Origin of the sequence: Arcobacter sp. s6 (genome assembly GCF_040884245.1) — a bacterium.
Taxonomy (GTDB): Bacteria; Campylobacterota; Campylobacteria; order Campylobacterales; family Arcobacteraceae; genus Aliarcobacter.
Window position 1 is genome coordinate 1 of the sequence record NZ_JBEVTN010000011.1, and the last position, 57,671, is coordinate 57,671.

The window sequence follows — 57,671 nt, forward strand, 5'->3', positions numbered from 1 at the left end:
AAAAGTGTCTATTTATGGGCTTTATAAAGCTTTTATACATAAGAAATTGATGATTTTTTTATGTGCGAAAGTTGAGTAACTATATAAAAGAAGTAAATAAGCAAAAAAGTTTAGATAAAAATGAATATAATCGTGTGCAAGAGTATGTTAAAAATGAAAGAGCAAAGATAGATATAGATTTAAGTGAGCAAAAGAAGGCACAAAGTAATTTAACAAAAACTTTAAACCATTATAATCAAAAAGTTTTTTCATACAATAATCTAAGCAGAGAAATAAATACCTTAGTAAATCAAATAGAAACTATGACAAGAAGTGTAAAAAAAATAAATGGAAGGACGTTTGGCTTAGAAGAAACCACTTTAAAAACTATATATAAAGATGGAAAAATGACACAAGAAAAAAGTGTAAAAACAAATATGGATAAAATTGAAATTTATAGTTTTGATTCTTTATCGCAACTAAAAGTAGTAATTGCCCATGAGATATTGCATTTAGTTGGTATTCCACATATTGAAGAAAGTGGTGCTTTAATGAATCCACTTTTACAAAAAAGTCAAATAGAAAGACTCTATTTAACTAAGGATGATATTGAGAATTTTAGAAGTAATTTCTGACATTCCCAAAATTACAATATTTAAAATTAAATGATAATTTCACCTTTTACAGTATTTCTAACTTCATCTATTTTAAAACAATCATTGGCAATATTTCTAGCACTTGTATCTTGATATTGACTTACTATTTTATGAATTGTTTTAATTTCATCTTTAGAAAAAATTGATTCATCAAATTCTTCTTCCATTTTAATAAAGTTAAGTTCAATAAATTTTTCTTTGGCAATAACTTCAATATCTAAATAATCTAATAATTCTTGCATTAAATAGATTCTTTCATCATCTTCTTCCAAATCCTCTTCATTTGCAACTATATCAAATAATTCTCCTAAAACTACAGGTTCAGGGTGACGAGAGCCTTTTATATAAGTTTCATTAAAAAGTTTTTGTCCACAATATTTTTGATGATTATAATCCATTAAAAAAAGCATTATTGATACTTTTTTATCATTTAATTGTTTAACTTGTTTGTGTAACATATATAAAATTACATTTGCTACTTTTGTCATATCTATACTCAAAAAATTCCTTTTGCTTAGTTTAAAATTATTCTACAGTTTTCATTAAAACATCTCTATAATGATTTAATTCTTTCATTTTCACATCATCACCATTATTTATATCTGGGTGATATTTACGAGCTAGTTCTTTATATCTTTTTTTTATTTCTTCTTTTGTGGGACTTTGAGTAAATCCAAAAAAATCTTTTGCTTTAGCCACTTCATCAACTCTTGGCGCATTTGCAAAGCCTTGAAAATCTGATTGATTAAAGTTTTTAAAATCATTAAAATTAAAATTTTGTCCATTTTGAAAGTTTTGACTATCAAATCTAAAGTTAAAACTGTTTGTTTGTATTTTCTTTTTGAAATTATATATCAAGAAAGTAATGATAACAAAGATAACTCCTATAATCATCAAAAAAGTTCCAAAATTTGTAAAAATTAAGTATAGAATAAAAAATATAATAGCTAATCTTACTATTCTATTAAAAATATAAATAGCTGTATTGTTGTACATAAAAAAAACCCTTTAAAAAATAGTTTTGTATTATATAATTACTTTTACAATAAGTAAATTAAACTAAAAATATTATCTATAGTTTAAAATATAAATTAATTTTGTTACTAAAGTTATCATTAAGTATCAAAAATTTGCTATTTTATTGCTATGCTTTTTTTTTATCATAAAAATATCATACATCATAAATATCCTAACAGTATATTTTTATAGGAGGATATTATGAGTATAGGTTTGCAAGCTTTTTTTGCTGTGTTACCAATAGTATTTGCTGGTATTTTATTAGTAGGTCTTAGGATTTCAGCAAAGAAAGCTATGCCATTAGTTTACATTTCAACTGTAGCTGTGGCTTTTTTTGTTTGGGAAGTTTCTTTTAATAGGGTATTAGCTTCTACTATTGAAGGAATGTTAATTACAATATCTGTGCTGTGGATTATTTTTGGTGCTATTTTACTTTTAAATACACTAAAGCATTCAGGAGCAATTGTAGTAATTAGAGAAGGTTTTAATAATATAAGTCCAGATAGAAGAGTTCAAGTTATTATTGTTGCTTGGTTATTTGGATCATTCATTGAAGGTGCTTCAGGATTTGGAACGCCAGCTGCGATTGCTGCTCCATTACTTGTGGCAATAGGATTTCCTGCAATGGCTGCTGTTATGGTTGGTATGATGATTCAAAGTACTCCTGTTTCTTTTGGTGCTGTTGGAACTCCAATTTTAATTGGTGTTAATAAAGGTTTAGATTCAGCAGGAATTGGAGCAACGTTAGAAGGTTTAGGTTCATCTTGGGATGTTTATTTACAAATAATTACTTCTCAAGTTGCCATTACTCATGCAATTGCTGGAACTTTTATTCCTTTGTTTATGATTGTAATGCTTACTAGATTTTTTGGTGAAAATAAATCTTGGAGTGAAGGTTTATCTATTTTACCATTTGCTATTTTTGGAGGAATTGCCTTTACTATTCCCTATGCACTTACAGGTGTATTTTTAGGAGCAGAGTTCCCATCATTAATTGGTGCTTTAGTTGGACTGCCAATTGTTATATTTGCAGCAAAAAAAGGTTTTTTAATTCCTAAAAAAACTTGGGATTTCGCTCCTAGAGAAAAATGGCCTGTTGCTTGGGTTTCAAAATTTGAAATGAAGTTTGATGCTATGACTTCAAAAATTCCTATGTCTTTGACAAAAGCATGGATTCCTTATGTTTTAGTTGCTGCTATATTAGTTCTTACAAGAGTAAGTACTGATGCAAAAGCATTTGTTACATCTTTAGTATTTTCATATAAAGATATTTTAGGTGAAGGATTAAACTTCTCTATGCAACCTTTATATTTACCAGGTGGAATTTTGGTTTTTGTTGTATTAATTACTTATTTTTTACATAAAATGGAATTAAAAGAGTTAACAGCTGCAGTTGGAGAATCTTCAAAAGTTATGATTGGTGCAGGTTTTGTACTTGTATTTACTATTCCTCTTGTTAGAATTTTAATTAATTCAGGAATAAATGATTCTGGATTTGATTCTATGCCTATTGCAATGGCAAATTTTGTTGCACATAGTGTTGGTGATATTTATCCATTATTTGCACCAATTGTTGGAGCTTTAGGAGCATTTATTGCAGGAAGTAATACTGTATCAAATATGATGTTATCACAATTTCAATTTGGTGTTGCAGATGCTTTAGGAATTTCAACAGCATTTATGGTTGCTCTTCAAGCAGTTGGTGCAGCAGCAGGTAATATGATAGCAATTCATAATGTGGTAGCTGCAAGTGCAACAGTAGGATTACTTGATCAAGAGGGGGAAACTTTGAGAAAAACTATTATTCCTACTATTTATTATTGTTTAATTGTGGGAATTATTGGCATTATTGGAATGTATTATTTAGGATTAACTGATCCTCTTATGAAATAATTAAAGGTAAAAAAGAGCTTTTGCTCTTTTTTACTAAAAATAACTATTTTCTACCATATCATTTATTTGATCTAACATTGATTTATAATCATTATATTTTATATTTATCGGATATAACTCTTTTTTATATTTCAAAACTAAAGAGGGGAAAGCTCTTACATTTAATGAGCGTCTTAAGTTTAATTCATTTTGTAAATCATCTTCAATTCTTTGTGATTTTAGATTTTCTTCAAATTTTTTTTCATTCATTCCTATTTGTTTTGCAAGATTGATTAAAGTACTAGCATCACTTGGATTTTGTGCATTTTGATAATATGCTTGTTGAATAGCAACTATCATTTCATCTTCTTTATTTTCATAACGTGCTAACATTGTTGCTTGGCAAGCAAGGTAAGTTGAACGTCTTGGAAGACAATTTTTCCAAAACTCATGATTAAATTTTGTTCCTACTGTTTTTTCAATATCATACCAAATATTTTCTATTTTTTCTTGCATATCTTTTGGCATTATTTCATCACTATGTTTTGCAAGTCCTCCAACCACATGTTGAATTTTTATATTAGAGTTTAAGTTTTTTCTTAATTCATCTAACGTAGGCTTAAAAGCGTAACACCATGAACACATAGGATCATGAACATGATATAAAGTATAAATCATAAAATTTCCTTTTTTAAATTTTAAATAGATTATCATTATTGGAATTAAATGGCTCTAAAAATTAATATTAATTATATTTAAAATTTTTTGAGTACAATATGTTACAGTTTAAAGGATTTTTATGGAATATGAAGAGTTTGAGAAAGCTGTTGATATGTTTGGAATATTAACAAGAGTTTCTAAAAAAGATTTAAAAAATAAATATTTAAAATTATCGAAGAAATTTCATCCAGATATGCCAGAAGGTAGTGATGAAAAATTTAAAGAATTAAAGAAAAATTATGATTTACTTTGTGCTTATATGGATTCTTATTATTTTTCTTTTGATAAAGATGAATTTAAGCAACAATTTCCTTCTTTTACAAATTATAAAAACTGGAATAAATAGGAGATTAAAATGTACGAAGATAAAATAAAAGATTTAGTGTTAACAAGCCTTGTAACGGATGCTTATTGTTTAGGTACCCATTGGATTTATGATGAAAATCAATTAGTTAATAATGATATTAGATGGGAAGAATTAAATAATCCTTTAGCTATATGGCATAAAGGTAAAAGTGCTGGTGATTTCACTCACTATGGTGATCAAACTTATTGGCTATATGAGTTTTTAAAAGACAAAGAAAGTTTTGATGAAAAAGAGTATTTAAACTTTTGGTTTAAAAAAATGAAAACGTATACAGGCTATATTGATGGAGCTAGTAGAAACACTATTTTAAATATTGAAAATAATGTAAATCCAAGTGGTTCTGATTCTCATGATTTATCAATCGTTGGTAGAATCGTTCCTTTGTTAAAAGTGTCAAAAACAAAAGAAGAATTTTTGAAAAATGTAGAAAAATTTGTAAAACTAACTCATAATAGTAAAGAAGCAATTCAAAGTGCTGATTTTTTTGCAAATCTCTTAGTAATGGTTCTTGAAAAAAATGATATTGAAAAATCAATTTTACAATTGAAAAATTTATATGATTCACATTTTCAAGAGATGATTCAAAAAGGTTTTGATTCAAAAAATTCTGATACTTTTAAAACTATTAGAACATTTGGTCCAGCTTGTGATATAAATGGTGGATTTAGTGGCGTTATACATCTTTTATGTAAATATGATAACTTAAAAGAAATGCTTATTTCTAACTCAAAAGCAGGGGGAGATTCAAGTGCTAGAGCTATGATTGCAAGTGCTATATTATTTGCAAATAAAGATATTAGTGAAGTACCAAAAAATTGGTTAAATTTAAAGGTAAAAATTTAGAAGGTGTATTTATGAAAAAAACTATAATAAATTTCTTTTCGGAAAAATTGTATATTGAGTTAACTATTGCTGCAGTTTTATTTTTTGTTGCACTTGTATTAGATATGTTAATGGATTTTATTATCTATATGCTTTATTTTATAATTTTTCTTGAGATTGTAAGAGCAGTTGTCAATTATATAAGAGAAGAAAGAGTTAGTTTATCTTTACTTGTTGATGCATTTATTATCTTGGCATTAAGAGAGTTTATTGTAAATGTAGTTAAGGTAAATAAAGAAAATCTAAATACTTTTGAAGCTATTTTTACAAGTTCAGTTAATATGAATTTATTAGTATTATCAGGAGTAATTGTATTTTTACTATTTATTAGATACTTATCGGTGATTTCATCTCAAAGATATTTACTTAAAGATAAAAATCATGATTAAAAGGAAAGTGCAATAATGCAAAATAAATTTTTAATTCTAATTGTTTTATTTTGTTCTTTTTGTGTAAATTCATTTGCAAATGAAGCTTACACTAAAGAACAAATTGAAAGAATGATCTCAAAAATGGTTATTTTAGGCTTCAAGGGTGAAAAAGTTAATCCTAATGATGAAATATACAAAAATATAAAAAATGGTTTAGGTGGGGTTATTTTATTTGACAAAGATCCAACTGATAAAACAAAAGTAAAAAATGTTAGAAACAAAGAGCAGTTAAAAATATTTACTGCTTCTTTACAAGCAATATCTAAACAAAAACTTTTAATTTCTATTGATCAAGAGGGTGGGATAGTTCAAAGATTAAAAAAAGAAGATGGTTTTGTTGATATTCCCAAAGCTAGTAGTGTTGCTTTAATGGGTGAGAATTTTGCTAAAAATATATATAAATCTTTAGCAAAAGATTTACATGAATCAGGAATAAATAATGATTTTGCACCGGTTGTTGATTTAGCAATAAATAAAAATAATAAAGTAATAGTTACAAAAGGTCGTTCCTTTGGTGAATCATCAAAGGATGTTATAAAATACTCTTCTATTTTTGTTGAAGAATTAAAAAAACAAAATGTAATTTCTGTTTTAAAACATTTCCCAGGTCATGGTTCATCGTTAAATGATTCTCATTTTGGATTTGTTGATATTACAAAAACTTGGAGTGAAAAAGAGTTAGAGCCATATAGATATTTTATTAATAATAATAAAGTTGATATGATTATGACAGCTCATGTTTTTAATGAAAAATTAGATGATACTTATCCTGCTACACTATCTTATAAAGTTAATACTGAGTTGTTAAGATATAAGTTAAATTTTGATGGCGTATTAGTTAGTGATGACTTACAAATGTATGCTATTTCAAAACATTATGATTTAAAACAGACTTTAACATTAGCTATTAACTCAGGAGTTAATATGCTTTTATTTGCAAATCAAACTGCAAATCCAATAAACTTGAAACAAATAGTTGATACTATTTATTCACAAATATTAAGTGAAGAAATTTCATTAGAGCAAATTATCAAATCAAATAAAAGAATTGATAGTATGATGGCTAAATACAAATAATAATATATTTATAATAACACAAAAAGGAAAAATTTATGAAAAAAAACTTGATATTACTATCTTTAAGTGCTGCTTTTGCACTAAATGTAAATGCTGATACTTTAGGATTTGAAGCTGGAGCTGCAGTTTGGGCTGCAAAAACATCTGGTAATTTCCAATATAAGGGTGATAATATTGATTTGTCAAAAGATTTAGGTTATGGAGATTTAAATACAAATTTTATTTGGGCAAGTTTTGAACATCCCCTTCCTTTTATTCCAAATATTAAAATTCAACATACAAAAATAGAAGATTCATCTTCAAAAACATCAAGTTTTACTTTCGATAATGTAATTTACTCTGGAAATATATCTTCAAGTTTACAACTTAATCAAACAGATTTTATTGCTTATTATAGATTATTAGATAATTGGATAAATCTTGATTTAGGTATCAATGGTAAATATATTGATGCATCTGTTAGTGCAAGTGATAATACGGGTACAACTTCTGCCTCAACAAAAGATTTAAATTATGTTATTCCAATGATTTATGCAAAAGCTAGATTTGATTTACCTCTTAGTGGATTATCTGTTGAAACTGATGTAAGTTATATAACTTATGCAGATAGTGATTTTTATGATTTAAAAGGTGGAGTCCTTTATGAAACATCATTTGGTTTAGGTGCTACACTTGGATATAGAGCTGAAAAAATAAAATTAGATGATATAAGTGATGCATATTCAGATATTCAAATTAAAGGTGCTTACGCAGGTTTATACTATCATTTTTAATAGTAAAACGGATTTAATATAAACTTATATTGAATCCGCAGCTTTTTGTTCTCTTAGACTTTTTACTTTTTTTCTTGATAAATCAGACATTAATATTCCTAACCAATGAGTACTTGTATTTGAATCAAATGCAATCTTGAGTGTCATAGTTATAGGAACAGCTAAGAACATTCCTACAATGCCTAGAATATAACCCCAAAATATTAAAGAGAAAAATATCACTAATGGAGATAATCCAAGTTCTCTTCCCATAAGTTTTGGTTCTAGAATATTACTTATTGATATATTTATTACCACATAAAGTATTATTACCCAAATAGTGATATTTATATCAAGATTCATAAATGTTAATAAAATAGCTGGAATTGATGCAATGATTGAACCAACAACAGGAACAAAATTAAATAGCATTGCAATTACACCCCATAAAATAGGATAATCAACTCCAAATATAGTTAAGACAATAGTTATAATAAAACCTGTTAAAAAACTTGTAAAAGATTTTACAACAAAATATTTTTGAATATTAAATGAAAAAAGATTGAAATGCTCTAATTTTTTTGCATTATTTCTAAATATTACTCTTAATTTTGTTTGAAAAGATTTTGACTCAGCTAAGATAAAAGCAACTCCAATTACAACAAGTAAAAATTTAGATAAAAAAGTTCCAATACTACCTATGATATTTGTTGTAAAACCAAAAAATGAGTTGAAGTTTAATGCTCCCATTATTTTAGTTTTATCTATTTGAATACCTGCATTTTGTGCTAAATGAAGCAAATCTAAAACAGTATTTTTTAGTTTTTCTTCATAAGTAGGTAAATTTGTTAAAAAGTCATTTAAAGAAATATTTATAACATAAGCAAGCATTACACCAATGCCCACAACAATAAGTAATATTATAAAGTAAGAGAAAAGTCTAGGGATGTGTTTTTTTTGTAAAACTTTTAAAAGTGTAGAAAAGATTGATGAAATAAATATAGCCAAAAAGAGTATTACAACTACTTGGCTCGACATTTTTACTCCTGCTATTATTACAACAAAACTTGCAAAATAAAAGAAATAATTCTTTAAATTTATTGAATCCATTTATAACCTTTTGCTTTTAATAAAATTTTCTTGTATTATAGTCAAATTAATTGATTTTTAACAAACTCTAAATAGTGGCCTTCTTTCTCTTCTAACTCTTTATGATTGCCACTTTGTACTAATTTACCATCTTCTAATACATAAATCATATGAGCATTTTTAACAGTACTTAATCTGTGAGCAATTGTAATTACTGTTTTTTCTTTTAAAAATTCTTCTAAGTCATTAAATAGTTTTACTTCTGTATGAACATCTAAAGCTGATGTTGATTCATCAAAAATAACAACAGCAGGATTTGCTATAATCATTCTTGCTATTGAAAGCCTTTGTCTTTGTCCCCCACTAAGTCTTACTCCATGTTTACCAACTATTGTTTCTAATTTATCACTCATTTTTTCAACAGTTTCATATAATTGAGCTATTTTTAAAGCTTCAAATATTTGTTCATCACTTATGTTTTCATTTCCCATAGTAATGTTGAATTTCAAAGTATTATTAAATAAAATTGGCATTTGTAATACTAAAAAAATATTTTCTCTTAGACTTTGTCTACTTAGATTATCTATACTTATATTGTTGTATAAAATGTCTCCTGAATCTTTTGAATAAAATCCTGATATAAGATGGGCAATTGTTGTTTTTCCACTACCACTTGCTCCTATGATTGCTACTTTTTCTCCTGATTTTATATTAAATGAAATATTTTTTAATGTAGCTTTATCTTCTTTATATGAAAAGTTTAGATTTTGTATAGAGATATCTATTTTTTTTGAATTATGAGCTAACTCTTCAACTCCATTTTTTTCACGTTTTAAATCTAGTATTTTATTTATTCTATTTATTGCAGCACTTGCACTTGCATATGAGTATTGAATAGTCAATATATCTTGAACAGGTGTCATAATAAACCAGATATATCCAAACATAGCAAACATTAATCCTATTGATAAATCACTGTAAGCCACTAAAATTAAACCTGTTGCTCTAAAAATCTCAAAAGCAATTAAAAAAATTGTAAAAGAAAATCTTTCATAAGCTACACTTTTATAGTTAAATTCGTTTGATGTTTTTTGAATATTTCTTGCTTTGTCAATTGAGTCATCAAAGAAATATTTTTCTTTATTACTAGCTTTGATTTGTCCAAATAAATCTAATGTTTCATTAATATTATTTTGAAAAACTTCTATAGCTTTATTTTCTTCTTGTTTTAAAACACCAGTTTTTTTAGCGATTTTTTTGGAAAGAATCATAATGATAGGTTGGATAAATAAAATCATAAGTCCTAAAATAGGATCAATTGTAATAATAACCACAGCAACTGCAAATAAAGTTAAAATAGAAGCTATAAACTTACTTGCAATTGAAACTATAAAGTTATCTAAGGTATTAACATCTGTTATTAAATTAGCAGAGATAGAGCCTGAGCCTAAGCTTTCATATTCATTCATATTTACATGTTCAAGATGAGTTAGAAGTTTCTCTCTTATTTTAAAAGTTACATATTTTGAAACTTTTGTAAATATTTTTGTAATAGCAACACCAAAAGCAAAATATACTAATCTTAAAAATAAAACAATAACTGTAACAATAGCAATATAATAAAAAGCGTTTCCACTTCCAAATAAATTATCAATATTATTTACAAAAAAATTAGGTTTATGAAGTAAAACTTCATCGACTAAAAGAGGTAAAAGTAGGGGAATTGGAACGCTCACCATTATTGCAATAATAGTAAGAATTTGTCCTATTATAAGTGATTTTCTATTATCTAGTAAAAGTTTAAATATATAATTTAAAGATATTTTTTCATTCATGTTTTTTCATTTTATTATAAATCTACTCTATAACCTATGCCTGAAACATTTTTTATTAGCTTTTTATATGTTTTTTTTCTAATTTCTTTAACCAATGAACGAAGAGCATCATGACTCATTTCGTTATTCCAAATTTCTTTACTTATTTCATCATAGTTCAAAGCTTTAGTAGAATTTTTTATTAAAAAATGTAAAAATAAAAGTTCTTTTTTTGTTAATGGGACAATTTGAGCATTTTTAAAAAGTGTTTTATTATATGAATCATAAATAAAATCATTGTTCAAAGTTATAATATTTGATTTTCTAGAATCTATATTTTCTTGACAATGTACTAGTATATCTATTAATTCATTTGCACAATTTAAAGATTTTATAAACTTGATAAATTCAATTTCTAAACCCTCTAATAAATGTGTATGATTTAATTCATCTAATAAAGCGACTATTTGTATTTGATTATTTAACAATCTAATCTCTTTTAGTATTTCAAAATTATATTTTGTAACAACCAAATGAATCTCTTTTGTATTTATTAATTCAACTAATTCATCTTGGTTATTATATTTAAAAAGATTATTTGTATATGAAGATAAATAGTTATAAAATTCTTCATTATTCTCTTTTAAATCATAACAAATATTTAAATACTTTAATTTTTTCATCTTTTTCCTATATTACTTCTCAGATGAACTTAGCATTTTTTCACAAACTTCCAATTTCATACCCTCATGATAATTACAATTTAATCCACATTTAAAAAATGCTATATTTTCTAAATTTTGATTTTTTATTTCCATGATAGAAACATTTTTACACTCTTCCAATGAGTTAAAAGTAATTGGACTCTTAATATTTTTCTTTGTATCTTCTTTATTTGGATAAATAAAAGCAGTCCATTTTTCTTCTTTCTTTTCACCGAAACAACCATTAAATAGGAATGAAACACATCCCAAAAATATTAAATTTTTAAACATTAAACTCTCTTTTTTTTACTGATTTTAGTGAAAAATTATTTATAAAAGCTTAAAATTTATTTTTATTTAATAAATAAAAGTTATTTATTCTTAGGAAAAGTAATGTATTCAACAATTATTATACATTTAATATGTTACAATTAAATAAAAAGTAAAGTCACAAAAATGAAAAAAATTACCCTAATCTTTCTTTTATCATTATGTTTTGTATTTGCAAAAGAAGATTATTCAGAAATGAGTACTCAAGAATTAATTGCAATTATCGGTTATGTAAAAGATTCAAATAAAGATTCTTTTATAAAAGAGTTAAATTCAAGAATTCCTACAATGACAGAAGATGAAAAAAACTTATATAAAGAAACTATAGAAAAGCTTAATCAAGATGAAAAATAAAATATTATTATTAGAAGATGATTTAAATTTAAGTGAAACTGTAGCTGAGTATTTTGATGAGCAAGGATTTGAAGTAACATGTGTTTATGATGGTGATGATGCAATAGCTTCAATTTATGAAAATCATTTTGATTTATTACTTCTTGATGTTAATGTGCCAAATAAAAATGGTTTTGATGTTTTAAAAGAAATTAGAGCTCAAAATAATAGTGTTCCTGCAATTTTTACAACTTCTTTAAACTCAATGGATTCTTTAGAAGAGGGGTATATAAGTGGCTGTGATGATTATATTAGAAAACCATTTGAATTAAGAGAACTTTTATTTCGTGTTCAAACTATTTTAAAAAGAGAATTTTCTCAAAAAAGTGATGTAATTAATATTACAGATGATATAACTTTCAATTCAATTTCAAATGAATTAAAATATAAGGATGAAGAAGTAAAATTAAATTTAAAAGAGTTGAAGCTTTTAAAATTCTTTTTACAGCATCCAAATGAACTATTAGTACATGATAGAATTTATGATCATGTTTGGGATTATGATGAAGAGTATAGTGATAATTCTTTACGAACATATATAAAAAATCTAAGAAAAATATTAGGAAAAGATAAAATTGTTAGTCTTAAAAAACTCGGGTATAGATTTAACCAATAGTGAAACTAGGACTCTTTTAGGTTTTAGTTTTTTATACTCTTTTCTCGTTTTAGTAATACTTAGTGTTGTTTCATTTTTGTATTATCAATTTCAAAAAGATTTAATGCTTCAAGAAAAAAGACAAATCTTACAAAATTATTCTAATGATTTTGTTATTAGATTAAAAGATTTGCATGTAAATATAGATAAATATAATGTTTATCCAAGAAATGAAAAATATGAATCAGCTATTTTTGATAGTGATAAAAAAGAAATATTCTCAACTTTAAAATCTTCAAAAATTAGTTTAGATGATGTTATTTACTCAAGTGGAAATCAAATACATTTTATAAAAGAACCGGAGTCTTACTATTTAGGAAGTAAATACATAATCATAGAAATACCTGATGATCATCTTTGGTTTGAAGAGATTAAGTATAAGATGGCTATTTCTTTTATTTTAGCTTTTTTATTTATGATTTTTATTGGATATTTTATTTCAAAACTTTTCTTAAAACCAATGAGAGATGCACTTCATCTTCTTGATAGATTTATCAAAGACACAACCCATGAATTAAATACTCCAATAACAGCCATAATTACAAATATTGAAATGATTGATAAAAATTTATTAGATGAAAAATTAGCAAAAAAAATAAATAGAATAGAAATAGGAGCAAAAACAATTTCAAATATTTATGAAGATTTGACTTTTGTTACTTTGAATAATCAAATAATTTCAAATAATGAAAATATTAATTTATCAAATATTATAAAACAAAGGGTAGATTTCTTTAAGAGTTTAGCAATTATGAAAAAAATCATTTTTAAATTAGATATTAAAGATGATGTGTTTTTATTTTGTGATAATAAAAAGATTTCAAAACTTATTGATAATCTTCTATCAAATGCAATTAAATATAATAAAATAGCAGGAATCATAAAAATAGTTTTAACAGATAATAACTTAAGTATAGAAGATACTGGAAAAGGAATAAGTGCTGAGAATCTTGCTAATTTATTTGAAAGGTATACAAGATTTGATAAGAGTGTTGGTGGATTTGGGATAGGATTAAATATTGTCTCTTTAATTGCAAAAGAGTACAATCTAGAAATATCAGTTCAATCAGAAATAAATATTGGAACAAAAGTGAGTATTCAATGGTAAGAATATTTTTTATTTTTATTTTTTCTACAATTATTTTACTAGCTGAAAATTCTAAAGATGTTATTTATGATTTAAATTGTGTTGGATGCCATAAAAAAATGCCTGTAACTATTGATAAATACTTTTATAGATATTTATTAAAATATAGTAGTGAAACAAAAGTAAAAGAAGCTATGTTTAATTACTTAAAGAACCCAACAAAAGAAGAAACTATAATGGCTGAATCATTTATTACAAGATTTGGTGTAAAGAAAAAAACAAATCTAACTGATGCTAAATTAAATGAAGCACTAGATAGTTATTGGGAAAAATATAAGATTTTTGGAAGATTAAAATAGTACACAATATCTTCACAATATTGGCATATACTTTTCTTAGTTAATAAATTATTAGGAGTCAAAAATGAAGAAAATATTATCAATACTTTTTATATCAAGTTCACTAGTTTTTGCTGGAAATAATAATGATATAGGATTAGATACACTAGTTGGTGCAACAGTAGGTGTAGTAATAGGTAATCAAATTGGTAGAGGTACTGGAAAAGACGTAGCTAGAGTAGCAGGTGGGTTAATTGGCGCAACAGTTGCAAATAGTACACGTGATTCTAGAAATTATAATAGCTATGATAATAATTACAACTCATATAGTAACAATGGTTATGAAAGAACTACAACTTATGTAAGAGATAGCTACTATGATGATGGATATTATTATAATAGAAGACCAATAGAGTCACAAGTTGTAGTTGTTTATAGAGATTTTGATAGACCGCCACCACCAAGAATTATAAGAGAAAGAGTATATTATCCTAGAGGTCCAGGTCCAGAGAGATGGGATTGGCATCATGGTCCAAGACGTTAGACCCCTTTGTCTAACGTTTAGATTTATTATAATTTTATGAAAGAAGTCTAGTTACCATTTGTTGATTTATATTATTTCCTTGAGCTAAACTAAAGGCTCCAATTTGTCCCATAATATTTTGTTTTGAAAAATTAGCAGATTCTTTTGCATAATCTGTATCAAATACTGAAGCAGCGCTTAAAGTACCTACTTCTTGTGACATCAAATTTCTACTTGAACTTTCTAGTTGGTTTTGAACTGATGCAAATTCACTTCTTATATCATTTAAACTATTTATTGCATTATCAACACTTTGTAAGAATCCTTTTGCTGCACTTGAAGTAAATGAAGTAGCATCTTGAGATGAAAGAGCTGATAATCCTAAACCTTGTGTATTTGATTGAACAGAAGAACTTTCTATTAAGTTATCACTATTTAATCCAGATTGATACTGTTGTGCTTGAGATGATGAACTATCGTTAGCACTATTTTGAAGTAATGATTGTCCATTATAATTTGTATTACTGGCAATTTGATTAAATTGATCAAGTTGAGATTTAATATCTTTTAAAATCATTTCTCTTCCATCTTGACTTGTTGTGTCTGTTGATGCTTGGAGAAGTTTTTCTTTAATATTATCTAATATACTTGATTGTTCATTTATTGCACTTGAGGCTATTTGTGTTGATGCTATCGCAGAATTTGTATTTTCAATAGCTTGTGAATAGCCACTTGATTGAGCTAATAAATTATTTGCAATAGCTAAGCTTGAAGAATCATTACTCGCTTGATTTAATTCTATACCTGTTGCTATTCTATTTAGGGTTTGATTATTATTTAAATAAAGATTCTGATTTATTGTAGAATTTGAACTTATTTCCATAACATACTCCTTTTAATATTATATACTTTATATTAGTACTACTTAGATTAAATCATTATTAAGTTTTTGATATAATATTTTAAATAAAAATAGGCTTTAAATGAATATAAATTTAGAATTGGAACAAATTATTCTCTTATTAAATCAAAATAAATTTGTAGAAGCACATGATGTTTTTGAAGAGCTTTGGCGAGATTATAAAAAAGATGAATCAACAAGAGAAGAATCTTTTATCTTAAAAGCTTTTGTAAACGGCAGTGTGAGCATAGAATTATACAAAATGCAAAGATTTGAGCACTCTTTAAATGTTTGGAATACTTATAAAAAATATGAATATTTAATAGATGAAATAGATAGTTTAAATAAAAAAAATTATCAAGAAATAAAAGAGATAATTTATGAAAAAAGAGAAAAGTATATAAAATGATAATAATAGATTTTGAAACAAATAGCAGTAATATAGGCGATGTAATAGAAGTAGCAGCGGTTAGAATTGACAAAGATTATAAAATCTTAGATAAATTCCATAGATATTATTTATCAAGATATCCAGTGAATTATTTTTCATATGCAGTTCATAGACTTACTCCTGAATTAATACTTGATTATAGAAAAGATAAATCATATTGTTCTTATTTTACTGAAGATGATGATTTTTTAGAATTTTGTTCAAACAGTGATACTTTGGTAGCTCATAATATTTCTTTTGAATTAAGACATATAGATAGAAAAGTTACTTTTAAAAATCACATTTGTACTATGAGTGAAAATAAAAATATAGTAAAAGTATATGGGAAAAGTGGAAGACTAAAAAACCCAAAATTAGATGAAACTTGCCAGTATTATGGAATAGAATTTGATGGGGATAAATATCATAGTGCAACTTATGATGTGACAAAAACCTATGAAATCTTAAAAAGAATGAATTTTAAACTGCCATAAGGATATAAACAGTCAAATAAACACTACGAAAACTATTTTTTTTATTATAAAATAAAATAAAAAAAGGATAAAAAATGAAACTAGGTGTATCATCTTGCTTAATTGGAACGAAATGTAGATATGACGGAGTTGGGGCAAGTGATAAATTTATAGTTGACATTTTACAAAAATATTTTGATACAGTTCCTTATTGTCCTGAAACTATAATTTGGGGAAGTCCAAGAGAGGCTATTAGACAAATTCAAGATGAAAATGGTCAACTAAAGGTTGTAACTTCAACAAAAAATCCTAAAGATGTAACTAAAGAACTAGAAGATATATCAATTGAATGTGCGAATAAAATTAAAGATAATGATATTTGTGGCTTTATTTTAAAATCAGCATCTCCAACATGTGGAATGGAAAGAGTAAAAGTTTATAAACCTTTTAATTCACCAAGCGTAAAGAATGGAGTAGGATTATTTGCAAAACAAATTAAAGAAAAATATCCATATTTACCTGTTGAAGAGGAGGGTAGATTAATTGACCCTTGGCTTAGAGAAAACTTCTTAATGCAAATTTTTGCATATCAACATTTCCATGAATTTTTAAAATCAAATCCAAGTTTTAGTGATCTTGTAATATTTCATACTTCATATAAATATTTGATTTATGCAAAAGCTCAAAAATCTTATAATAGCCTTGGAAAAATAGTTGCAAATCATGATAAAAAACAACTTGGCGAAGTTCTAGAAGAGTATAAGGAAGAGTTTTTAAAAGCAATTGCTCTAAAAGGAAGTGTAAGTAAAACTTATAATGTTTTACTTCATATTTTTGGATATTTTAAAAAACTAATAACAAAAGAAGAAAAAGATATTATTTTAGCTAGTTTAGAGGAATACAAAGAAAAAATTATTCCACTAATTGCTGTTATGAAACTAATAAATTTATATGTAAATAGATTTGATGTTCAGTACTTAAAAGTTCAGAAATTTTTAAATCCATATCCAAGTGAATTAGCTTTAAGAAGTGATATTAAGGCTTATAAATAATGAAACAAGTTTTATGGTTTAGAAGAGATTTAAGAATCACAGATAGTGCAATTTTGCAATATGTGAAAGATGAAGTATTGCCTATTTTTATTTTTGATAAAAATATTTTAAATCTACTTTCTAAAGATGATAAAAGAGTAACATTTATTTATAAAAGTGTTTTAAATTTAAAAAAACAGTTGAAAGAAATAGGGCTAGATTTAGCAATATTTTATTCAACTCCTAAAGAGGTATTTTCAAAGCTAAAAAATGAAGGTTTTGAAAATATTTTATGTTCAATTGATTTTGATGATTATGCTAAAAAAAGAGATGATGAAATTTCAAAAATTATCCCAATGCAAACTTTTACAGATTCATTTATTACACATCCAAATGATTGTCTAAAAGCTGATGGGACCCCTTATAAAGTCTTTACTCCATATTATAAAAATCTAAGCTTTATTTGGGACTCATATAGGCTTGAAGAGTTTAAAGCAAATGAAAATTTAAAACTAATCTCTTTTGATTATAAGTTTATTCCTGCTTTAGAAGAAATGAATTTTACTGCTCAAAAATTGCCTGATTTTTTAGAAAAAAGTGCAGATGAATTACTAAAAGAGTTTGAGCAAAAAATAGAAAATTATAAAGTTGATAGGGATTTTTTTGATAAAAATGCAACTTCAAATCTGGCTGTTCATCTAAGATTTGGATTAATCTCTCCACGACAAGTTTTTAACAAAATAAAAGGCTTAAAAGCTAGAAATGAAAATAAAGAATTTTTTATTAGAGAGCTTTTTTGGAGAGAATTTTATAACTATATTCTGTTTCATTTTCCAAGAAGTGAGTTTGAAAACTTAAATGGTATAGATGTAAATTGGAATGAAGATGAAGAAGTTTTTCAAAAATGGTGTGAAGGAAAAACAGGTGTTCCAATAATTGATGCAGCTATGCAATACTTTAATCAAACAGGAACCATGCATAATCGTTTAAGAATGATTGTTTCATCATATTTAACAAAAAACTTACTTGTTGATTGGAAAAAAGGTGAAAGATATTTTGCTTCTAAACTTCTTGATTATGAAGCAAGTTCAAATATAGGTTCTTGGCAGTGGGCTGCTAGTACAGGAGCTGATAGCGTGCCATATTTTAGAATATTTAATCCATATTTACAATCAGCAAAATTTGATAAGGAAGCTATTTTTATAAAATCTGTTTTAAAAGAGTTAAAAGATGTACCATTAAAACAAATTCATAGTGAAAATGGTGTTCAATCAAATATCTTTTTAGATTATCCAGCTCAAATAGTAAGTATTGAATTTTCAAGAAAAAGAGCAATTCTTGAGTTTAAAAGAGCTAATAATGAAAAAAATTGATATAGCCATTATTGGAAGTGGAATAGGTGGCTCTTTAATTGCAGCACTTAATAAAAACAAAGACATTGTAGTTTTTGAAAAAGACCACAATCTTGGGGGTTGTGCTTCTACTTTTAAAAGATTTGGGGCTCATTTTAACACGGGAGCAACAACTTTTGTGGGATACGAAAATGGTCATATTATAAAAAATATTTTTGATAAAGTTGGTTTAAAACCTGATATTTTACAAAGTGAAATTGCTATTAGAAATATTCAAGGCGATAAAAAAGTAGATAGAGTTCAAAATTTTGAAGAGTTTTTAACCAAATTAAACAATGTTTATTATCATAAAAATAATAGAACTTTTTGGACTAAAATAAAAGAGATTGATGAAAAATTTTGGAAATTAAAACATATCTATTTTGCAAAATATTCTATAAAAGCTTTTTTAAAATCATTAATCTTTATTCTTGAGCTTTTAAAAGAGTTTAAAACAGATTTACTTATAAGTGCAGATAAATTTATAAATGATACTTTGCCAAATATAAGTGCTGAATACAAAGCTTTTATTGATTCACAACTTTTAATAACTCTTCAAACTACATCAAATAATGCAACACTTTTATCTATGAGTTTAGGTTTAGCATATCCTTTTCATAAGGTTTTTTATGTAAATGGTGGAATGGGAAAACTAATTGAAGATTTATTAAAAGATGTAAAAGTTAATAAAAATGAACAAGTAATATCAATACAAAAAAATGATAAGCAATATATTTTAAAAACCACAAAAGATAAATATTTATGTAATAAAGTAGTTCTCAATTCAACTATTTTTGATAGTTCAAAACTTTTTGAAGATGAAAAAATAAAATCATATTTTCAAAAGTTTAAATTTGGTGACCAAAGTGCTTTTGTTGTTTATATAAAGTTAAATATCAAAAAAGAGTTTATACATCACTATCAAATAGTTTTAAAAGAACAAATCCCAAATTGTATATCTAACTCATTTTTTATCTCTTTTAGTGATGTAAATGATGAAAAAATGTCAAAAAATGGATTAAGTCTTACCCTCTCAACTCACTCAAAAGCAATTTTTTGGGAAGGTTTGACAAAAGATGAGTATGAAGAAAAAAAAGAGCAAACAAAAGAGTTTATAATAAAAGAATTTTTAAAATATTTCGATACTATCAAAGAAAAAGATATCACAAGAAGTTTCGCAGGAACTTCTAAAACTTTTTACTCTTTTATAAATAGAACAAACTGTGGCGGAAAACCAATAAATATAAAATCAGCCTTCAGTTTACCTAGTTGTAATACGCCATTTGAGGGATTATATAATGTAGGTGATACAGTTTTTGCAGGACAAGGATGGCCTGGAATTGCTATTGGAGTTAATGTTTTAAACAAGGAATTAAATGCAAAGCGTTGAATTAAAAATCACATCAAAAGATTGGATTTATATTACTATTATTGGTGCATTTTTTGGATTTTTTATTTCTTTATGTTTTTATTTTTTGAGTTATGATTTACAAAATATTTCTACTATTGTTTTTAGTACAGCTAGTGCTATTTTTATCTCTTTATTTGCATTTTTTTTAATTACAATTTCAAATAAATTTATTCTTCCAAAAGTAAAGCAGAAATTTTGGTATTTGATTAGTTTTATCTTTTCATTTTTATCAGGTTTTTTAGGTTTTTCTTTCTCTTTTCTTCTTTTTTCTTTTGGTGATTTTAAAATTATTTATATTCTTTCATCATTTTGGATCTATATTTCTATTACTATTGGATTTTTGACTTTTTTAGTAGGTTTGATTTTGCATCAATTTATCTCTATGAAGTACAAGAATGAATCTATAAAAAATCAGATTTTAGAGACAAAATTAAAAGCTTTGGAAAATGAGCTTAATCCTCATTTTTTATTTAATGCTTTAAATTCAGTATCTGAATTAGTTTATCAAGATCAAAAAAAAGCAGAAACAGCTATACTACATATCTCTAAATTTTTAAGAAACGCAATAAATAAAGAGAGTTTAATAACACTTGAAACAGAAGTTTCAATGGTAAAAACCTATGTTAATATAGAAAATATTAGATTTGATGAGAAAATTGTTTTAAATGTTGCTGATTATAGTGATTTTAAAAATATAAAAATACCTAAGTTTTCAATTCAATTACTTGTTGAAAATGCTATAAAACATGGATATTTAGGAAAAATTTTAAATATTGATATAAAATTTTCAAAAGATAAAATAGTAGTACAAAATGATGGAAAAATTGCTCATATTGTAAATTTTGGAACAGGTTTAACAAACTTGCAAAAAAGATTAGAAATTCAAAATGTTGGTGATTTATCTTATAATATTTTAGAGGATAAAATGCAATTTATAATAGAATTAAAGGATAAAAAATGAAAGTAATGATAGTAGATGATGAGAAGTTAGCTTTAAGTAGGCTACAAAGATTATTAAACGAAAATGGAGTGGAGGATATCACTGCTTTTGATAATCCAGTTGAAGCTTTAAAAGAGATAACAAAAACAAAATTTGATGTTGTTTTTTTAGATATTTCAATGCCAAATATAACAGGTTTAGAACTTGCTGATTCTATTATTCAAATAGAGCCAAAAACTTTTATTGTATTTCAAACAGCCTATGAAGAGTTTGCTTTAGAAGCTTTTAAAAATGGTGGAATGGGATATTTGATGAAGCCTATTGAGTCAATTGATATAAAAAATATATTAGATAAAATCAAATCTTTCAAAGTTACTTCAAACGATGAATCTAAAAAGATTTTAGGTAAAAGAGGTGATAAACTATATCTTATTGATATAAATGATATTTATTATATAAAAGCTGATTTAGATGAAGTAATAATAAAAATAAAAGAAGCAGATGCTTATGTAAGAAGAAAAATAGGAGATTTAGAAACCTTGTTATCTGATAGAAATTTCTTTAGAATTCATAGATCTTATATAGTTAATGTGGACAAAATAAAATCAATGAGAAGTGTAGAGCAATCAAAACTTCAAATATCTTTTGACGGAATAACGGAAGTCATAACTAGTTCAAAAGATGGAGCAAAAGATTTCCGTGAGTACATAGAACGAAGAAGCTTATGATAAATTTATAAACAGACAAAAAACACCTACTAAATACACATCCTTTCTTGTAAACTCTCTTTGTATAAAATATTAGTACAAGGAGAAAAAATGCAAACATTTATTAAAAGTTCATATATTAACTGTGATACAAAATCTCTTTTTGATTTTCACTTAGACACAAATAATCTAAGCTTTATTACTCCCCCTGATACTAAAGTGGAACTGCTTACAAAAGATTTTAAACCTGTTAAATCACAAATATTGAAAATAAAAAGTACTAAATATTTTATACCAATGAATTGGGAAGTGAAAATAGAAAAAATTGATAGTCCAAATTTATTAGTTGATATCGCATTAAAATCACCATTTGCTTTTTGGGAACACAAACATATATTTATAAAACATGGGAATATGAGTGAATTAAAAGACGTAATAACTTTTAAAATGCCTTTTGGGGTATTAGGAAAATTACTTGAAGGTTTTGTTATGAAAGATTTACAAAAGATGTTTGATTTCAGACATAAAATTACAAAAGAAATTTTAGAAAAAAAATAGGAGAAATTTTGAAAAGAGCAGTAGTTTTAATGAACATGGGTGGGCCAAATAATATTGGTGAAGTAAAAGTTTTTTTAAGAAATATGTTCAATGATAAATATATAATTGGAGCTCCTCAGCCAATAAGAGCGATGATTGGTCAAATAATAATTACGAAAAGATTAAAAGAATCCCAAGAAAACTACCATAAATTAGGTGGAATGTCTCCGATTGTTGGGCACACGAAAAGACTTGTAAGAAGGTTAAATAAAGAACTTGATGCAGATGTATTTTATGAGATGAGATATACACCTCCATTTGCAAGTGATATTATGCCAAAACTTGTAAACTATGATGAAATATATGCTATTCCTATGTATCCACATTATTCAAGTACAACAACAAAATCATCAATTGAAGATTTTATAAAAATTGCTAAAAAATATAATTTAGATAAAAAAATAAAAACAATAGACTCTTATTATGATAATAAACTTTATAACAAAGCAATAGTTGAGCGAATTAAGGAAGCTTTAAAAGGCGAAAACTCACAAGAATTCGAATTAATATTCTCAGCCCATGGATTAACTCAAAGAATAATAAACAAAGGTGATTTATACCAAAAACATATTTTAGCAAACGTTGAATTTGCAAAAAAAGAGTTAGAAGAACAAAATATTTCTTTTAAAAAAATACATGTTGCTTATCAATCAAGACTAGGACCAATGGAATGGTTAAGACCTTATATGGAGGATAAGTTAAAAGAGATTAAATCAAAGGTAATTATATATCCAATATCTTTTACTGTGGATAATTCTGAAACAGAATATGAACTTGATATGGAGTATTTAGAAGTTGCACAAGAGCTTGGAATAACAGATTATAGAGTAGCTAAAACTCCAAATCATCATAGGTTTTTTATGGATGCCATAAAAGAAATTTATGAGGGAATGAAATAGTTAAAGAGAAGCCTTAGCTTCTCTTACTTTTTAGCAAAACTTCTATTTGTATCTCTTTTAGTTGTTTTTTTCTTTTTAGTTGTTTTTTCTATTGTATTTTTAGCAAAACCTGATTTTTTTGCAGCTTTTTTAGCTTCAGCCATTTTTACACTTAGTTGTTTGGGTCTAGCTTTAAAAAGTCTTGGTTTCTTTTCAGTTGCTTCAAATCCTTCAATTTCACGTCTAGGAATATTTATAATTAAATCTTTTTCGATTTCTATCATCATTTTATAATCTTTTACGCTTAAAAGAGTAAGAGCAATTCCTGGATTCCCAGCTCTTCCTGTTCTTCCAATTCTATGGGTATAATCAGCCGTTGTTTCAGGTAAAGCATAGTTTACAACAATAGGAAGGAGTTGAATATCTATTCCTCTTGCTGCAATATCAGTTGCTACTAAAACTCTAATATCACCTGATTTAAATTTTCTCATAACTTTAGCACGAGCTGTTTGCCTAACATCACCATGAATACAACCCGCTGTTAATCCATCTAATTCTAAGTGCTCTACTAAAGTATCAGCTTCTATTTTCATATTTACAAATACTAAAACTTGTGAATAATTGTTTGAACCAATGATATATGAAAGTGCTGCTGCTTTATTTGCTTCATCAACTAAAACAATCTGTTGATCAATGATTTTTACAGCTGATCTTTGTTGAGCAACTTCTATTACAACTGGATCTTTTAAAAATTCTTTTGCAAGTTTTTTTACATTTTGATTCATAGTTGCAGAAAACATCATAATTTGTCTTTTAGGACCTACATTTGGAAGAATTTTTTCAATATCTTCTAAAAATCCCATATCAAGCATTGTATCAACTTCGTCAATAACTACAGTTGTTACACTTGATAAATCAACTGTTCCATTTTTTAGATGTTCCATCAATCTTCCTGATGTTGCAACTAAAATATCAATACCTTTTGCAATTTTTTTCTCTTGATCTTTTGTAGAAACTCCACCAACCATAGCAAGCGATGAAACTTCCATATATTTAGAAAAATCTTCAACAGCTTTTGATATTTGAGTTGCTAATTCTCTTGTTGGAACTAAAATTAAAGTTCTAAGAATAGTTTTTGTTTGTTTTGTTTCTAATAGCTCTGTTAAAATTGGTAACAAAAATGCAGCAGTTTTACCTGTACCACTTTGAGCAGCTGCTAATATATCTCTTTTTTTTAAAGCAATTGGAATAGCTTTTTTTTGTATTTCCGTAGCTTCTTCATAATCTAAATCTTTTAGTGCACTTATGATTTTTTCATCTAAGTTCATTGATGTAAAAGTTTTAATAATATTTCCTTTTAATCTTAATTTTTAACTATTGTATCTAAATTTTAATTAGAATATAATATTATTGTTTTTAGCCCTTATTACGAGGGCTTTTAATCTATTTTTAGTTTTTTTTAGATAATATAGAAAACTAATTAAATAAATATTTGGATAAATAAAAATGACTGTTAAAATTACTTTGCCACACGATAAATCTTATGAAATTTTTATAGATGAACTAAATGATATTTACTTTGATAGAAAAGTTGTAATTGTCACAAATCCAACTGTTAGTGGATTTCATTTAGATTATTTAAAATCAAAATTAAAAGCTAAAGAGCTTAGTGTTTGTACTATTCCAGATGGTGAAGAGTATAAGCATATGGAAACTATTGAGAATATTTTAGCTCATTGTTTTACTCAAAGACTTGATAGAAAATCATTGCTTGTCGCTTTTGGTGGTGGTGTTATTGGAGATATGACAGGTTTTGCTGCTTCAATTTATCAAAGAGGTATTGATTTTGTACAAATTCCAACAACTTTACTTTCACAAGTTGATGCAAGTGTTGGTGGAAAAACAGGAATAAATAATAAATTTGGAAAAAATCTAATAGGTGCTTTTCATCAACCAATTGCTGTTTATATTGACCCTTCAATGCTTAAAACTCTTCCAAAAAGAGAGTTTGGAGCGGGAGTTGCTGAAATAGTTAAAATGGCAGTTACTTTTGATAAAGATTTTTTTGAATGGCTTGAACAAAACAATTTAAATGATGAAAAAAACATTAGATTAGCAATTGCAAAATCTGTACAAACAAAAGCAAATGTTGTTTCTCAAGATGAAAAAGAGTTAGGAATTAGAGCTGCACTTAATTATGGGCATACTTTTGGGCATGTAATAGAAAATGAAACAAACTACAATACTTATTTACATGGCGAGGCTGTTGGAATTGGTATGTGTATGGCAAATGCATTAGCTGTAAAAATTGGACTTATGAGTAAAAATGAAGAGTTAAGAGTAAAAAATTTATTAGAAAAATATGATATTCCAACAACTTACAAAATTAAAGATGTTGAAGATTTTTATGAGCATTTTTTCTTAGATAAAAAGTCACTGGATAATAAAATAAAATTTATTCTTCCAATAGGATTAGGGGATTGTAAAATCACTAATGAAGTTACAAAAAATGATGTTATTGATATATTAAAAGGTTTTTAAATTGATTAAAAAAATATTAATTTTAGTATTGTTCTCTTGTTTTGTTTTTGCAGAAGAAGAAGTAGCTTCAATTGTTCTTGATAAAAAAGATAAAGCAGAAGTTAAACAAATTGAACAAAAAATTATAACTGATAAATATGATGAAGCTCAAAAAGAGCTTGAATTAAAAAGAAAGCAAGAGTTACAAGAACTAAAAACAAAAGAATTAGATATGCAAAATATTGCACAGATTAATATTTTGCTTGAAAAAATATCAAAAATTGATTTTGAATTAAAAGATAATATTTTGTTAAAAAGATATTCAAACTATGTTTCATATAGTAAGATTTCTGCTGAATTAGCTTCATTAAAAGATTCTTTAAAAAGAAAAAACAATGTTTCAGAAGAGCAGGTTTATCAATTACATAATAAAATTAGAGTTAAAGAAAATGAGCTTGAATTAATAAATGAATATAAAGGTTCACCAATTGGTGGTCTTATTAATCCCCCTGAAATTGGAGTATATGAAAATATAACAAATCCTTTTGGAATTATAAATGCTTTATCTCATATTAAAAAATTAGAAGATAATAAAAAACAATTTAAAACATTGGATAAAGAAATAGATAATCTTAGTATTAGACTTGATGAAGAATTAGTTTTATATCTAGAGTTATTTAATCTTGATCAAAAAGCAGAATATAAAGAAAAAATTACTTTTTTAGATAAGCAAAAAAAAGATTTTTCAATGGTTCTTGAAATTGTAACTACAACTGAAGAAGTTTATACACGAAAGTTAGAACAGGTTATTTTAGAGATAAAAAATCAAATATCTCAACAAATTCAAAAAATGCTTGTAATTTTTATTATAATAGTAGTTTTATCAATTATCGCATTTCTTGTAAAACTTGCATTGAAAAAGTATTTTTCTCAAAATGAAAATTATTATATGACTAATAAGATAATCAATTTTACTTTAGTTTTTTTGATTATTATGGTTTTACTTTTTTCATATATTGATAATGTTTCATATCTTGTAACAATCCTTGGATTTGCATCTGCGGGTATTGCTATTGCTTTAAAAGATTGGTTTATGTCTATTTTTGGTTGGATGGTTATTGTAACTTCTGGATCTATTCAAGTTGGAGATAGAATAAAAGTAAATAGAAATGGTGTTGAAGCTGTTGGAGATGTTCTTGATATTTCATTATTTAAAATAACAATTAGAGAAGATATTACATTAACTTCATATACAACAAATAGAAGAACTGGAAGAATATTTTTTATTCCAAATAACTATATATTCTCTGAGTTAATAGCAAATTATACACATTCAGGGCTTAGAACAGTTTGGGATGGAATTGATATTGCTATTACTTTTGATTCAAACCATAAAAAAGCCCAAAGATTAGCTAGAGAGATATTAAAACATTATTCAAAAGGTTATACAGATATTACAAGAAAACAGTTATCTAAAATGAGAAATAAATATCAATTACGAGCAACAGGAGTGGAGCCTAGAGTATTCACATTTGTTGAGCCCCATGGTATTGTGATTTCATCTTGGTATTTAACAAACTCTTATGCAGCACTTGTTTTAAGAAGTACTATAAGTCCAGAGATTTTAGATGCATTTATGAAAGAAGATGATATTCATATAGCATACCCAACACAACAAATAAATATAAACAGAACAGATAATGCTTATGGTCCTGCTTCAAAAAGAAGAGAAAAACCAAAAGATTTAGAAGATGAAATAATACAAAGATAGATTAGGAATAGATATTTATGAATTTTGCAAAAGAAAAACCAAAGGTATATTTTAAAACTTTTGGTTGTAGAACAAACGTATTTGATACTCAAGTTATGATGAGTAATTTAAAAGATTTCGAAGTAACACAAGATGAATCAAAAGCAGATGTTGTAGTTATTAACTCATGCACAGTTACAAATAGTGCAGATAGCACTGCACGTGGTTATATAAGTGGATTAAAAAAACTTCCAAAAGACCCAAGGGTTGTATTTACAGGTTGTGGAGTTTGGACTAAAGGTGAAACACTTTTCAAAGAAGACAAGGTTGATTCATTATTTGGTCATTCTGAAAAAGAGAAAATAAATGAGCTTTTATTAAATGAAAATAGATTCTTTCAAGCAGGAGATTTAACTCATATTGATGAAACAATAGTTGAAGAGTTTATTGGTAAAAGTAGGGCCTTTATAAAAGTACAAGAGGGTTGTGATTTTAGATGTTCATATTGTATTATTCCTTATGTAAGAGGTGATGCACGAAGCTATAGCGAGGATAAAATTTTAGAGCAGATCACAACACTTGCTGCTAATGGTTTTGGAGAGTTTATTCTAACAGGAACAAATGTAGGCTCTTATGGTAAAAAACAACACACTTCTATGGCAAAATTACTTAAAAAAATCTCTTTAATCAAAGGTGTTAGAAGAATAAGACTAGGAAGTATTGAACCTATTCAAATTGATGATGAATTCAAAGAAATTATAAATGAACCATTTATGGCAAAACATCTTCATATTGCACTTCAACACACTTCAAAAGAGATGTTAAAAATTATGAATAGAAGAAATAAAGTATTATCAGATTTAGAACTTTTTGAGTTTTTAAAAGGGAATGGTTATGCCCTAGGAACAGATTTTATAGTTGGACATCCAGGTGAAACAGATGAATTATGGCGTGAAGCTATGGAAAATCTTCATAAATTTCCTTTAACTCATATTCATGCATTCACTTATTCAAAAAGAGATGGAACGCCAAGTGCAACAATGAAACCTGAAATCAAAGGTGATATCGCAAAAATAAGATACAATGAACTTACAAAAATAATTGAGCAAAAAAACTTTGATTTTAGAAAAGCAAATAGTAAAACTTTAGAAATTTTAATAGAACAAGAGAAAAATGGAAAATATATAGGTTTTGATCAATTTTTTAATCAAATAGAGATTGATTCACCTGTAGATTTAGTTGGAGATTGGGTTTTTATAGATGATTATGAAGTAAAGGCTGATAAAAATGTCGCAAGATTCAAATAATAAAGATTTAGAAAAAAGTTTAGATAAAAATTTTAAATTAATGGCTATGTCAGCAGTTGTTTTACTGATATTATTTATTTATACTATTTATAAAAGTAGTTCACATATTCAAGGAAGTTCTTATTATATAGGAATTATTTTCTTATTTATTTTACTTTTTTTAGCTTTATTATTAAAAGTAAAACAAGACAAGGTTAGAGCTTTTTTTAATAAAGATAAAAAAGAAGAAAAATCAGCTTTTGATAAGGAACTTATAAAAAGTCGAGCAAAAGTAGTACAAGATGATTTGAATTCAAATATACAAGCTGTAACTTCAAATATTACCTTTAAAGATATTGCTGGAATAAAAGAGATAAAAGAAGAGCTTGAAGAAGTTGTTGATTTTTTAAATAATCCTAAAAAATATCTTGAATTTGGAATTAAACTTCCAAAAGGTGTGCTTTTAGTTGGACCTCCAGGTGTTGGAAAAACATTGATTGCAAGGGCAGTTGCAGGTGAAGCAGATGTTCCTTTTTTCTATCAAAGTGGTGCAAGTTTTGTTCACATTTATGTTGGAATGGGAGCAAAAAAAGTGCGAGAACTTTTTGCAAAAGCAAAGCAGAGTGCTCCTGCAATTATATTTATTGATGAAATTGATGCAGTTGGAAAAGCTAGAAGTGGAAAATCTAATGATGAGCGAGAATCAACATTAAATGAACTTCTAACTCAAATGGATGGATTTGATGGGGATAGTGGAGTTATTGTAATAGCAGCTACTAATAAAATAGAAGTTTTGGATGATGCACTTTTAAGAGCAGGACGATTTGATAGACGTGTTCATGTTGGACTTCCAAATATTGATGATAGGAAAAAAATTTTAGAGTTATATTTAAACAATAAAAATCATGAAATAAATATTGAAAGATTAGTTAATGAAACAGCAGGCTTTAGCTCAGCAGCCCTTGCTACTCTTATAAATGAAGCACTTTTAAATATGATTAAAAATAATAAAAAAATTCTTGATAATGATGATATTATAATTGCAAAAAATAAACTAGAATTTGGTAAGAAACAGATAAAAATACTTGATGAGAAACAAAAAGAAATTTTATCTATTTATCAAGCATCAAAGGCATTTATTTCTAAAACAAAAGTAGCTTTATTTGATGAGAGTGTTCAAAAGTTAAATTCAACTTATCCTTCATATCATGAGTTATGTGAAAATATCAAAAGAGATTTAGCAGGATTCATAGGTGTTGAAGTAATCAAAAAAGAGAAATATGCAATAAATCATGAAGATTTAGAATCAGCATCAAAAACAGCAAATGAGATAGTAAATAAATATAAAATGGCAAATTCAGTAGATGATCTTCTTACAAATATTAAAAATGATTTAAGATCTGAATTATCAAAAAATGCAGAAGAAATAAATCGATTGAAAAATGTAATGCTTAAAAATGAGGTGATTACACTTGAAGATATCTAAAAAATATTTTTCAGGTTTTTGTTTTTTTGAAGAATCTGAATTATTTAAAGATTATATAATTCAAAATGATTTTACAGTTTCAGGCTTTTCTTATGGGGCTATAAAAGCTTTTGAAGAGGTTTTAAATTCAAGTATTAGAGTTGATAAACTTCAACTCTTTTCTCCAGCTTTCTTTCAAACTCAAAATGAAAAATTCAAAAGAACCCAAGTTATGTATTTTAAAAAAGATGCAAATGCTTATTGTCAAACTTTTTTATCAAATGTTCTTTATCCTTTAAATATAGATATTTCAAAATATTTTAAACAAGGGGCAATAGAGGAACTACAAGAGCTTCTTTATTATGAATGGAGCCAGAAAAAACTTCAAAAGCTTGTAGATAAAGGTGTGAAAATAGAAGTTTATTTAGGCGGAAATGATAAAATAATTGATGCTTCCAAAGCTCAAGAATTTTTTAAAAAGTTTGCAACAGTATATTATATAAAAGAAAAAGGACATTTATTATGAGTGAAAAAATAGCAAAAATTGGAATTATTACAGCATCAGATAGAGCTAGTAAGGGAGTTTATGAAGATTTATCAGGTAAGGCGATTATTGATACGTTAAATGACTATTTAACATCAACTTGGGAACCTGTTTATAGATGTATTGAAGATGATCAAAAAACTATTGAAGATACTATGAAAGACTTAGTTGATAATGTGGGATGTTGTTTAGTTGTAACAACAGGTGGAACAGGACCAGCAGCAAGGGATGTAACGCCAGAAGCCACAGAAGCTGTATGTGATAGAATGATGCCAGGTTTTGGAGAGCTTATGCGAGCTGAGTCTTTAAAGTTTGTGCCAACGGCAATTCTTTCACGACAAACAGCAGGTCTTAGAGGAAGTTCACTAATAGTAAATCTTCCTGGAAAACCAAAATCAATAAGAGAGTGCTTAGATGCTGTTTTTCCTGCAATTCCATATTGTATTGATTTAATGGAAGGACCATATTTAGTTTGTAATGAAGAAGTTATAAAACCTTTTAGACCTAAACAAAAATAAAAGTTTTTAAATACTCAAAATTCTACTTTAATATCTTTGATTATACTTTTATAATTTTTGGACAAATGAAGTTTTAACAATTGGAGGAGCTACTACCTTCAATTGTGTTATTTCTACTACTTTATCTTTTGTATGTAAAATTACAAGAGATTTTATATCATTGATTAGATTGAAAATACCCCTTTTAGAAAATGTTAGACAAAATTTTATAAAATTACTTATTTTTTATCAATTAATTTCCACAAAATATAAGCCATTTACAATAAATTCCCATTTTTATAAAAATTATACTTTAAGTATATCTTGCTAAATTTTAAAGCCGTAAGTATAAAATAAGTTATTATACTATAAAATTAAATTAGTAGAAACTAGTTTCATAAAAGAGTTATGAAAACCAAATAAAGGCAGTTGTGGATTTTGTCTTTCATTCAATTTCTTGTTCGATCAAAGTCCTAAAGAAAAATAAAAAAAGGATTTATGCATGCTTAATTCAACAAATAAAACATCCCAAGAACCTAAAGGTAAGTCAAGTGTAGTGGAAACAATACAATCAAAATTCCCAAGTGCATATACCATACTTTTTGGACTAATTATATTTATGGCAGTACTTACTTGGATTGTTCCAGCAGGTCAATACGATAGAGTTAATAATGAAAGTTTAGGTAAGAGTGTTCCTGTTCCTGGTACATATAAGTTGGTTGATGCTAATCATCAAGGTGTAGTTGATGTGTTAATGGCTCCAATAAAAGGTTTTTATGATCCAGATTCAGGTCTTGCAAATGCAATTGATGTATCGCTTTTTGTACTGATTATTGGTGGTTTTTTAGGTGTAGTTAATTCAACAGGTGCTATCAATACTGGTATATCAAGAGCAATGACTAGTATGAAGGGTCATGAAATATGGATGATTCCTATAATGATGGGCTTGTTTGCTATAGGAGGAACAACTTATGGTATGGCTGAAGAAACATTAGCTTTTTATATTCTTATCATTCCAATAATGATAGCAGCTGGATATGATGCAATAACTGGTGTTGCTATTATCTTACTTGGTGCAGGAATTGGAGTATTGGGATCTACAATCAATCCTTTTTCAACAATTATTGCTTCAGATGCAGCAGGTATCTCTTTTACCGCTGGCTTTGATTTACGTCTAGTTATTCTTATCTTAGGTTGGTTGATTTGTACCGCTTATGTTATGTATTATGCTAAGAAAGTGCGTGAAAATCCTTCAAAATCAATAGTAGCTCATCAAAAAGAAAGTAATAAAGATTTCTTTCTTAAAAATATGTCAGATTCTAATGCACGACTTACAACAAATCAAATAATTATTTTAATAGCATTTTTATTTACTTTTATAATTATGATTTGGGGAGTGTCTTCTCAAGGTTGGTGGATGGATAAAATGTCAATGTTATTTCTTGGTGCATCAATTGTTATTGGTTTTATCGGTAGAGTTGGTGAAAAAGGTTTTAGTGATGCTTTTGTTGCTGGTGCACGTGATCTGTTAGGAGTTGCATTAATTATTGGAATTGCTCGTGGAATTGTTGTTGTTATGGACGCTGGGCATATAACAGATACTATTTTGAATTCATCTGCTGAAGCTGTAAAAGGTTATTCTGCAGTAGTATTTATTAATGTAATGTATTGGATTGAAGTTTTACTTTCATTTTTTGTTCCTTCAACTTCTGGACTTGCTGTATTAAGTATGCCTATTATGGCGCCCTTGGCAGATTTTTCATCTGTTGGAAGAGATCTAGTTGTTACTGCTTTCCAATCAGCTTGTGGGATAGTAAATCTAATTACTCCAACTTCTGCTGTAGTTGTAGGAGGTCTTGCAATAGGAAGAGTTTCTTATGAAAAATGGTTAGCTTTTGTTTGGCCATTATTATTAATCTTATCACTTTTAATTATGGTGGTATTAAGTATTGGCGTAATAATTTAAATATCAAATTAGTGGAGAAAAATAATATGACTAATAATTTAATAAAATCACTAGGTGTTCATTCTGAGGTAGGGAAGCTTCACAAAGTGTTAGTTTGTCGTCCAGGTTTGGCTCATACTCGTGTAACACCGATGAATTGTCATGATCTTTTGTTTGATGATGTTTTTTGGGTAGAGCAGGCAAAAAGAGATCATGCTGATTTTTGTTTACGAATGAGTGAAAGAGGTATTGAAGTTTATGATGTCCATGAATTATTAGCAGAAGTTTTAATGATTCCAGAAAATAGAAAATGGCTTTTAGATCGTCGTATTACTGAAAATTATGTAGGGGTGGGGATGCTCAATGAACTTAAAGGATGGCTATTTGAAATGAAAGCAGTAGATCTTGCTGAATTTCTAATTGGAGGAATTGCTGTTCATGATTTACCATTTAAACCACATGGTATGTTTGGAAGTTATCTTGGTGTAGATGGTTTTGTTATTCCACCTGTTCCAAATACTATTTTCACTCGAGATAATAGTTGTTGGATTTATAATGGCGTAACACTTAATCCTATGCATTGGCAAGCACGTAGACAAGAAACCTTGTTAATGACAGCAATTTATCGTTTTCATCCTTTATTCACTCAAGAACCAATAAATATCTGGTGGGGTAATCCTGATGTTGATCATGGTCTAGCTACATTAGAAGGTGGAGATGTTATGCCAATTGGTAATGGCACTGTATTAATTGGAATGGGTGAACGCTCAACTCCTGAAGCTGTAGGTCAAGTGGCAAAATCATTATTTTCTGCAGGTGCAGCAAAACGAATTATTGCTTGTGAAATGCCTAAATCACGTTCGGCAATGCATTTAGATACTGTATTTAGTTTTTGTGATCATGATATCGTAACTAGCTATTTGGAAGTTGCTTCAATTATTAAATGTTATTCATTACGTCCAGGTGATAAGGCTGGAACATTAGATATTCGTGAAGAAAAGAAAGATCTATTTGAAATTACAGCAGAGTGTCTAGGTATTAAAAAACTCAATGTAGTTTCAACAGGTGGCGATAGTTATGAAAGAGAGCGAGAGCAATGGGATGATGGTAATAATGTTTTTGCATTAGAACCAGGTGTAGTAATTGGTTATGAAAGAAATACTTTTACTAATGATAAATTGCGACAAGCTGGTATAGAAGTTATTACCGTAAGTGGTTCAGAATTAGGACGTGCGCGTGGTGGAGCTCATTGTATGACTTGTCCTATTCAAAGAGACCCTGCTAATTAAACATAAAAATATAGAGCAATATACTCTAAGGAGATAAGTAATGGCATATAATTTACGTAATAGAAGTTTTCTAGCTATTAAAGATTTTAATCAGTCTGAGATTAAATTTTTGTTGAAATTATCAGCTGATTTAAAATCTGCTAAATATGCAGGTACTGAACAAAAACGTTTAAATGGGAAAAATATAGTATTAATTTTTGAAAAAGATTCTACTCGAACAAGAATTGGGTTTGAAGTTGCTGCTTACGATCAAGGAGCAAATGTTACTTTTCTTGGACCAACAGGTTCTCATATAGGTCATAAAGAAACTATTAAAGATACTGCAAGGGTACTTGGTAGGATTTATGATGGAATAGAGTATCGTGGGTTTGGTCAAAAAATAGTAGAAGAAATTGCTGAACATGCTGGTGTACCAGTTTTTAATGGTTTGACTAATGAGTATCATCCTACTCAATTTTTAGCAGATGCATTAACAATGAGTGAACATAGTGAAAAGCCAATTAATGAAATTATTTATTGTTTTATAGGTGATGCAGAGAATAATATGGGTAATGCATTATTAATTGGTGGTGCTAAATTAGGAATGGATGTACGATTATGTGCACCCAAAGAGTGTTGGCCAAGCTTTGAGATAATAGAATATGCTCAAAAGCTTGCTATTGAAACAGGTGCTAGGGTCTGTATTACAGATGATTCTACAAAAGCTGTAAAAGGGTGTGATTTTATTTACACTGATGTTTGGGTGTCTATGGGTGAATCTGCAGATAAATGGCAGGAGCGAATTAATTTATTAAAGCCATATCAAGTAAATTCTGAACTTATGATGAAAACGGGAAATCCAAAAACTAAATTTATGCATTGTTTGCCTTCTTTCCACAACACTGACACAACTATGGGAATGGAAATAAAAGAAAAGTTTGGATTAGATTGTATGGAAGTAACAGATGAAGTATTTGAATCAAAAGCATCTATTGTTTTTGACCAGGCAGAAAATCGTATGCATACTATAAAAGCTGTTTTAGTTGCAACTTTAGGAGATTAATTATGTTAATTGTAATTGCTCTTGGAGGTAATGCTTTATTAAAGCGTGGAGAACCATTAACAATAGAAAATCAGCGTGCTAATACAAAAATTGCAGCAAAATCAATTGCTGAAGTTATTGCAGCTGGACATAAGGTTATTATTACGCATGGTAATGGACCGCAAGTTGGTTTATTAGCTCTTCAAGGTGCTGCTTATAAACAAGAAGAAGCTTATCCTCTTGATGTACTAGGTGCAGAAACTGAAGGAATGATAGGTTATTTAATTGAACAAGAGCTTGAAAATGCTTTGCCTTCAGGGCACCAAGTAGCAATGTTACTAACACAAATTGAAGTAGATTCAAAAGACCCATCTTTTAAAAATCCTTCAAAACCAGTAGGTCCAATTTATAGTAAAGAAGAAGCAGATATTCTAGCTTCAAAGTTTGGATGGAGCGTTGCAGTTGATGGCAAAAATTATCGTCGTGTTGTTGCATCACCTGAACCTATTTTAATTCCTGATATCTCTGTTATTGAAATACTTTTGAAACATAATATTATTGTTATTTGTGCAGGGGGAGGAGGTATTCCAATAGTTCGCCAAGCAGATGGTAGTTCAATAGGTGTTGAAGCAGTAATTGATAAAGATAAAGCAAGTGCATTATTAGCAAAAAAACTTGGAGCAGATATGTTACTAATGCTTACGGATGTTGATAATATTTATAAAAACTGGGGAATGGATAATCAAAGTTCTATTGGGAAAATAACCGTATCAGAAATAAGTAATATGTCTTTTGCAAATGGTTCTATGGGACCTAAAGTTGAAGCAGCTTGTGATTTTGTTAATGCAAGTAGTGGAAAAGCTGGTATTGGTACTTTAAAAGATGCCTTAAATATTATTGAAGGAAAGGCAGGGACACTTATTTTTTAAGAAGTAAAAAATTTATTAATTTTATAGTACTATGGTATCAATATATAATAATAAATAGAATATAAAATTATTTAGATTAAAAAATAAAGTAGGAGTTTGTTTTGAAAAATATATTTTTATCAATAGTAGCAGCTATAGGATTTTATTTCCTTTCAAATATTTTTTTTACAACACAACACTCTATTTTAATAGCTTTAATTACACTTTTTGTAATCTTATGGACAAACGAATCTTTGCCAATTGGTGTGGTTTCATTACTACCTATTGTGTTATTTCCTGCTTTTGGAATTTTGGATATAAAAAGTGCAGCAGTTAATTATTCTAATACAACTATTTTTTTATTTATGGGTGGTTTTATGATTGCAATTGCCACTCAAAAAATAAACTTACATAAATATATTTCAAATAAGTTATTAACTATTTTTCCAAATACTCCAAGGGGAATGATTTTCTCCTTATCAATAACAGCAGCACTTCTAAGCTCTGTTTTATCAAATTCTACCACTGCATTACTTTTACTTCCTATTGCTATATTTTTAACTGAAAATCTAAAATTTAAAGCAAGACTTGCCCTTTCAATTGCATATGGTTGCAGTATTGGAGGAATTATCACACCAATTGGAACGCCACCAAACTTGATATTAATGGGATTTATGCAACAGCATTCCCTTGAGCCTATTTCATTTATTCAATGGATGATTTTAACAGGCCCATTGGCTTTATTAATGTTGATTATTGTTCCTTTTCTTTTATCATTAGGATTAAGTGACATTGTTCTTGATAAAAAAATAAAAGAAAAAGAAGTCTTATTAGCAAATCAAAAAAGACTGCTATTTATTTTATTAGGTTTAATTATTACACTTTTGATAAACTCGAAAATTGAACCCTATTATTCAGGGCTAGGTTTAGATGAAACAGCAATACTTCTTAGTTTTGGACTTTTGATGTTCGTTCCAAAAATTGGATTTATACAATGGGAAGATGCTAAAAATATACCTTATGAAATAATCTTCTTATTTGGAGCAGGATTTACAATAGCAGCTGCTTTTTCAAAAACAGGCCTTGCAAGTGAAGTTGCAAATTATATGTTGTCTTTGACAGATTTACCAGTGATTTTACTTATTTTAATAGTTGCAAGTTTAATTACTTTTACAACTGAAATCACATCAAATACAGCACTTATTTCAATAGCTTTGCCAATAATTTATTCACTTGGAGAAGTTGCAAATATAAATATGACACTAATTCTAATGGTAGCCACAATTTGTGCCTCATACGCATTTATGCTTCCAATTGCAACTCCACCAAATGCAATAGCTATGAGTAGTGGTGCCGTTAAAGTAAAACAAATGGCAAGTTTTGGATTTTTTATAAATATTATTGCAATTTTAATGGTGACATTTGTTGCTTTGGTTTATTGGCAACATTTTTTGTAAAATAAAAAATATTTTTATCTTTTTTATTTTAAGTTTTGTCTTGGAAATGAACTTTCATTTTGTTATTATGTTTTGAAAATAGTAAATAAATCCTATTGAGCAAGTATGAAATCTTTATATTGTTTAGCAGTGTTGTAGCTAATAGCAGCTGTTTTTGCAACACTATAAACTGTAATATCTTTATCTTCAAATCTTAATATATTTACTGCATTTGTAATTGCATCTCTACTTTTTTTTCTTTTTGCAATATTCGCTTTATTTGTAGCCTTAATTTTCTTTGGGGTACACGATAATATTGATTTCTTAAATTCTTCATTAAATCTCTCATATAACGACATATCATTTTGAACTAAGATTCTTTGAATATTGTTAAATTCTTCGTTTGTTATTGTTATTCTCATATGTTTCCTGTCTATTTTTTTGGGGCAGAATTATACAAAAATAAGCTTAATTATATCTCAAATTGTTATAACATTATGAAATAAATTAAAAAAAAGAATTTATCTATTTTTTTATTCCCAAGCTAAAACTTGGGAATAGTTTTTATTTTTTATAAATAAAATTAAAAATTATTTTGATGTGGTTTGAATAGATAAGATTTTGTAACTTAGATATATAAATGCTATTCCAGTTAGCCCTTGAATATTCTTTTTTATATATGTTGATTGAAAAGCTTTTGCGCCTTTTCCTAATAGAAATATAAAACAAGTAAACCAAATAAGAATACAAGAAGTATGAATAGATACTAAAGTAAAAATATCAGATGCTTGAGCTGTTTTAAAATCAATAAGTTGTGGAAATGCAGCTAAATAAAACATTGAAACTTTTGGATTTAACATTTGAGTTAAGAAACCTTCAATAAAAAAGATTTTATAAGTTCTACTTTTATCTTTTTTGATTGGCTTATCTAAAACATCTTTCAATTGCTTTTCTTTTTTAAATAAAGAATATAAGGCTTTAAGTCCTAAAAATAGTAAGTATAAAGCTCCTATAACTTTTATCAGCATAAATAAATTTGCAGAAGATAAAACGATAGCAGATAAACCAAAAAAAGATAATGCACCATGTACATATGTTGCACAGAATATACCAAAAAGATTGCTCATTGCGCTTTTTCTACCATATAAAGGAACAGTTTTCAGAAAAAGTACACTATTTGGCCCGGGGGAAATTACTAATAGTATTGAGATTGTTGCGAAAGTAAGTATTGTTTCTATATTCATTTTTGACCTTATAAAAATTTAAAAAAGAAATGATAGCTAATTATTATTGTTTATCTTTATTTATTTTGTATAATTTATTAATTTTTTTTGTAATTCAGCTATAAAAATATTAAGAGCATTTAGCTATAATTCTTACCATGCAAAATATATTAAAAAAACTAGACTTAATTGATTATATAGATACTTTTTCAAAGCTTATGGCTAGAGAAAAATCTATTATTTTAGAAGGTGATATAAACCTTCATTACAAACTTATAAATGAATTGTCAAAATTTGACATAAAAGCTCCAAATAAAATTGAAAATTTGGATTCACCTTTAATGCATATCCAAAAGCAGGGTATATTAAAAATTGATGATATTTTTGAATTTATCAAAATAATAAATTATTTTAGATATTTAAAAAAATTTAATTTTGATGGAAAACTTGCTGAGTGGATTGATAAAATTATCATACCAAATGACATTGTAAAGATTTGTGAATATTTTGATGATAAAGCGAATTTAAGAGATGGTGTAAATGAAGATTTTGACAATATCAAATATGCTATTAATAAGAATAAAGAGACTATCAAACAAAATTTATATAAGATTATAAATTCTACAAAAATTAGATCATATTTAGTGGATTCACAAGTTCATTATATAAATGGTGAAGAGGCTTTACTTGTAAGAGGAGGTTTTAATCATGTCTTAAGTGGTTCAGTTATAAATAGATCTAATTCTGGATTTTTTTATGTTGTTCCTCATAGTATTAGTGAATTAAAACAAAAACAAAGTGATCTAAAAAATAAGCAAGAAGAGATTTTATTTAAAATTTGTAGAGAAATATCTTCATTATTTGAAAAAAATCTTTTGTTTTTAAAGTTTATAAACAAAGAATTTGATAGATTTGATCACTATCAATCAAGGCTATTTTTCTCAAAAATAAATGATAAAAATTTTATATTACCTTCAAAAAACAATGTTAATAAATTAGTTGATTTTTGCCATCCAGCCTTACATAATGCAAAGCCTATTAGTATTGACTTTACAAAATCCGTTGTGATGATAACAGGAGTAAATGCAGGGGGAAAAACAATGATGTTAAAATCAATTTTAACAGCTGTTTTCTTATCAAAGTATTTGATTCCATATAAAGCTCATCATGATACAGTTGTAACAAACTTCAAGTCAATAAATGCAGTTTTAGATGATCCTCAAAGTGTAAAAAATGATATTTCTACCTTTGCAGGTCGTATGGTTGAATTCTCAAAATTATTTGGAAGTAAAAATGCAATCGTTGGAGTAGATGAAATAGAACTTGGAACTGACTCAGACGAAGCTGCTAGTTTATTTAAAGTAATAATTGAAGAGCTGATTCAAAGAGATATTAAAGTTATTATTACAACTCACCATAAAAGACTAGCTGCACTTATGGCTGCAAATGAAAATGTAGAGTTAATAGCAGCACTTTATGATGAAGAAAATCAAAAACCAACTTATGAGTTTTTACAAGGAACAATTGGAAGATCTTATGCTTTTGAAACAGCTTCTAGATATGGAATACCTCATAGTGTTGTAAAAAGAGCAAAAGAGGTTTATGGTGATGATAAAGATAAATTAAATGAACTAATTGAAAGAAGTAGTTCATTAGAAAGAGAATACAAACAAAAAATTGCAAAACTTGATGAAGAAATAGCAAATATGCAAAGAATCTCTGGAAATCTAAAAGATCAAAAAGAAAAGTTAGATGAACATATTTATTCAGAAAAATCAAAACTACATAAAGAGTATAATGATGCAAGAGATGAAGCCAAAAAAGCTATCAAAGCAAAACTTGTAAGTGAATCACATCAACATTTAAATATTGCCCATAAAAAAGCAGTTGAGATTAAAACTGAAAAAGTTCAAGAGGCAGTTCTTTTAAATGTAGGTGATAGGGTAAAATATAGAAATACAAAAGGTGTAATTGTTTCTATAAAAGGTACAAAAGCATTTATTGAAAATGATATGGGAATGAAAGTTCAAGTATTATTGGCTGATTTAAGTAGAAGTGGAAATCCACCTCCAAAAATACCTACAAAAAAAGCAACTGTAACTATACAAAGACCAGAAACGGGAAGTATAAAACTTGATTTACATGGACAAAGAGCTGAAGAAGCACTTGAGAATCTTGATAAGTTTTTATCTGATGCACTGTTGTCAGGCTTTGAAGAGGTTTTAGTTTACCATGGAATAGGTACAGGAAAACTTGCTTTTGCTGTTAAAGAGTATTTAAAAAAACATCCAAAAGTAAGAGGCTTTGAAGATGCTCATCCAAGTAGTGGAGGCTTTGGTGCTAAAGTGATTAAGCTTTAGTTTTTCACTCACCTTGCTCTTTTAAATAAATATCAGTTAAAATGTATTGGTATTTTAGAAAATAATTTATGATAAATAAGGATTTATGATTATGTATAACAAATTAGAACCAATTAATAAAATTACGGATAAAGAAGTATCAATTAAAGAAATTATGGATTATTCTTTTGCAAAAGAGCAAATGAATTCTCCAATCACAATTTCAGAGTTTTATGAAGCATGTAAAGATTATCCAATCTTTTTTGTAAAAGATGCTAGTAATTTATGGATGGCTACAGTTATGTTAGGTTATAAAGAAAAAGAAAATACTTTTGTTGATGAAAAAGGTACTTGGACTAAACATAAATATATTCCAGCTCATATTAGAAGATACCCTTTTATCTTTGTTACAGATGATAAATCATCACAATTAACATTGGGTGTTGAAAAAGATTATAAAATCAAAACACCAAAAGATGGAAATAGAAAATTATTTGATAAAGATGGAAATAATAGTAAGTTTCTAAATGGAATCTTAAGATTTTTAAACCAATATCACAAAGATTCGCTAGAAACATCTTCTTTCATAAAACAATTAGCTGAGTGGGAACTTTTAGAAGAAAAAAATGCAAAAGTTATTGTTTCAAAAGATGAGCAATACAATATAAATGGATTTTATGTAGTAAATGAAGAAAAATTAAAACACTTAAGTAAAAAAAGAAAAGAAGAACTTTTTAATAAAAATGCAATTCCTTTGATTACCGCACATTTAATATCATTATCAAATATTAAAAGATTCTCATAATATAAAACTTTCTAAATAAGCTAAAGTTCAATCTTGAAAAAAGATCGAACTTTAGAACATACTTTTAAAATTTAGAGTTATATAAGTGATTTTACAAACTCTTCCATAGTTTTATTAGCTGTTTCATTTGGTGCTTCCAAAAAACTTAAAACAAATGAATGTTCTAACTCACAAACGCCAATACTTCTAGGTCTAACTGCTAAAACTTCAGGAGTTGGTAACTCTTTTCCAAAACAAAATATTATATTTTTTGCAGCTTTTATATTTGGATTAATCTCACCATCTTTTAAAGATGATGTGTGTTTATATTGATCAAAAATAGCTATAAAAGCAATTACTGGATGAGCATCTATTTTTACTTGAAGTGCTGAAATTATTTCATCTACACTTTTGTATTGTAATTCATCTTTTTTATATTCGATTTCAAATATATGATATTTTTCTTTAAAAATTTTTTGTTTCATTTTTTCCCTTTTATTTAATTTAATGAAGTAAACGATTTTATTGCACAAGTCATTCTATCTTCTATGTCATTCCCGTCTAAATTCATATAGTCTGATTGAATTTTATATACTAATTTATTGTTATATTTAAATTCGAATAGTAAATATCCAGCATATGATTTAGCATCATTATTCTTTTTACCTTTATCTTCTTTATCATTTTCATAAATATAGTAGTCAATTAATAGCTTTTTATCATCACTATTTATTTGAGTATTTGTATCTATAATATAAGTTTTTATGATTTTTTCTAGTTTTTCATCAGCTTGTTCTTTTGTTAAAATACTCACTAAATTGCTTTTCATATATTTAGAGTATTCAATTGATGAGTTAAATGTGTAGTTATTTGTTTTTAGTGCGTTGATAGCTTCTTCTATTGGTTCTTCAATTAATATTTTTTCAAATGTAGTTGTTTTGGATTGGCATTCAATTCTTTTTGTTTTTATACTTTTATTTGCTTGTTTATATACACCATAAGCTACGAAAGTCATTATTAATAATAAAATTATAGGTAGAATTTTGTTCATTATTTTTATATCCTTTAAAAAGTTTAATGGATATTATCAAATAAAGAATAATAAGTCAATATTATTCTTTATATATAAGTAAATATTATGATTTTATTAGATTTTTTCTATTCCAATATTAATAGAAGAACTTGATGTTTCAATTTTGTCTGTTAGAATGATTTGTTTTGAGTCTATTTTTTTCTCTTTTATTAAATAATTTTTAATATTTAATATTCTATTTTTTGCTATTTCTTCAAGCTCTTTTAATTCTGCTTTTTCTTTTATAACTTCTTTTTCAAGATCTTCTTTTTTTAGAGTAGCATCTTTAGGATTGTCTTCTAAATATTTTTTCTCTTTTAAAGCATATTCTTCTTTTTGTTTATCATACGAAGCTGATATTTTTATTGCTAAATCTTGTTTAGCTGTTAATATTTGAGAAATTTTATCTAATGTCTCTTTTTGAATAGGAGTTATTTCATCGTGTGCTAAATCAAAATCAACACTATTTATCTCATCTGGACTAAAGTTAAATATTGCTCCAAGAAGTGAAAATGGTGCTGTTACAGCTTTTGTCATAAGATTTACAAAGGCATTCCATACTATTGAACCTATTGAGAATGTTGGATCATCCACATTTCCTGAAACTGGAAGTTTAATATCAATAATTCCTTGTGAATTTTTAAGTAAAGTAACTGCTACATCCAAAGGTAAAGAAACAGCATCAGGGCTTTGAACTGATTTACCTAATTCTAATTTAGAAATAGTGATATTATTTTTAGCATCAAGATTTGATTTTTCTATATTGTATTTTAAATCCATATCTAACTTACCACTATTTATTTCCCTACCTACAAATTTACCTGAATATGGTGTGAAATTAGAAATAGCTATATTATTAAAAATCATATTTATATCTGTTAATACTTTTATATTAGTAGGATGAACAATTCCAGTGATTTTTGCAACACCGTATTTATCCACAACACCATTTACATTTAAAGTTGTTGTACTTGATTTTGTATTTTTAAATTCTGATATTTTTCCATTTAGTTTAGTAACTACTGTTTTAAAAGGTACTGGTAAGTTTTTATCTTCAAAAGAAAAAAGAGCATTATTTATATTTATGGGTCCTATATCTAGTTTTGTTTGCGCAGAATCATCTTTACTATTTGACTCTACTTTTTTATTTTCAACTACTTTTGTTACTGGCTTTGAAGCATTTGTTTTTGGAAGTGTTATTGCAATATTTGGATTATTTAAATCTGTTTTTTCGATTTTGAATCCAGAATTACTATTTGATAATTTTTTGATTTGAAGGTCTATCTTTTTAGCTTCAATTTTTGTATTGCTACTTGTATCTAGAAAATCAAGATCTGGCTCTATTAGTTTTACTAAATCTATTGCTATTTTATCATTTATTTTTGATAGATTATTCACATAAAGTTCAATGTTATTTGCATCGATTTTAAGATTATTAGTATTATCAACAAATTTTACTGTAGGTTTTAAAAGCTTAATTTCTTTCAAAGAAATATTTGAATCATTAATAGAAAATGAATTTAAATCTAAATTTATATTAGAAGTTTTAATATTCATTTTAGATTTTTCATCATCAAAATCAATAGTAGGTGTTTTCAAATTTATAGAATTAACAGAAGTTTTTGATCCTTCTATAGCTAAGGTATTTACATCAAGATCTATTTTTGCTGTTTTAACACTCATTTTAGATTGTTTATCATCAAAATCTAAAGTTGGTGTTTTCAGACTTATAGATTTTATTGAAGTTTTTACTCCTTCAATAGCTAATGTATTTACATCAAGATTTATAGAAGAAGTTTTTACATTTATTTTAGATTTTGTATCATCATACTCAATACTTGGAGTTTTTAAACTAATAGTAGAAATAGATGTTTTAGAATCATTTACAAGTAAACTGTTTATATTTATATCTATATTTGGAGTTTTAACACTCATTTTAGATTTATTATCATCAAAATTTAAGCTAGGTGTTTTTAGTGTTATTGAGTTTATTGATGTTTTACCATTATCTATTTTAAAACTATTTAATGCGATATCAGTTTTTTTTGTAAGTAAAGAAAAATTTGCTTTTTTATCATCTAAAACTAAATTATCTTTTGAAATTTCTATTTTATTTATATCTAGTATATTTTTTTTAAGAGTTAATTTATCAAGATTTATATTTGCATTTTTAGAGTTAATTGATAATTTATTTTTATTGTCATTGTAGCTCAAGTTTGGATTTGTAAATTTTAATGAAGTTAAATCTATATCTGAATCTACGATTTTTAAATTATCAAGATTTACATTAAAAGCTTTTGTTTGGGCAATACTATCATTTGTTTTATCATCAAAGGTAAAATCACTATTGTTGATTTTTATATTTTTCAAGCTAATAGTCCATGGTTTTGAAGATTCTGTTTTCGTTTCTTTTATTTCAACTTTTAACTCTTCTTGAACTATTTTATTTTCACTTAGATTTTTTTCTTCTGCTTTTGCAACTTGTTCTTCAGATACTTTTTTTTCTTCTTTAATTAAATTTGCAAAATTTAATCCATCTTTAGATGAAATCATATTTACTTTTAATGCATCAAAATTTATATCTTCTACTCTAATATTTTCTCTATCTAGATTAAAAACAAAAGTTTTAATATCTAATTTTAAGAGATTTAAAATATCAGTTTCATTTTGTTTTAAATTTATATTATTAAATTCAAATTTATCACTATTTATATTTAAAGCAAAATCTTTATTCGCATGAAAATCATAGTTTAGTAATAAGTTAAGATTTGCATTTTCATCTAAATCAAAATTTAATAAATCTTTTTTATAAGCTAAAAGTTCTTTTAATCTTAAATCTTCAATTGAAATTTTCCCGTAACCTCTAAATGGCTCTAATTTAAAAGCTCCACCAATTGTGATATTTGTATTTTCATTTAATTTAAGTTTTAAATCATTTGAAGAAAGAATATCATTAAATGTTCCTAAATCATACAAAGTATAATTTATATTTTTTAAGCTTAGGCTATAAGGGTTTTCTTCTTGATTTATGTAGTTTATATTTGCATTCTCTAATGATAATTTAGAAACTAAAAAATTTAACATTTTAGAATTGTCATCTTCTTCTTTTTCTTCTTCAGTTTCTTTTGATGGTTTTACAAGTTTTGTTAAGTTTAGTTGACCATCTTTTTCTTCAATAACATTAACTAAAGCATCCACTAATGAGATGTTTTGAAAGCTTACATTTAAATTTTCAATTGATTTCAATACTCCAAAATCTATAGTAAACTCTTTAAATGAAATTGTAGGTGTTTGGTTTGAATCACTTAATTTAAAATTATGAATTTTTAGATTGAAAGTAAAAGGATTAAATTCAATTTTTTCAATAGTTGTTTTTTGTGTTAGATTTTCATCCAAATTTTTCACTAACTGGTCTTCTAAAATAGTAGGAATAATTTTAAATCCTATGGTTATATAAATAGCTAATGTAAAGCAAAGCCAATAAAATGATTTTTCTAGTTTTCCCATAGGGCAATCCTTTTTTTGTGAATAACAAGTGTAAATTTAAATTATTATAACAAAATAAAGCTAAGTTAGATAAAATTCCATTAACAAAAAGGATACATAAAATGACTATTATAGAATTATTTCAAAAATTATTAAGATTTAAATCAATTACACCTTCAGATGATGGAGCATTTGATTTCATCGAAGAATATTTAGGCGATACATGGACTTGCATAAAATTAGATATGGAAGGAGTAAAAAATAGATTTTATTATAAAAAATTTAATGAAAATTCTCAACATCTATGTTTTGCTGGTCATATCGATGTGGTTCCTGTAGGAAGTTCATGGGAAATAGACCCATTTGCTGCAGAAGTTATTGATGGAGTAATAACAGCTAGGGGTACACAAGATATGAAAAGTGGAGTTGCAGCTTATTTATATGCTTGTAAACATGCAAAAAATTTTGATGGAACACTAAGTATTTTAATGACAAGTGATGAAGAAGGTGAGGGAACTTACGGAACTATAAAAATGCTTGAACATCTAAAAGAAATAGATTTTATTCCAAACTATGCAGTCGTAGCAGAACCCACTTGTGAAGAAGTATTTGGAGATGCTATAAAAGTAGGCCGAAGAGGAAGTATAAATGGATACATCACAATAAAAGGTAAACAAGGACACGCTGCATATCCTGAAAAATGTATAAATCCAGTTCATAATTTTGCACAAATTTTACCTCAAATAGCTGGACACAATCTAGACAATGGAGATGAGTATTTCGCACCATCAAAAATGGTTATCACAGATATAAGAGGTGGAATGGAAGTTACAAACGTAACACCAAATGAACTAAAACTAATGTTCAATGTGCGAAACTCAACAAACACAACAAAGCAATCTGTAGAAGCCTTTATAAATGAAAAACTAAAAGGCTTAACATATGATTTTAGAACAACACAAGGCTCTTTCCCATTTGTAACAAACAAAGAATCAAAAGTAGTACGTGCAATGGAAAACTCAATCAAAGAAGTTTTAGGAGTAACAACAAAACACTCAACTCACGGTGGTACAAGTGATGCAAGATATTTTGGAGCATTTGGAATCGAAGCTATAGAATTTGGTGTTATAAATGACACTATTCATAGTACTGGTGAGAGAACTACTGTTAAAGAAGTTGAGGGATTGACTGCTGTGTTTGAGGATTTGATTCGGAAGTTTTAATAGAATATAAATTACAAATTCTTGTGTTATAATGGATAAAAAAATAGAAAGGAATCAAAATAAAATGAATAAAGAAGATATATTAGAAGTGCTTAAAAGTAAAAAAGCTTCATATCACTTAAAAAACTTTATATTATTTGGTTCTGTTTCTTCTGCAACAAATACAAAGCATAGTGATATAGATATAGCATATATTGAAGATGATAAAACAAGATTGAATTTTGAAAGTTACTTAAAACTAGAAAGTGAACTAGAGAAAATATTTAATGCTAAAATTGATTTAATCAATTATAAAAAATTTAATCCACTTATTAAACTACATTCAGAAAAAGATTTTATATATGTTTGATAGTAAAAATGTATTATACATACTCACAATGCTTGAAGCAATCGAAAAGATTTTTATTTATTCTGCTGATTTCAAAAATGAAGAAGAGTTTTATTTAGCAAATAAACAATTAAATTTTAATGCAAGTGTAAACTTACTAATAGCAATAGGTGAAGAAAATAAAAAAATTAATGAAGAGTTAAAAACATCAAATAAAATCAATTGGAAAAATTTATCAGCTATGAGAGATAAAGTTTCACATAACTATCGAGGAATTGATGAATCAATGGTATGGGAAATTATAAAAGATTATCTACCTACTTTAAAAGTCTTATTGATAGAAATGTTACCTAAAATTGAAAATAGTGAAATGTATATCAACGAAGCATTAAAAACTCAATATTATGAAGAGTTACATTATTTGAAATAAATGATGATGTTTTGCTGCATAGCGAAGTTTTAAAAAAGGACTAAAAAATGGAAGATAACTTAACAAGATGTAGACAAAGATTTGCTAACTATAAAAAATCTTTAGGGCATTTAAAAACTACTGTTGAAAAAGAAGATTTAAATGACATAGAAAAAGCAGGGCTTATACAGTTTTTTGAAGTTACATTTGAACTATCTTGGAAAGTAATGAAAGATTTTTTAACTGCTGAGGGATATGAAGTAAAAAGCCCACGGGAGAGTATAAAAACTGCTTTTGAATATGGATTAATAGAAAATGGAACTTTATGGCTTGAAGCACTTGAAAAAAGAAATCTTGCATCTCACACTTATGATGATAAAATTCTTGATGAACTTGAAGAGTTAATTATTCATACTTATTATCCACTTTTCAATGATTTAAAAGAAATTTTAAAGAAAAAATTATGATAGGACTTTCACCAAAAGAGCTAGAAATCCTACAAAATGTATTCAAAAAGTTTGATGATATAAAAGAAGTCATACTTTTTGGTTCACGAGCTTTGGGTACACATAAAACTGCCTCTGATATTGACCTTGCCATAAAAGGCAATGTTGATATAAACACTCTTTCAAAACTAAAATACACCCTTGAAGAAGATACAAATTTGCCTTATTTTTTTGATGTTGTGATTTATGACAACCTTGATAATTTGGAATTGAAGAAGCATATTGATGAGTTTGGAAAAAAAATCTATTAAATCTTTTTTTGTTATTTTTAGATATTATCTTTTTTAAATAATTTTACTTGGAAATATAATGAGACTACTTTTTATCTACTTTTATAAAGATTTTGGAACTTTTGAAAAAGGTTCAATAATTCACCTATCAAAAAAATATAAATTTACTACTGATGAAAAAAAATCTACTGAAAATAGATTTTATTTCAAAAAGGAAGAAAATCTCAATTTTATAGAAGATTTTTATTCTAATAATATTGATATTGGCGTACTTATAGGAGAAAATGGAACAGGTAAAAGTGTACTTTTAAACTCTATTAGAGATAAAAATAATGAGTATTCTATTTGTGTTTATGAAGAAGAAAATGGATTTTATTGTTTTTCAAATCAAAAAGAAATTTTTATAGAAAATCAGAAAATTACAGAAAAAGAGTTAAATTATATTTATTATACTTCTTTGATTGATGCTTTTGATAATGATATAAATGATAAATACAATATTTCAAATAGAGCTTTTTTAAAAAAACATGATGAAAAAAATTTAGATATAAAACTTAGTCTTATTGAAAATGACGATATCCAAAAATACTTCAAAATGGAACAAAAGATTAATTATGATGTAAAAATTAATGGATTAAAATAAATTATAATGATAAGTTTTTTTCCCAATTAAAAGAAAAAATTTTTCAAAAAGAGTTTGAAAATATTTATCCAATATATATAAATAATATAAAAAGTAAAATAAAGATTATAGATGAAAATCTTTTTACATCTAAAGATGATAAATTTTATAATTATATTTTTAAGGTAATTGCTAATAGTTTTTCCAATGAAAATTTATTTGGACACATGATAGAAAATAGAGATTTTTACTTAGTAAATAATTTTGATTTCTTAAATAAAATTAATCAAATCATAAATAGAAAGATTAATGAAAAATTAGATGATGGATTTAAAGAGCAGATAAAACAAATAAAATTATATTTTGAAAATAATAGTGTAAAAAATAGTTTTCATAAGATTTATATAATCAAATAAAGAATTTGACAAAATGATAAATTTACTTTACATTTTCTCCAAATATCCCATAAATGATAAGTAACTTTACCATTTTGACTTAAAACATTAAGAAGGACATTTTATTATGAACGCAATAGAATATATAAAAGAACATCATAGTAAAGACTCAATAATCACAAAAGATATTGTATTAGCAAAGTTTTGTGCCCTTGAAAATAACTATAAACACTCTTTTGTCATTCCTTGCAATCTTTTGAATATTGTATATAGTGGTACAAAGATTTTGCATACAGTTGATAGTGATATAGAAGTTCAAGCTGGTGAGGCTTTTTTTATTACTAAGGGTGAATATGTTATGAGTGAAGTTGTTGGGGAAAGTGAATATAAGTGTTTATTGATATTTTTTGATCATCACTTAAGCCGAAAACTTTTATCTGAACTTCCTTTTAAACTTAATGCTAATAAAAATATTGATACAAAAAATATATTCAAATTTGAAGTTGATGCATTTTTACAAAATACAGCTGATACGTTGAAACTTTATTTAGAAGATAAACCTAAATTTAGTGAAGAGTTAATTAGTTTAAAACTAAAAGAGTTGATACTTTTGATTTTAGGTACAGATTCTAAAGAAAATTTTATTAGTTTTTGTCAAAATCTAATTTTAGATAAAAGTGATTTAAAAAGCTTTATGGAAAGTAACTTTGAAAAAGATTTGAGTATTGAAGAGTTTTCAAAACTAAGTGGTAGAAGTCTTAGTGGTTTTAAAAGTGAGTTTAAATCTATATTTAATGAATCTCCAATGCAATGGATTTTGAAAAAAAGAGTTGAAAAAGGAAAATTTTTGATTCAAGAACTTGGCTATGATGTTGGAAGTGCAGCTTTGAGTGTAGGGTTTAAAACTCATGCTCATTTTAGCAGAGTTTACAAAAAACGCTTCAATATTAATCCTAGCTATATAGACAAATAGTTAAACTTCTCAGATAAACAATATATAAAAATAACTGATATACTTTTCATATAAACAAAAAAAGGAAAAATATGAAAAAAATAGCATTATCATTAATAACAACAGCAATTTTAGGTTTTGCAAGTACTCTTACAATAGAGGGATTTTCTTCACCTGAAAGCACTATTGTAAATAAAAGTGATTTATATGTATCAAATGTTGGAAAAGAGTTAAAACCAACTTTAAAAGATGCAGATGGATTTATTTCAAAATTAGATGTAAATGGAAAAATCAAAGAGTTACATTTTATAGATGGATTAGACGCACCAAAAGGTATGGGAATAGTTGGAAATACTCTTTTTGTGACTGATATTGATACTTTAAGAGGTTTTGATTTAAAAACTAAAAAAGAAGTTTTTAATGTAGTTTTCGAAGGTGTGAATTTTTTAAATGACATTACAGTAAAAGATTCAAATACTTTATTTATAAGTGCTAGTGATACAAGTGCGATTTATGAAGTAGATATTTCAAAAAAAAGCTATAAAAAACTAATTGATTTCACTGTAGCAAATGGACTTTTTTATGAAAATGGTATTTTGTATGCAGCCCAACTTGGAAGTAGTACTCAAAATATGTTTGATGGAAAAGGAAAGTTATATCAAATCGATTTAAAAAACAATAATAAACTAACACAGCTAGGAACTTTTGAAGGTGTTTTAGATGGCGTTGATAAAGTTGGGAATAAAGTTTATGTTAGTGATTGGGGAAATGCAGAAAAAACGGGAATTATAAGAGTTTATGATTTAAAAACAAAAGAAGAAAGTATTTTAAAAGCAGAGCTTTTTATGGGTGCTGCTGATTTTTGGATTGATAAAAAATCAAAAAAGATTTTTATACCTCAGATGATAGGAAATAAAGTAAGTATTTATGATTTAAAATAAGATGTAGAAGAGATTAAAAAATCTCTTCTACAAAATATCTATTGTTTTTCACATTGATATGAACATTTGTATCAAATATATCTGATAGATTTTTACTTGTTAAAATATCTTTTTTAGCTCCACTTTTATAAATAGTATTGTTATGTATCAAAGCTACATTTTGTATTTCTTCAAAAATCTCTTCAAGGTGATGAGTTACTAAAATAATAGAGCAGTTTTTTGATAATTTTTGAACCATTTTAATAAAGTTTATTTGTGCTTTTATATCAAGTCCAACTGTTGGCTCATCTAAAATAAAGGCTTTTGGATCGTGAATTAAAGCACGTGCAACTATACATTTTCGCAGTTCTCCTGTTGACATCTCTTTTATATATTTGTCTGCTAGATGTTCTATTTCTAAATATTTCATAGTTTCTTTTGCTTTTTCGTGTTGTTCATCACTAAAATCTTGATGTTTAAAAACTCCAACAGAACTATAATGTCCACTTAAAACTGTAATATATCCTGTTAAAAAAGAACCATTAATTGCAAAATAGTTATGTAAATCATTTGTGATGATTCCTAACTCTTTTTTTAGCTCAAAAATAGAGTAGTTTGATTTCCCTAAAATCTCTTTTTTATAAGGATTTGTTTTTCTTGGATGAATTTCTGATTGAATAAGTTTCATCAAAGTTGACTTTCCACTTCCATTTGCTCCAAGTATTGCCCAATGCTCTTTTTCTTTTATTTTTAATGTAATATCTTTTAAAATAATTTTACTATCATATCCTACATTTATGTTTTCAAAATCAATAATATTCATAAATCTCCTAAATAAATATGTTTTTCAAGATACTACTAGTAAATGTTTAATATAATCCTTAAAATACGATTTATATATAAAGAGAGCAAATGAAAGTTACAAGAATAAAAAAATTAATGATTTCAGGTATTAGTGCTGTTACAAATAATGAATTTGAAATGAGTGAAGAAAATGGGAAAATAGCCCAACTTTGGGAAGATTATTTTGCAAATGATGTTTATAAAAAAACTTTTGACAAATCAAATAGTGATTTTATGTATGGTGTTTATAGTAATTACGATTCAGATGTAAGTGGAAACTATAAAGTAACAGTTGGTGTTGAAGTTACAAAAGCAAAAAATGCAATAGTTATTGAAGATAAAAAATATTTAGTTTTCACAAAACAAGGTGAGCTTCCAATGGTTGTAGTTGAATTATGGGAAAAGATTTGGGATTATTTTGAAAAAAATAGTGATTATGAAAGAGCCTTTGAAATAGATTTTGAAAAATATGCAAAAGAAGATGAAATAGAGATTTATGTTTCTATAAAATAATACAAAATAATTATTATGAATATTATAAAAGAAATTTTACAAAAACAAAAAGCCTTTATTATTGATGGAGCATTGGGAACACAGATTCAAAAAAATGGTCATGATGTCAATGATTCTTTATGGTCTGCAAAGTTTTTAAATGAAGACGTATCAGTTATAAAAGAAGTTCATAAACAATATTTACAAGCAGGAGCTGATTGTATAATCACTTCAAGTTATCAAGCAAGTATTGAAGGGTTTTTAAAAAAAGGTTTTTCCCAAGAAAAAGCTATTGAATTAATAAAATTGTCAATAAATATTGCAAAAGAAGTAAGAGATGAATTTTGGTCAGGGTTTGAAGATAAAGCAAGTAGAGTAGAACCTCTAGTTGCTGCATCTATTGGCCCTTATGGAGCTTATTTGGCTGATGGTTCTGAATATAGTGGCGATTATAAAATAAGTGATGAAGAATTAAAAGATTTTCATAAAAAAAGATTAGAAATCATCCTTGAAACAAATCCTGATATTCTAGCTTGTGAAACTATTCCTTCATTTAAAGAAGCAAAAATTATTTGTGCCTTATTAAAAGAGTATTCGAATATTGCAGTATGGATTACTTTTAGTGCAAAAAATGAAAGTTATACAAATGCGGGCGATGATATAAAAGAGTGTATGACTTATCTTGATAAGCAAGAACATATAAGTGCTGTTGGAATAAATTGCACAGCACCACAATATATTCCAATGCTTATAGAAAATATCAAAAATGTTTGTTCAAAACCAATTGTTATTTATCCAAATGGTGGATCTAAATATAATCCTATTACAAAACTATGGGAAAAAGGTGAGTTAAATGCACAAGAGTATGCAAAACTAGCACATCTTTGGTATACAAATGGAGCAAGGCTTATTGGTGGATGTTGTGAAACTACCCCTAATGAGATTGAATGTATTAGAAAAACATTAATTGTTTAGTATTTGAAAAATGATAATTTAAGAGAAAAATATGAATTTAGAAAAATTAAAAAACGTAGAAGCTGAGTTTTTATTTCATTATCCAAAGGGTTTTGAAGATGAAAAGTTTTTTCCAACTATGAAGAAGTTTAATCCATCAAAACTTGAAGAGTTTACAAAAGAAAGTTTAAAAAAAGAGAACTTTTCAAATCCAAATTTGGTTGTAGATGCTTTTTTTAAGATTATTCAAAAATCTGTTTTAGTTTCTTTGTTTGATAAGTTAAAATTCCGTGATATGTTAGCTGGTTTAACTTCTTATGAAAAAGATATGTTAAGTATAGAATTGTATGAATTATTACATGGAAATCAAAAAAATGGTTTTGAGGGGTTAGTTGAGTTCTTAGCTCAATATAATCTTGCAAAATGGACTGTAATTTCTGTTGTTTTATATTATAACGATAGACAAAAAGAGTATTTTATAAAACCAACTACTACAAAAAATGTAATCAAATATTTTGAATTGCAAAATCTAACTTATAAACCAACTCCAAGTTTTGAGTTTTATAATTCTTATAAAAAAGTATTAAATGAAATGAAAAAAAATGTTCATAAAACACTCAAAATTGACAATGCTGCTTTTACTGGATTTTTAAGAATTGGAATGGAAGATTAATTTTTTCATAGTAAAATATGCATACTAAAATAAAAAAGAGAATAATATGAAAATACCAAATATGATTTATGGAACAGCTTGGAAAAAAGAAAATACAAGTGATTTAGTTTATGAAGCATTAATGCATGGCTTCAAGGGTGTTGATACAGCTTGTCAACCAAAACATTATAGGGAAGATTTAGTTGGTGAGGGTCTTTTAAAAGCTTATGAAAAGGGTATAAAAAGAGAAGATATTTTTCTTCAAACAAAATTTACTCCAATTGATGGACAAGACAAAACTAATATGCCTTATTTAGAAAGTGATGAGATAGAAGTTCAAGTTGAGAAATCTTTTGAAAAATCTAAAAAGAACTTAAAGACTAATTTTATTGATTCTTATGTTTTACATTCTCCTGTATATCCTGGTGCTAAACTTCAAAGAGTGTGGCAAAAGATGGAAGAGTTTTATGATAAAAAAGAAGTAGGGCAACTGGGGATTAGTAACTGTTATGATTTAGATGTTTTGGTTTATTTGTATAATAATGCAAGAATAAAACCAAGTGTTGTTCAAAATAGGTTTTATGCTCAATCAGCTTATGATAAAGAAATCAGAGCTTTTTGTCTTGAAAAAGGAATTGTTTATGAAAGTTTTTGGTCACTAACTGCAAATCCACATATCTTGGCATCTGATATTTTAGAAAATATTGCAAAGAAATATGAAAGAGGTGTTGCAGAAATTTTTTATAAATTTTTAAATCAAATAAATATCGTTCCATTAAATGGAACGACTTCAAAAAAACATATGATTGAAGATTTGAAAATTAGTGAAATTGAACTTTTAGCTGAAGAAATAGAACAAATTTCTAGCTTATTAAAATAGTTAGACTACTAAAACTAGTCTAAGTATTTTGATATTTAGTAAATAAAAATAAACCTATCATTATCAAAGAAAGACCAATGATTGAGATAAAGTTTAAAGAGGTATTTCCTAAAAATATCATTCCACCAAGTAATGCGAAGACTACTTCACTTGCCTGAGTTGCATCGATTGCTGCTATTTCATTTGAATTCTTTGCTATATTTCTTGCATATAAAAATATAGAAGTTGCAAGAACTCCTGAAAGTAGGGCAACAAGTGCTGTGTTTATTATTTGAGAGTTACTTGGGGCTTCTGGATGTATTATTAAAAGTAAAATAAACCATAAAGGCAATGAACCAATCGAAAGTAAAAATACTTTATTAAAAGCGTTGTTTAATAGCTTCGATGTGATTTTAGGAACGTTTTGGTGGTCACCATTTTTTGCTTCCCAAACTAACTGATTTCCAATTGGATAACAAAAAGATGCTACTAAAATAGGAAGTCCACCAAGTAATAAAGCTTTTAAATCAAAAGTATCAATATGAGATAGATTTACTAAGCAAACACCAATAAATATGATTATAGAAAAAGCCCAGATTTTTTTTGGAAATTTTTTACCAAAAAACATCAATATAAAAAGAGTAGAAACAACAGTAAACTGCCACGTTGCAGCTATTACCCAAGCAGGTGAAAAATCAGCACTAAAACATATTAATGCGTAGAAAAATCCAAATCCAATAGTACCACTTATGGTCCAAAAAAGATAGTTTGACATAAATAGTTTATAAATATCAATAAGTCTTTGTATTCCACCTTGAAAAAATAATATCAAAGTTAAAAATAAAATCATAAAAAAGTATCGAAGAGTTGCAGACCAAAGCCAATGCCCACCTGATACACTCATCACCTCATTTAAAATAAATGTGCTTGAAAAAAAAGCCCCTGAAAGAACACCTAATAAAATTAATCTAATCATTGAAATCCAATATTATAATTTATATATAATTTTTAAAAAACTTTAATATAACTAAAGTAAAAAATATTTTTTATTATATACATTAAAATATTAAAAGATATATGTATTTATGGATATAAAATATCAGTTAATGAATAAATTTCACAAAAAGAGACATATAAATAACTAAATTATAGATTTATTGTATATTTTAGAAAATGCTATCACCGCATTTTTTATTTCATCTTCTTCAAAACCTCCAAATCCCATTCTTATTCCCCACCAGTTTTCTTTTTCATAATTATTTGTAAAGTAGATTTT

Annotated in this window: 64 protein-coding genes (1 of these 64 running past the window's edge); 47 read left to right on the plus strand and 17 right to left on the minus strand. The window is 26.6% G+C overall.

All coding sequences use genetic code 11. The annotated features are described in order from the left end of the window. The first annotated feature begins 71 nt into the window (after positions 1-71). Positions 72-614: a matrixin family metalloprotease gene (locus tag ABVS04_RS07810; protein ID WP_368030126.1), complete on the plus strand. Its 543-nt coding sequence runs from the start codon at positions 72-74 to the stop codon at positions 612-614. Between the two features lie 26 nt (positions 615-640). On the opposite strand, the gene ABVS04_RS07815 is transcribed toward ABVS04_RS07810, so the two are convergent. Continuing rightward, positions 641-1,135 carry a DUF4065 domain-containing protein gene (locus ABVS04_RS07815; protein WP_368030127.1) on the minus strand — a complete coding sequence of 165 codons (495 nt, stop codon included), beginning with the start codon at positions 1,133-1,135 and terminating at the stop codon, positions 641-643. Between the two features lie 25 nt (positions 1,136-1,160). Beyond that, the gene (locus ABVS04_RS07820; RefSeq protein WP_368030128.1) at positions 1,161-1,631 is read right to left on the minus strand and encodes a J domain-containing protein; all 471 of its coding nucleotides are present in this window, start codon (positions 1,629-1,631) and stop codon (positions 1,161-1,163) included. 222 nt (positions 1,632-1,853) lie between these two features. On the opposite strand from ABVS04_RS07820, the gene ABVS04_RS07825 reads away from it, so the two are divergent. Next, positions 1,854-3,545 (plus strand): L-lactate permease, encoded by a 1,692-nt coding sequence (locus tag ABVS04_RS07825; protein ID WP_368030129.1) that lies wholly within the window; start codon positions 1,854-1,856, stop codon positions 3,543-3,545. Between the two features lie 33 nt (positions 3,546-3,578). Here the strand turns inward: ABVS04_RS07825 and ABVS04_RS07830 are convergent, their stop codons facing one another. Continuing rightward, positions 3,579-4,202 carry a DsbA family protein gene (locus tag ABVS04_RS07830; protein ID WP_368030130.1) on the minus strand — a complete coding sequence of 208 codons (624 nt, stop codon included), beginning with the start codon at positions 4,200-4,202 and terminating at the stop codon, positions 3,579-3,581. 121 nt (positions 4,203-4,323) lie between these two features. Here ABVS04_RS07830 and ABVS04_RS07835 point away from each other — a divergent pair, with 121 nt between their 5' ends. From ABVS04_RS07835 to ABVS04_RS07855, 5 genes are read left to right on the plus strand one after another with little or no spacing between them, the layout of a single operon-like run. Next, on the plus strand, positions 4,324-4,590 hold the full coding sequence (locus ABVS04_RS07835) for a DnaJ domain-containing protein (RefSeq protein ID WP_368030131.1): 267 nt from the start codon (positions 4,324-4,326) through the stop codon (positions 4,588-4,590). A gap of 9 nt (positions 4,591-4,599) precedes the next feature. Beyond that, complete coding sequence (locus ABVS04_RS07840; RefSeq protein WP_368030132.1) at positions 4,600-5,454, plus strand: ADP-ribosylglycohydrolase family protein; 855 nt, start codon at positions 4,600-4,602, stop codon at positions 5,452-5,454. An 11-nt stretch (positions 5,455-5,465) separates the two neighbouring features. Beyond that, positions 5,466-5,882 carry a hypothetical protein gene (locus ABVS04_RS07845; protein WP_368030133.1) on the plus strand — a complete coding sequence of 139 codons (417 nt, stop codon included), beginning with the start codon at positions 5,466-5,468 and terminating at the stop codon, positions 5,880-5,882. A 15-nt stretch (positions 5,883-5,897) separates the two neighbouring features. After that, a complete protein-coding gene (locus ABVS04_RS07850) occupies positions 5,898-7,001 on the plus strand; it encodes a glycoside hydrolase family 3 N-terminal domain-containing protein (protein WP_368030134.1) in 1,104 nt (367 codons plus the stop codon). A gap of 35 nt (positions 7,002-7,036) precedes the next feature. Then, positions 7,037-7,774: a TIGR04219 family outer membrane beta-barrel protein gene (locus tag ABVS04_RS07855; protein WP_368030135.1), complete on the plus strand. Its 738-nt coding sequence runs from the start codon at positions 7,037-7,039 to the stop codon at positions 7,772-7,774. 24 nt (positions 7,775-7,798) lie between these two features. Here ABVS04_RS07855 and ABVS04_RS07860 read toward each other — a convergent pair whose 3' ends face one another. From ABVS04_RS07860 to ABVS04_RS07875, 4 genes are read right to left on the minus strand one after another with little or no spacing between them, the layout of a single operon-like run. Further along, the gene (locus tag ABVS04_RS07860; protein ID WP_368030136.1) at positions 7,799-8,863 is read right to left on the minus strand and encodes an AI-2E family transporter; all 1,065 of its coding nucleotides are present in this window, start codon (positions 8,861-8,863) and stop codon (positions 7,799-7,801) included. Between the two features lie 41 nt (positions 8,864-8,904). Beyond that, complete coding sequence (locus ABVS04_RS07865; RefSeq protein WP_368030137.1) at positions 8,905-10,677, minus strand: ABC transporter ATP-binding protein; 1,773 nt, start codon at positions 10,675-10,677, stop codon at positions 8,905-8,907. A gap of 14 nt (positions 10,678-10,691) precedes the next feature. After that, entirely contained in the window at positions 10,692-11,339 is a 648-nt protein-coding gene (locus tag ABVS04_RS07870) for a transcriptional regulator (RefSeq protein WP_368030138.1), read from the minus strand. Positions 11,340-11,351: 12 nt separating this feature from the next. After that, positions 11,352-11,651: a hypothetical protein gene (locus ABVS04_RS07875; protein WP_368030139.1), complete on the minus strand. Its 300-nt coding sequence runs from the start codon at positions 11,649-11,651 to the stop codon at positions 11,352-11,354. Between the two features lie 165 nt (positions 11,652-11,816). On the opposite strand from ABVS04_RS07875, the gene ABVS04_RS07880 reads away from it, so the two are divergent. From ABVS04_RS07880 to ABVS04_RS07900, 5 genes are all read left to right on the plus strand, one after another. Then, complete coding sequence (locus ABVS04_RS07880; RefSeq protein WP_368030140.1) at positions 11,817-12,044, plus strand: DUF1104 domain-containing protein; 228 nt, start codon at positions 11,817-11,819, stop codon at positions 12,042-12,044. Beyond that, positions 12,034-12,699 carry a response regulator transcription factor gene (locus ABVS04_RS07885; protein WP_368030141.1) on the plus strand — a complete coding sequence of 222 codons (666 nt, stop codon included), beginning with the start codon at positions 12,034-12,036 and terminating at the stop codon, positions 12,697-12,699. Before ABVS04_RS07880 ends, ABVS04_RS07885 begins: the two co-directional genes overlap by 11 nt. Beyond that, positions 12,659-13,846, plus strand: a complete 1,188-nt coding sequence (locus ABVS04_RS07890; RefSeq protein ID WP_368030142.1) for a sensor histidine kinase — start codon at positions 12,659-12,661, stop codon at positions 13,844-13,846. The genes ABVS04_RS07885 and ABVS04_RS07890 overlap by 41 nt, the downstream gene beginning before the upstream one ends. After that, positions 13,840-14,184: a hypothetical protein gene (locus tag ABVS04_RS07895; RefSeq protein WP_368030143.1), complete on the plus strand. Its 345-nt coding sequence runs from the start codon at positions 13,840-13,842 to the stop codon at positions 14,182-14,184. Before ABVS04_RS07890 ends, ABVS04_RS07895 begins: the two co-directional genes overlap by 7 nt. Positions 14,185-14,248: 64 nt before the next feature. After that, positions 14,249-14,707: a glycine zipper 2TM domain-containing protein gene (locus tag ABVS04_RS07900; RefSeq protein WP_368030145.1), complete on the plus strand. Its 459-nt coding sequence runs from the start codon at positions 14,249-14,251 to the stop codon at positions 14,705-14,707. Positions 14,708-14,741: 34 nt separating this feature from the next. Here ABVS04_RS07900 and ABVS04_RS07905 read toward each other — a convergent pair whose 3' ends face one another. Further along, positions 14,742-15,569 carry a flagellin gene (locus tag ABVS04_RS07905; protein ID WP_368030146.1) on the minus strand — a complete coding sequence of 276 codons (828 nt, stop codon included), beginning with the start codon at positions 15,567-15,569 and terminating at the stop codon, positions 14,742-14,744. A gap of 100 nt (positions 15,570-15,669) precedes the next feature. Between ABVS04_RS07905 and ABVS04_RS07910 the strand changes: the two genes are divergently transcribed. From ABVS04_RS07910 to hemH, 9 genes are all read left to right on the plus strand, one after another. Continuing rightward, entirely contained in the window at positions 15,670-15,996 is a 327-nt protein-coding gene (locus ABVS04_RS07910; protein WP_368030147.1) for a DUF309 domain-containing protein, read from the plus strand. After that, positions 15,993-16,511, plus strand: a complete 519-nt coding sequence (locus ABVS04_RS07915) for an exonuclease domain-containing protein (protein ID WP_368030148.1) — start codon at positions 15,993-15,995, stop codon at positions 16,509-16,511. Before ABVS04_RS07910 ends, ABVS04_RS07915 begins: the two co-directional genes overlap by 4 nt. A 74-nt stretch (positions 16,512-16,585) precedes the next feature. Next, positions 16,586-17,542, plus strand: coding sequence for a YbgA family protein (locus tag ABVS04_RS07920; RefSeq protein ID WP_368030149.1), 957 nt, complete (start codon positions 16,586-16,588; stop codon positions 17,540-17,542). Next, positions 17,542-18,894 (plus strand): deoxyribodipyrimidine photo-lyase, encoded by a 1,353-nt coding sequence (locus ABVS04_RS07925; protein ID WP_368030150.1) that lies wholly within the window; start codon positions 17,542-17,544, stop codon positions 18,892-18,894. The genes ABVS04_RS07920 and ABVS04_RS07925 overlap by 1 nt, the downstream gene beginning before the upstream one ends. After that, positions 18,881-20,302, plus strand: a complete 1,422-nt coding sequence (locus ABVS04_RS07930) for an NAD(P)-binding protein (RefSeq protein ID WP_368030151.1) — start codon at positions 18,881-18,883, stop codon at positions 20,300-20,302. The genes ABVS04_RS07925 and ABVS04_RS07930 overlap by 14 nt, the downstream gene beginning before the upstream one ends. Continuing rightward, positions 20,289-21,284 (plus strand): sensor histidine kinase, encoded by a 996-nt coding sequence (locus ABVS04_RS07935; RefSeq protein ID WP_368030152.1) that lies wholly within the window; start codon positions 20,289-20,291, stop codon positions 21,282-21,284. Before ABVS04_RS07930 ends, ABVS04_RS07935 begins: the two co-directional genes overlap by 14 nt. Further along, positions 21,281-21,991, plus strand: a complete 711-nt coding sequence (locus ABVS04_RS07940; RefSeq protein ID WP_368030153.1) for a LytR/AlgR family response regulator transcription factor — start codon at positions 21,281-21,283, stop codon at positions 21,989-21,991. The genes ABVS04_RS07935 and ABVS04_RS07940 overlap by 4 nt, the downstream gene beginning before the upstream one ends. A 90-nt stretch (positions 21,992-22,081) precedes the next feature. Continuing rightward, positions 22,082-22,528, plus strand: coding sequence for a hypothetical protein (locus ABVS04_RS07945; RefSeq protein WP_368030154.1), 447 nt, complete (start codon positions 22,082-22,084; stop codon positions 22,526-22,528). Between the two features lie 8 nt (positions 22,529-22,536). Beyond that, complete coding sequence (gene hemH, locus ABVS04_RS07950; RefSeq protein ID WP_368030155.1) at positions 22,537-23,466, plus strand: ferrochelatase; 930 nt, start codon at positions 22,537-22,539, stop codon at positions 23,464-23,466. 23 nt (positions 23,467-23,489) lie between these two features. Here the strand turns inward: hemH and ABVS04_RS07955 are convergent, their stop codons facing one another. Next, positions 23,490-24,773 (minus strand): DEAD/DEAH box helicase, encoded by a 1,284-nt coding sequence (locus ABVS04_RS07955; RefSeq protein WP_368030156.1) that lies wholly within the window; start codon positions 24,771-24,773, stop codon positions 23,490-23,492. A gap of 178 nt (positions 24,774-24,951) precedes the next feature. Here ABVS04_RS07955 and aroB point away from each other — a divergent pair, with 178 nt between their 5' ends. The 11 genes from aroB (at position 24,952) to ABVS04_RS08010 (ending at position 38,127) form a co-directional block, all read left to right on the plus strand. Then, positions 24,952-25,986: a 3-dehydroquinate synthase gene (gene aroB / locus ABVS04_RS07960; protein WP_368030157.1), complete on the plus strand. Its 1,035-nt coding sequence runs from the start codon at positions 24,952-24,954 to the stop codon at positions 25,984-25,986. A 1-nt stretch (position 25,987) separates the two neighbouring features. Then, positions 25,988-27,736 carry a mechanosensitive ion channel domain-containing protein gene (locus tag ABVS04_RS07965; protein WP_368030159.1) on the plus strand — a complete coding sequence of 583 codons (1,749 nt, stop codon included), beginning with the start codon at positions 25,988-25,990 and terminating at the stop codon, positions 27,734-27,736. A 17-nt stretch (positions 27,737-27,753) separates the two neighbouring features. After that, complete coding sequence (mtaB, locus tag ABVS04_RS07970) at positions 27,754-29,022, plus strand: tRNA (N(6)-L-threonylcarbamoyladenosine(37)-C(2))-methylthiotransferase MtaB (protein WP_368030160.1); 1,269 nt, start codon at positions 27,754-27,756, stop codon at positions 29,020-29,022. Next, the gene (locus ABVS04_RS07975; RefSeq protein ID WP_368030162.1) at positions 29,003-30,487 is read left to right on the plus strand and encodes an AAA family ATPase; all 1,485 of its coding nucleotides are present in this window, start codon (positions 29,003-29,005) and stop codon (positions 30,485-30,487) included. Before mtaB ends, ABVS04_RS07975 begins: the two co-directional genes overlap by 20 nt. Beyond that, positions 30,474-30,992, plus strand: a complete 519-nt coding sequence (gene bioV / locus ABVS04_RS07980) for a pimelyl-ACP methyl ester esterase BioV (RefSeq protein WP_368030163.1) — start codon at positions 30,474-30,476, stop codon at positions 30,990-30,992. The genes ABVS04_RS07975 and bioV overlap by 14 nt, the downstream gene beginning before the upstream one ends. Beyond that, positions 30,989-31,528 carry a molybdopterin adenylyltransferase gene (gene mog / locus ABVS04_RS07985; RefSeq protein ID WP_368030164.1) on the plus strand — a complete coding sequence of 180 codons (540 nt, stop codon included), beginning with the start codon at positions 30,989-30,991 and terminating at the stop codon, positions 31,526-31,528. The genes bioV and mog overlap by 4 nt, the downstream gene beginning before the upstream one ends. Before the next feature lie 481 nt (positions 31,529-32,009). After that, positions 32,010-33,473, plus strand: a complete 1,464-nt coding sequence (locus ABVS04_RS07990; protein ID WP_368030165.1) for a YfcC family protein — start codon at positions 32,010-32,012, stop codon at positions 33,471-33,473. Positions 33,474-33,499: 26 nt separating this feature from the next. Next, the gene (locus ABVS04_RS07995; protein ID WP_368030265.1) at positions 33,500-34,741 is read left to right on the plus strand and encodes an arginine deiminase; all 1,242 of its coding nucleotides are present in this window, start codon (positions 33,500-33,502) and stop codon (positions 34,739-34,741) included. Between the two features lie 40 nt (positions 34,742-34,781). Beyond that, complete coding sequence (gene argF, locus ABVS04_RS08000) at positions 34,782-35,783, plus strand: ornithine carbamoyltransferase (protein WP_368030166.1); 1,002 nt, start codon at positions 34,782-34,784, stop codon at positions 35,781-35,783. A gap of 2 nt (positions 35,784-35,785) precedes the next feature. Continuing rightward, positions 35,786-36,691, plus strand: a complete 906-nt coding sequence (arcC, locus tag ABVS04_RS08005) for a carbamate kinase (protein ID WP_368030167.1) — start codon at positions 35,786-35,788, stop codon at positions 36,689-36,691. A 101-nt stretch (positions 36,692-36,792) separates the two neighbouring features. Then, positions 36,793-38,127, plus strand: a complete 1,335-nt coding sequence (locus ABVS04_RS08010) for a DASS family sodium-coupled anion symporter (RefSeq protein ID WP_368030168.1) — start codon at positions 36,793-36,795, stop codon at positions 38,125-38,127. Positions 38,128-38,219: 92 nt separating this feature from the next. Here the strand turns inward: ABVS04_RS08010 and ABVS04_RS08015 are convergent, their stop codons facing one another. Together ABVS04_RS08015 and ABVS04_RS08020 are read right to left on the minus strand one after the other, a co-directional pair. Further along, complete coding sequence (locus ABVS04_RS08015) at positions 38,220-38,528, minus strand: hypothetical protein (protein ID WP_368030169.1); 309 nt, start codon at positions 38,526-38,528, stop codon at positions 38,220-38,222. Between the two features lie 168 nt (positions 38,529-38,696). Continuing rightward, positions 38,697-39,350, minus strand: coding sequence for a LysE family translocator (locus ABVS04_RS08020; RefSeq protein WP_368030170.1), 654 nt, complete (start codon positions 39,348-39,350; stop codon positions 38,697-38,699). Positions 39,351-39,487: 137 nt separating this feature from the next. Here ABVS04_RS08020 and ABVS04_RS08025 point away from each other — a divergent pair, with 137 nt between their 5' ends. Together ABVS04_RS08025 and ABVS04_RS08030 are read left to right on the plus strand one after the other, a co-directional pair. Then, on the plus strand, positions 39,488-41,689 hold the full coding sequence (locus tag ABVS04_RS08025; RefSeq protein ID WP_368030171.1) for an endonuclease MutS2: 2,202 nt from the start codon (positions 39,488-39,490) through the stop codon (positions 41,687-41,689). A 91-nt stretch (positions 41,690-41,780) separates the two neighbouring features. After that, complete coding sequence (locus ABVS04_RS08030; RefSeq protein WP_368030172.1) at positions 41,781-42,473, plus strand: SapC family protein; 693 nt, start codon at positions 41,781-41,783, stop codon at positions 42,471-42,473. 77 nt (positions 42,474-42,550) lie between these two features. On the opposite strand, the gene ABVS04_RS08035 is transcribed toward ABVS04_RS08030, so the two are convergent. The 3 genes from ABVS04_RS08035 to ABVS04_RS08045 form a co-directional block, all read right to left on the minus strand. Continuing rightward, positions 42,551-42,937, minus strand: a complete 387-nt coding sequence (locus ABVS04_RS08035) for a DUF6858 family protein (RefSeq protein ID WP_368030173.1) — start codon at positions 42,935-42,937, stop codon at positions 42,551-42,553. A 14-nt stretch (positions 42,938-42,951) separates the two neighbouring features. After that, entirely contained in the window at positions 42,952-43,503 is a 552-nt protein-coding gene (locus ABVS04_RS08040) for a hypothetical protein (RefSeq protein WP_368030174.1), read from the minus strand. Positions 43,504-43,599: 96 nt separating this feature from the next. Beyond that, positions 43,600-47,031: a DUF748 domain-containing protein gene (locus tag ABVS04_RS08045; RefSeq protein ID WP_368030175.1), complete on the minus strand. Its 3,432-nt coding sequence runs from the start codon at positions 47,029-47,031 to the stop codon at positions 43,600-43,602. Positions 47,032-47,132: 101 nt separating this feature from the next. Between ABVS04_RS08045 and dapE the strand changes: the two genes are divergently transcribed. From dapE to ABVS04_RS08090, 9 genes are all read left to right on the plus strand, one after another. Further along, positions 47,133-48,233 carry a succinyl-diaminopimelate desuccinylase gene (gene dapE / locus ABVS04_RS08050; protein ID WP_368030176.1) on the plus strand — a complete coding sequence of 367 codons (1,101 nt, stop codon included), beginning with the start codon at positions 47,133-47,135 and terminating at the stop codon, positions 48,231-48,233. 64 nt (positions 48,234-48,297) lie between these two features. Continuing rightward, a complete protein-coding gene (locus tag ABVS04_RS08055) occupies positions 48,298-48,582 on the plus strand; it encodes a nucleotidyltransferase family protein (RefSeq protein ID WP_368030177.1) in 285 nt (94 codons plus the stop codon). Further along, the gene (locus tag ABVS04_RS08060; protein ID WP_368030178.1) at positions 48,575-48,991 is read left to right on the plus strand and encodes a DUF86 domain-containing protein; all 417 of its coding nucleotides are present in this window, start codon (positions 48,575-48,577) and stop codon (positions 48,989-48,991) included. Before ABVS04_RS08055 ends, ABVS04_RS08060 begins: the two co-directional genes overlap by 8 nt. Positions 48,992-49,038: 47 nt before the next feature. After that, entirely contained in the window at positions 49,039-49,437 is a 399-nt protein-coding gene (locus ABVS04_RS08065; protein ID WP_368030179.1) for a nucleotidyltransferase substrate binding protein, read from the plus strand. Continuing rightward, positions 49,434-49,727, plus strand: coding sequence for a nucleotidyltransferase family protein (locus ABVS04_RS08070; protein WP_368030180.1), 294 nt, complete (start codon positions 49,434-49,436; stop codon positions 49,725-49,727). The genes ABVS04_RS08065 and ABVS04_RS08070 overlap by 4 nt, the downstream gene beginning before the upstream one ends. 58 nt (positions 49,728-49,785) lie before the next feature. Beyond that, positions 49,786-50,349: a hypothetical protein gene (locus ABVS04_RS08075; protein ID WP_368030181.1), complete on the plus strand. Its 564-nt coding sequence runs from the start codon at positions 49,786-49,788 to the stop codon at positions 50,347-50,349. 206 nt (positions 50,350-50,555) lie between these two features. Beyond that, positions 50,556-50,744, plus strand: coding sequence for a hypothetical protein (locus tag ABVS04_RS08080; protein ID WP_368030182.1), 189 nt, complete (start codon positions 50,556-50,558; stop codon positions 50,742-50,744). A 106-nt stretch (positions 50,745-50,850) separates the two neighbouring features. Beyond that, a complete protein-coding gene (locus ABVS04_RS08085; protein ID WP_368030183.1) occupies positions 50,851-51,696 on the plus strand; it encodes a helix-turn-helix transcriptional regulator in 846 nt (281 codons plus the stop codon). Between the two features lie 71 nt (positions 51,697-51,767). After that, on the plus strand, positions 51,768-52,616 hold the full coding sequence (locus ABVS04_RS08090) for an ATP-binding protein (RefSeq protein WP_368030184.1): 849 nt from the start codon (positions 51,768-51,770) through the stop codon (positions 52,614-52,616). 13 nt (positions 52,617-52,629) lie between these two features. Here the strand turns inward: ABVS04_RS08090 and ABVS04_RS08095 are convergent, their stop codons facing one another. After that, positions 52,630-53,418: an ABC transporter ATP-binding protein gene (locus ABVS04_RS08095; RefSeq protein WP_368030185.1), complete on the minus strand. Its 789-nt coding sequence runs from the start codon at positions 53,416-53,418 to the stop codon at positions 52,630-52,632. A gap of 89 nt (positions 53,419-53,507) precedes the next feature. On the opposite strand from ABVS04_RS08095, the gene ABVS04_RS08100 reads away from it, so the two are divergent. Genes ABVS04_RS08100 through ABVS04_RS08115 form a run of 4 tightly spaced genes read left to right on the plus strand, consistent with a single transcriptional unit; the run spans position 53,508 to position 56,416 of the window. Then, positions 53,508-53,951, plus strand: a complete 444-nt coding sequence (locus ABVS04_RS08100; protein ID WP_368030186.1) for a GyrI-like domain-containing protein — start codon at positions 53,508-53,510, stop codon at positions 53,949-53,951. A gap of 15 nt (positions 53,952-53,966) precedes the next feature. Next, a complete protein-coding gene (gene mmuM, locus ABVS04_RS08105; RefSeq protein ID WP_368030187.1) occupies positions 53,967-54,905 on the plus strand; it encodes a homocysteine S-methyltransferase in 939 nt (312 codons plus the stop codon). A gap of 31 nt (positions 54,906-54,936) precedes the next feature. Beyond that, positions 54,937-55,557: a hypothetical protein gene (locus tag ABVS04_RS08110; RefSeq protein WP_368030188.1), complete on the plus strand. Its 621-nt coding sequence runs from the start codon at positions 54,937-54,939 to the stop codon at positions 55,555-55,557. Positions 55,558-55,603: 46 nt separating this feature from the next. Next, on the plus strand, positions 55,604-56,416 hold the full coding sequence (locus ABVS04_RS08115) for an aldo/keto reductase family protein (protein ID WP_368030189.1): 813 nt from the start codon (positions 55,604-55,606) through the stop codon (positions 56,414-56,416). 19 nt (positions 56,417-56,435) lie between these two features. Here the strand turns inward: ABVS04_RS08115 and ABVS04_RS08120 are convergent, their stop codons facing one another. Both ABVS04_RS08120 and ABVS04_RS08125 read right to left on the minus strand, forming a co-directional pair. Then, complete coding sequence (locus ABVS04_RS08120; protein ID WP_368030190.1) at positions 56,436-57,371, minus strand: multidrug resistance efflux transporter family protein; 936 nt, start codon at positions 57,369-57,371, stop codon at positions 56,436-56,438. Between the two features lie 165 nt (positions 57,372-57,536). Then, a protein-coding gene (locus ABVS04_RS08125; protein WP_368030191.1) for a PLP-dependent aminotransferase family protein crosses the window boundary here: on the minus strand, positions 57,537-57,671 show its final stretch. 1,242 nt of this gene lie beyond the right edge of the window; the window shows 135 of its 1,377 coding nt (coding positions 1,243-1,377); its start codon lies beyond the right edge, outside the window — the gene reads right to left on this strand; the stop codon is at positions 57,537-57,539.

Bases quoted from the DNA above. Each gene is read 5' to 3' on its own strand.
- ABVS04_RS07820 (WP_368030128.1), bottom strand. From the start codon at position 1,631: ATGTACAACAATACAGCTATTTATATTTTTAATAGAATAGTAAGATTA.
- ABVS04_RS07825 (WP_368030129.1), top strand. From the start codon at position 1,854: ATGAGTATAGGTTTGCAAGCTTTTTTTGCTGTGTTACCAATAGTATTT.
- ABVS04_RS07830 (WP_368030130.1), bottom strand. From the start codon at position 4,202: ATGATTTATACTTTATATCATGTTCATGATCCTATGTGTTCATGGTGT.
- ABVS04_RS07835 (WP_368030131.1), top strand. From the start codon at position 4,324: ATGGAATATGAAGAGTTTGAGAAAGCTGTTGATATGTTTGGAATATTA.
- ABVS04_RS07840 (WP_368030132.1), top strand. From the start codon at position 4,600: ATGTACGAAGATAAAATAAAAGATTTAGTGTTAACAAGCCTTGTAACG.
- ABVS04_RS07845 (WP_368030133.1), top strand. From the start codon at position 5,466: ATGAAAAAAACTATAATAAATTTCTTTTCGGAAAAATTGTATATTGAG.
- ABVS04_RS07850 (WP_368030134.1), top strand. From the start codon at position 5,898: ATGCAAAATAAATTTTTAATTCTAATTGTTTTATTTTGTTCTTTTTGT.
- ABVS04_RS07855 (WP_368030135.1), top strand. From the start codon at position 7,037: ATGAAAAAAAACTTGATATTACTATCTTTAAGTGCTGCTTTTGCACTA.
- ABVS04_RS07860 (WP_368030136.1), bottom strand. From the start codon at position 8,863: ATGGATTCAATAAATTTAAAGAATTATTTCTTTTATTTTGCAAGTTTT.
- ABVS04_RS07865 (WP_368030137.1), bottom strand. From the start codon at position 10,677: ATGAATGAAAAAATATCTTTAAATTATATATTTAAACTTTTACTAGAT.
- ABVS04_RS07870 (WP_368030138.1), bottom strand. From the start codon at position 11,339: ATGAAAAAATTAAAGTATTTAAATATTTGTTATGATTTAAAAGAGAAT.
- ABVS04_RS07875 (WP_368030139.1), bottom strand. From the start codon at position 11,651: ATGTTTAAAAATTTAATATTTTTGGGATGTGTTTCATTCCTATTTAAT.
- ABVS04_RS07880 (WP_368030140.1), top strand. From the start codon at position 11,817: ATGAAAAAAATTACCCTAATCTTTCTTTTATCATTATGTTTTGTATTT.
- ABVS04_RS07885 (WP_368030141.1), top strand. From the start codon at position 12,034: ATGAAAAATAAAATATTATTATTAGAAGATGATTTAAATTTAAGTGAA.
- ABVS04_RS07895 (WP_368030143.1), top strand. From the start codon at position 13,840: ATGGTAAGAATATTTTTTATTTTTATTTTTTCTACAATTATTTTACTA.
- ABVS04_RS07900 (WP_368030145.1), top strand. From the start codon at position 14,249: ATGAAGAAAATATTATCAATACTTTTTATATCAAGTTCACTAGTTTTT.
- ABVS04_RS07905 (WP_368030146.1), bottom strand. From the start codon at position 15,569: ATGGAAATAAGTTCAAATTCTACAATAAATCAGAATCTTTATTTAAAT.
- ABVS04_RS07910 (WP_368030147.1), top strand. From the start codon at position 15,670: ATGAATATAAATTTAGAATTGGAACAAATTATTCTCTTATTAAATCAA.
- ABVS04_RS07915 (WP_368030148.1), top strand. From the start codon at position 15,993: ATGATAATAATAGATTTTGAAACAAATAGCAGTAATATAGGCGATGTA.
- ABVS04_RS07920 (WP_368030149.1), top strand. From the start codon at position 16,586: ATGAAACTAGGTGTATCATCTTGCTTAATTGGAACGAAATGTAGATAT.
- ABVS04_RS07925 (WP_368030150.1), top strand. From the start codon at position 17,542: ATGAAACAAGTTTTATGGTTTAGAAGAGATTTAAGAATCACAGATAGT.
- ABVS04_RS07930 (WP_368030151.1), top strand. From the start codon at position 18,881: ATGAAAAAAATTGATATAGCCATTATTGGAAGTGGAATAGGTGGCTCT.
- ABVS04_RS07935 (WP_368030152.1), top strand. From the start codon at position 20,289: ATGCAAAGCGTTGAATTAAAAATCACATCAAAAGATTGGATTTATATT.
- ABVS04_RS07940 (WP_368030153.1), top strand. From the start codon at position 21,281: ATGAAAGTAATGATAGTAGATGATGAGAAGTTAGCTTTAAGTAGGCTA.
- ABVS04_RS07945 (WP_368030154.1), top strand. From the start codon at position 22,082: ATGCAAACATTTATTAAAAGTTCATATATTAACTGTGATACAAAATCT.
- ABVS04_RS07955 (WP_368030156.1), bottom strand. From the start codon at position 24,773: ATGAACTTAGATGAAAAAATCATAAGTGCACTAAAAGATTTAGATTAT.
- aroB (WP_368030157.1), top strand. From the start codon at position 24,952: ATGACTGTTAAAATTACTTTGCCACACGATAAATCTTATGAAATTTTT.
- mtaB (WP_368030160.1), top strand. From the start codon at position 27,754: ATGAATTTTGCAAAAGAAAAACCAAAGGTATATTTTAAAACTTTTGGT.
- ABVS04_RS07975 (WP_368030162.1), top strand. From the start codon at position 29,003: ATGTCGCAAGATTCAAATAATAAAGATTTAGAAAAAAGTTTAGATAAA.
- mog (WP_368030164.1), top strand. From the start codon at position 30,989: ATGAGTGAAAAAATAGCAAAAATTGGAATTATTACAGCATCAGATAGA.
- ABVS04_RS07990 (WP_368030165.1), top strand. From the start codon at position 32,010: ATGCTTAATTCAACAAATAAAACATCCCAAGAACCTAAAGGTAAGTCA.
- ABVS04_RS07995 (WP_368030265.1), top strand. From the start codon at position 33,500: ATGACTAATAATTTAATAAAATCACTAGGTGTTCATTCTGAGGTAGGG.
- argF (WP_368030166.1), top strand. From the start codon at position 34,782: ATGGCATATAATTTACGTAATAGAAGTTTTCTAGCTATTAAAGATTTT.
- arcC (WP_368030167.1), top strand. From the start codon at position 35,786: ATGTTAATTGTAATTGCTCTTGGAGGTAATGCTTTATTAAAGCGTGGA.
- ABVS04_RS08015 (WP_368030169.1), bottom strand. From the start codon at position 38,528: ATGAGAATAACAATAACAAACGAAGAATTTAACAATATTCAAAGAATC.
- ABVS04_RS08020 (WP_368030170.1), bottom strand. From the start codon at position 39,350: ATGAATATAGAAACAATACTTACTTTCGCAACAATCTCAATACTATTA.
- ABVS04_RS08025 (WP_368030171.1), top strand. From the start codon at position 39,488: ATGCAAAATATATTAAAAAAACTAGACTTAATTGATTATATAGATACT.
- ABVS04_RS08030 (WP_368030172.1), top strand. From the start codon at position 41,781: ATGTATAACAAATTAGAACCAATTAATAAAATTACGGATAAAGAAGTA.
- ABVS04_RS08035 (WP_368030173.1), bottom strand. From the start codon at position 42,937: ATGAAACAAAAAATTTTTAAAGAAAAATATCATATATTTGAAATCGAA.
- ABVS04_RS08040 (WP_368030174.1), bottom strand. From the start codon at position 43,503: ATGAACAAAATTCTACCTATAATTTTATTATTAATAATGACTTTCGTA.
- ABVS04_RS08045 (WP_368030175.1), bottom strand. From the start codon at position 47,031: ATGGGAAAACTAGAAAAATCATTTTATTGGCTTTGCTTTACATTAGCT.
- dapE (WP_368030176.1), top strand. From the start codon at position 47,133: ATGACTATTATAGAATTATTTCAAAAATTATTAAGATTTAAATCAATT.
- ABVS04_RS08055 (WP_368030177.1), top strand. From the start codon at position 48,298: ATGAATAAAGAAGATATATTAGAAGTGCTTAAAAGTAAAAAAGCTTCA.
- ABVS04_RS08060 (WP_368030178.1), top strand. From the start codon at position 48,575: ATGTTTGATAGTAAAAATGTATTATACATACTCACAATGCTTGAAGCA.
- ABVS04_RS08065 (WP_368030179.1), top strand. From the start codon at position 49,039: ATGGAAGATAACTTAACAAGATGTAGACAAAGATTTGCTAACTATAAA.
- ABVS04_RS08070 (WP_368030180.1), top strand. From the start codon at position 49,434: ATGATAGGACTTTCACCAAAAGAGCTAGAAATCCTACAAAATGTATTC.
- ABVS04_RS08075 (WP_368030181.1), top strand. From the start codon at position 49,786: ATGAGACTACTTTTTATCTACTTTTATAAAGATTTTGGAACTTTTGAA.
- ABVS04_RS08080 (WP_368030182.1), top strand. From the start codon at position 50,556: ATGATAGAAAATAGAGATTTTTACTTAGTAAATAATTTTGATTTCTTA.
- ABVS04_RS08085 (WP_368030183.1), top strand. From the start codon at position 50,851: ATGAACGCAATAGAATATATAAAAGAACATCATAGTAAAGACTCAATA.
- ABVS04_RS08090 (WP_368030184.1), top strand. From the start codon at position 51,768: ATGAAAAAAATAGCATTATCATTAATAACAACAGCAATTTTAGGTTTT.
- ABVS04_RS08095 (WP_368030185.1), bottom strand. From the start codon at position 53,418: ATGAATATTATTGATTTTGAAAACATAAATGTAGGATATGATAGTAAA.
- ABVS04_RS08100 (WP_368030186.1), top strand. From the start codon at position 53,508: ATGAAAGTTACAAGAATAAAAAAATTAATGATTTCAGGTATTAGTGCT.
- mmuM (WP_368030187.1), top strand. From the start codon at position 53,967: ATGAATATTATAAAAGAAATTTTACAAAAACAAAAAGCCTTTATTATT.
- ABVS04_RS08110 (WP_368030188.1), top strand. From the start codon at position 54,937: ATGAATTTAGAAAAATTAAAAAACGTAGAAGCTGAGTTTTTATTTCAT.
- ABVS04_RS08115 (WP_368030189.1), top strand. From the start codon at position 55,604: ATGAAAATACCAAATATGATTTATGGAACAGCTTGGAAAAAAGAAAAT.
- ABVS04_RS08120 (WP_368030190.1), bottom strand. From the start codon at position 57,371: ATGATTAGATTAATTTTATTAGGTGTTCTTTCAGGGGCTTTTTTTTCA.